We start from the raw sequence: 57,671 nt of genomic DNA on the forward strand, positions 1-57,671 counted from the left end.
AAATTAGTGGAGAAAGCTGAAACTCTCGCATGGATTTGCTTCAGGATCTATGCCTAATAAATACAAATTGCAGGAGGATATTAATGAAAATTTTAGGGATCAGTTGCGGTAGAAGGATGAGTAATTCAGAAATCCTTGTGAAGGAAGCTCTGATGGGTGCTGAAGAGATAGGTGCCGAGGTAGAGCTTATACGTCTTAATGACCTGCAAATTAAACCTTGCACCGGTTGTAATGCTTGTGTAGTCAGCCTGCTTGAAAAGTGTGGCTCAGGAGATTGTGTGATAAAGAACGATGATTATGGATTTATTGAAGAAAAAATAATGGAATGCGACGGGTTAATTGTGAGCTCAGCCATTTATGAGAAGAGTCCGAGTGGACTGTTGAAGACTCTGAATGACCGGATGGGCCCTTCCCATGATATTGCCTTCCGAATGATTGCCAAGAAGCAACGCGAAGAAAGAGGAATAACTACTGGTAAAGGCCCAGATGAAAGAAGCTTTAAACAAAGAGTGGCTTCTCTTATAGCTGTAGGTGGGAGTGAGTGGGACACACTTGCTCTGCCGATGCTCCATCTTTTCACGCTGCCGATGCAAATCAATGTTGTAGACAAAATGCTGGTTAATTGGGTTGGCTTGCCTGGATCAGTAGTCTTTAAAGAAAATGAATTGAACAGAGCTAGGCAATCTGGTCGTCATGTGGCTGAAACACTAATGAATCCGAATACGGAAGCGAAATATATTGGCGAATCTGGTTTATGTCCAATCTGTCATTCCAAACTCGTTGAAATCAGAAATCATGATGATAATTATCCTGCAATATGCGGAATTTGCGGTGTAAAGGGCACTTTGGAGGTTGAACAAGGCAAAGTTAAATTCAATGTCGCGGAGGAAGATAGAGCGCATTCTCATGTTCTAATCTCTGGGAAATTCGAGCATGCGGATGAATTATATAAAGTTTCATTAAAACCTAATTCCAAGGCTGGAGAATTGCCTGAAAGATTAAAAAAATACAAAAACTATTTATCTTATTCCAGACCTGCTCGTAATTGATATTCCGAATAAAGTGCTTATTCTTTTTTTGAAAGGCTGGGAGCGAATTTGGCTGGTAAGATGCTTGCTGAAGCAGGCATGGTTGGAGCTGGTCTAAACGGCGTCAGTTTTTCATCTTACACACTCTTTTGGTTTATAGGACCTAAGATCATTAATGATAATTTAGTTGTTGGGAAAACTTCAAAAAGTATCACTCTGGAATATTACTTACTTATGTAAAGACCAGTCAGATGCAATAAGGTTCTGAACATAAATCCTTTGTTGCTGTAACTAACCGCATCACCTGGATCAATCCCTAAAAATTGACCTGACACTAATCGTTAAACTCCTTCGAAAAGATTCATCAGACTAGCTCCAATACGTGAACTAATCACCTACACAGTTCTTCAGGGACTTTCATGAGGCAGCCTTTTGAGGTGCTCGTTCTTGAGAATCCCCCGTTCGGGCGTGTACTTTCGTACAATTGACTTTGATTTAGAATTTGATCCATACTTCAGATGAACGGTTGTTCAAAAAAACATTGGAGGGATTTTTCATGCGTTTGGGAGGAAAAGTTGCGGTCATTACAGGCTCAGCATCAGGAATGGGGAAAGCAATTGCAGAATTATTTGCAAAAGAAGGCGCAAGTGTTATTGTTTCAGACCTGAACATTGAAGGAGCTGAATCGGTTGCAGCAGGAATTAAATCAGCTGGCGGAACCGCCGTCGCAGTAAAAACCAATGTTGCTGATTTAAATGATATTCATGCTATGATCGATACTGCTGTTAATGAATTCGGAACTCTCGATATTTTAGTTAACAATGCGGGCGTTATGGATAACATGGCGCCTGTAGGAGATGTGGACGACGAGACATGGGATTTTATATTCGATGTTAACACAAAAAGCGTTATGCGTTCGATTCGAAAAGTTATCCCGATCTTCCTGGATAAAGGGAATGGAGTGATTATAAATACGGCATCTACGGGCGGCTTCAGCGGCGCGCATGCGGGCGCTGCTTACACTGCCTCAAAGCATGCGGTAATCGGTATTACGAAAAACACGGGGTTCATGTATGCTCAAAAAGGTATCCGATGCAATGCCATTGCGCCAGGAGCGACAGCCACAAACATTACTTCAACGATTCATAACTTAAATGAGTTTGGCGCGTCCCGAACGAAGGTTACACAAGGCGTAATTCCTCGCGTAGGGCAGGCGGAAGAAATCGCAAAAGTAGCCCTTTTCCTGGCATCAGACGAATCGAGCTTTGTGAACGGGGCTGTTATAGCTGCAGACGCGGGTTGGACGGCAGGCTTCTAATCCACTGTTTAACGAGCACACATGCTTCAAAATATATAATCATCGAAGTAAGATCCTTGCAAGGTTAAAGTAATATTCAATTGAAAGAGATGTAATGTCAAAAATAATGTTATAAAATGACAGGAGCGTTGACACACGATCCCGTCATTTTTTAGTTATATTTAGATATCATTATCATGAATGTGAGCTGCATATCGTTTTTCTCGTTTTTTGCGATCGAATAAGGAAACACTAGTCACCGCAGATCCCCGAGATTTGCGCGAATATTATCTGAATACATACTACAAGGATGTCGAGGGACAAGAACAAGGTCCCATTGAAAGTCGCTATTTTATCGGCTTTTTTATTTTATCGGTACAGTTCTTGTCCCAAGCCAAGATAATCAATAAAAAACTTACAGTGAACAAACATCAGACGAGGAACATTGACATATGAAAAAAACCATTGGATTTATTGGAGTCGGTAATATTGGAAGTATGATTGCTTGTTTTGCAGTGGCTGCAGGATATGACGCTGTAGGGGATAGGGATGTAACCAATCGTAGTAAGAGGCGATTGATTACATCCCTATTTTTGGCGTGGAGAAATCAATGTGGTCATTAGTGACTTTTCTTCAGAATCATCTGAGGAAGCTCTAGCAACAATCTGTCCATCGTGAGCGGATCATCGAAATTGTACTTGTTCTCGGTAAGAATAATACGGTCGATGCTTTTCGAGTTCCAGTATGGTAACTGCATCAGTCTTCTGTATAACCGGATCGTACGGGGATCGTTATCCATGAGAATAAAATGGGTATCGGCTTCATAGCTACAGGCATGTTCCGGTCGCGTCAGTTGAAAAGGAATGCCTGCCCGGATTAGTTCCTTCACCTTCGGAGGAGGCTGCATGCCGTCAGGGTGGTATACAGTAACTGCAAAGCCTTTCATGCTCATGATGTAGAGATTGCCCTCAACGATGGAAAACACAGCTGCTGTTTGCTTAACATCCATATGCTTCGCCAGGCCTATCCACATTTGTTTACTTGCAGCGCGATGCCGATAAATCCATTGTTGTGCAAGCTTCTGCCGATTCATTAGCTCTGCTGTTTGCATGATTCTTGAATAGACGTGTTCATAGCGATCGATGAGCACGGTTGGGGCAATGGATGCCAATTCTTCGATCCAATCTTGACGGAAACCAGAATGAATGATCAGGTCAGGAAGAAGCTTACGTATTTTGCCCGGTTCACCCAGTAATCCAATATCCTCAATACCATTGATGGAATCCCAGTACAGACCTCTTTTACCTATGATCTCCACATCTGCGCCTATCGGCGTGATACCCAAGGACAATAGATCGCCCAGCGAATAACCAACGGCAACGATCCGTTTGTAAGGAACCTCGGGCATGAGCACGGGAGATGAGCTGACTGAAGCAGCCTCCTCGTACTGGCGGGGAGTGATCCCTTCCGTTTGTCTAAACTTGCGCGAAAAGTAACTCTCATCCTTGAATCCCACGGCTTGGGCAATCTGTGCAATCGTGTCCTCGGTCTGTAACAACAGCCGCTTGGCGTGTTTCATACGAATATCCAACACGTAGTCCAACGGTTTTTTTCCTGTAATGGACTTGAATAAGGTACTGTATTGCCATTTAGCCACACCTGCGATGCTGTACAACTGGCGGGCCGTAATGTTTTGCTGATAGTGAGATTCGATATAAGTGACTGTATGCTTCACCGCTTGAATGTTATCGGATATTTCCGTATTCCGTCGAATGTTTTCCATCAGGAACAGGAGTAGTTCCTGCAACGCAATCTGCTGTTTCAATCTCGACTCTTCGGGGACGGGAGTGGGGCGCTTCAATGAGAGGTCGAGCGTTCCTGCCAAATCAAGTAACCTTGATTCGTCAGTAATGTTCATGCGCGTCTCGTACGGAATCATGGACAGTAATTCATTGGCTGGTTTCGACTCTCCAAGCCGGTATACACTGAACACGATGACGATGGCCGCCGCGGTATTCAGCTGCGTGGCGGACGATGAAGCCCCCAATGTTTCTTCGTGCGGATCGACGAATTGAATGCTGGCCTGCGCATCAGGTGCAAGCAGTAAGACATCGTTTTTTTCGGTCTGCACGAAATGCTTCCTCAAGTGTAACACACCGGATGTCGACTTAAACACGACGAGGCGATGCGCCCCAGGCGAGCTCGGGATAAGCTGTTTGCAGGACAGCCTGCGGAAAAGGCTCACGCTTTGAGGGATGTATATGTCGTATCCTTCATTCGGCAAAAAGGAAATTTCTTTTCCGTCAATTGTTGAACGTTCCATGTTGTGCTCCTTAACCAAATGTATTTTGAACCGCGGTTCCAAGCAAGACATGCATAGACAAGTCAATTGTCGCAAGCCCGGTTCTGTTTTTTGTGCTATAAAAAATCAGAAATATATCCATTGTTCAATCATACCAAACTCCTTAACATAAATTGAAGATGATTTTCATTCTCATTAATGTTTTAGGGGGCTTTACCATGCGAAAGAGAAAAATGTTCCAAGGCATACTTGTCATGCTATTTATGCTTCTGCTTGCTGTGACAGCGGCATGTTCCAAAAAAGAGGAGGCAGCACCATCTGCGTCAGCTAACGGGGAACAGGAAAGAGCTAAAGAAATAACGGTTTCATGGATGAGGGATTTGGGTCCATCTAATCCGCACGCGTACTATCCATCACAGCTGTTCTCACAATCCATGATTTACGAACCGCTGGTTGAGTACGGCGAAGGGGGAAAAATCAAGCCTCATTTGGCCACCAGTTGGGAGATTAGCGAGGACGGCAAAGAATATACTTTCCATCTTCGGGAGGACGTCCAATACTCGGACGGAACACCGTTCAACGCCGCTAGCGTCAAGCGTAACATAGACGCGATCCTGCAAAACAAGACGACGCATAGCTGGCTGGGAACGGCCAAATTGCTGGATCACCTCGAGCTTGTTGACGAGTACACCGTCAAGCTTGTCATGTCAGAGCCGTACTATCCGGTTTTGCAGGACTTAACGACCGTGCGTCCATTCCGCTTCTTGGCCGATGCAGGCTTCCCGGAAGGGGACAATACGCTGGAAAGCATTCAGTCTCCCATCGGCACGGGGCCATGGATGCTTGAAGAATACAAGCAGGATGAATACAGCGTATTCGTGAAAAACCCGAACTATTGGGGCGAACAGCCTGAACTGGACAAGATCACGGTCCGCATCATACCGGATGCCGAAACTCGGGTACTAGCCTTCGAGAAAGGCGATCTTGATCTCATTTTCGGAGAGGGTTCCATTAGCCTTGACGAATTCACGCGCCTGCAAAAGAACGATGCATTCGAAACGGAAGTATCGGGCCCGTTGGGCACGCGAAACTTAATCCTGAATACGCAGAATGAAAAGCTGACGGATATGCGAGTAAGGCTTGCATTGCATCACGGATTTGACAAGGCTGCGATGGTCAAAGGCATCACGTCTGACGTGGAACAGCCTGCGACGCAGGTGCTAACGACCGATTATCCTTACGTTAGTCAGACGTTCCCTGGATTTGCATACGATGCCTCCAAAGCAGCAGCTTATCTGGACGAGGCAGGATGGAAGGTTCCGGCATCGGGCGGTACCAGGGAAAAGGATGGCGAGAAGCTGTCGTTTGAGCTGATGTACGATACAACTGACCGCATCCAGAAAGCGATGGGCGAGACACTTCAGGCCGAATGGGCTGGACTTGGCGTTAAACTTCAGTTGACGGGACTTGAGCTGACCGAACAGACCAAACGTTTCCGTGAGGGAGACTATGACATGAACTTCTGGTTCAACTCCGGAGTGCCTTACGATCCACATACATTGGTCAATGCGGTAGCGGAGCCTACCTTTGGCGTTGCAGAGGCACATCTCAATATTGAAGGCAAGGCAGAGCTTGACGAACAGATCAGGCAAGTACTGGCTTCCGTTGACGAGAAACAGAGACAAGAGCTTTATGATCAGATTTTACAAAAAGTTCAGGAAGAATCGGTTATTATACCCCTGTCCTATATTCGTCAATATAACGTATACCAGAAAACACTGGATAACGTTTCATTTCCGGAGAGCAGATGGGATCATCCATTTAATAGCATTCACCTAAAATAAAGAAAAGGAAGGGCCACTCATGGCAGGTTATATTTTTAGAAGAGCACTGACGCTGGTTCCACTCGTGCTGTTCGCCACCTTCGTAGCTTTTGTGCTAATGAGGCTCTCTCCGGTTGATCCGGCCGAGGCGTACTTCTCGGTAGCTCATATCAAGCCTAACGAGCAAATGCTACAGGAGAAGAGGGGAGAACTGGGGCTGGACGATCCCTTTATGTCTCAGTACGTTCAATCTGCTGTTCGCATGCTACAGCTAGACCTCGGGACGTCGTACCTGTCCTCCAAGTCTGTCTGGGGAGAGATTTGGCAACGGTTGCCCGCAACGTTGCAGTTGACGGGGAGCAGTATGTTGATCGCTTTCGTAACTGTTGTCACACTAGGGTATCTCTCGGCCGTACACGCCGGGCGGTGGGTAGATTATGCGGTGCGCATTCTTTCCTACATCGGCGCATCCTTACCGCAATTCATGCTGGGTTACTTACTGATCTATCTGTTTGCCCTCCACGGGGACTTGCTTCCCGTGGAAGGAAAGGGCACATGGCAGCATTTGATTTTACCATCATTGACTCTCTCTTTGGCACTTGTGGCAACCTATGCCCGACTGTTTCGCGAGAGTATTCTGGAGCAGATGAAGCAGGCTTACGTGGACTATGCGCATACACGAGGATTAAAGCCGCGCAGCATCATGCTCAGACATGTGGTTCGACTGGCCATCCTCCCCATCATTACCGGATTCGGTATGAATCTAGGTAGGCTTATCACGGGAACGATTGTGGTAGAACGAGTATTCTCCTGGCCCGGTTTGGGGCGGTTTTTCGTGGAATCCATTTTCAACCGCGATTTACCAGTCATTCAGGGCTATGTTTTTTTTGCTGCCTGTCTTTATTTATGTACAAGTCTCCTAACCGATCTTCTGCACATGGCTGCTGATCCGAGGCTTTCCTTGCAAGAAAGGAGCAGGTAGGAATATGAAATTGAAAAGTTTGTTTTTTGGCAAGCGGCTGGTCGTAGGCTTGTGCCTGTTCTTTTTGTGTGTTTGCGCAGTAACAGCTATCTTTGCTCCATGGATAGCTCCCCATGATCCGAATCAGATACGAATGGCTGACAAGCTCGTTCCATCCTCGGCTGAGCATTTACTGGGTACCGACCATTTGGGCAGGGATGTGTTGTCCAGACTCATCTATGGTGTCCGGATTACGTTTGGACTGGTGTTGGGTGTCTTTTCCATATCTGTGCTGGTTGGTGTATCGATTGGCATGTTATCCGGTTACGTAGGCGGTTGGCTGGATCAGCTATTAATGCGGATTTGCGACGGCATGCTTGCATTTCCGAACCTCGTCCTTGTGCTTGGCATCGTTGGTATGCTTGGACCAGGGATATATCAGGTCATTATTGCACTGCTGCTGGTACAGTGGGTGTACTATGCACGTATGACTCGGGGTCTGGTGTTGCATCTGCGTTCCGAGCCGTATTTGCTGGCTGCCCTCATTTGCGGTTCCAGCCGATTAGCGATCCTGAGAAGACACGTTTTTCCGCATATTTTCCCGCAAATTGTGGTGATCGGTACGCTAGAGATGGGGTGGGCCATCATGGATATTTCAGCTCTTTCCTTCCTGGGACTCGGCATTCAGCCGCCTACCGCGGAATGGGGAGCGATGATTAATGAAGGACGCGGCTATTTGCGCGAACACCCTTCCCTAATGCTATATCCGGGATTGTGTATTTTACTTGTAGTCACCGCGTTCAATGTACTGGGGGAGTCGCTCTCCCAACTGCTCGGCGTAAAGAAAGTGAAGGAGAGGAGCACCCGCAATGTTCGAAGAACATCACGTCAGATCGGCAACCCCTGAACCATTGCTTGCACTTCATAATGTCTGTGCCGATGTGATCGAAGACGGCGCTTCTCAACGATTGCTGGATGATGTTTCGTTTTCGTTGCAGCCTGGACGCGTCGTAGGTCTTGCAGGACAGAGTGGCAGCGGCAAAACGCTAACCTGTCGATCGATTCTTCAGCTACTCGATCCTGCCATCCGCATAAACGGCAGCATCAGACTGAGAGGTGATGAACTGAACGGCATGACTGAAGAGCAGTTACGCACCATTCGCGGAAATGATATTGGATATATTGTTCAAAATCCAATGAATGCACTGGTTTCTGTTCATACCATCGGAAGCCAGTTTGTCGAAACGATCCGCACACATGCCCGGTGTAGTAAAACGGATGCGTTGACACTGGCTGTACAGGCACTTGAAAGTGTAAGGCTGCCTGATCCGCTGGAACTTCTCAAACGATATCCGTTCGAGCTTAGCGGAGGCATGCTGCAACGCGTGTTGATTGCGCTAACGATGTGTCTGTCACCCTCCATCGTCATTGCGGACGAGCCCACCACAGCCCTCGATACCATTAATCAATACCATGTATTGGAGGAACTAGAGAGACTGCGGATGAACCAGGACGTTGCCATCCTGCTTATTACGCATGATCTTGACGTCATCGCAGAGATGGCAGACGAGGTCATCGTGATGCATGAAGGACGGATCGTGGAACATAACGACGTATTATCCATATTCAATCGACCACAACATTCCTATACACAAGAATTGCTACGCAGTCGGTTGAATGAATGAACGGAGGGAAGAATAATGGCACTGCTAGAACTTTCTGGCGTCACTCACACGTATGATTCTGCGAACAACTCTTGGTGGAAATCGAAACAGAAGTTGCAGGGAGCTGTCGTGAAGGATATCTCCATGACGCTGGAGGCAGGACAATGCATCGGTTTGTTGGGGGGGAGCGGTGCAGGCAAGAGTACACTCGGCAAAATCATGCTTGGCTTGCAGCGCCCTCAACGGGGCTCAGTACTTGTTGATGGTAAGGATATGTATGCTTGCGACAATCGAACGAAGAAACAGTTACGGAAGCATGTACAGGCCGTATTTCAGGATTGTTATTCTTCGGTAAATCCCAAGATGACGGCAGCACAAATCATCGGGGAGCCCCTGGACAATTTCGAGCGACTAACGAATGGGGAAAAGGATTACCGCATCGGCGAAGCTTTGGACATCGTCGGACTACCTGCAAGTGCCATGAACAAGCTGCCAAGACAATTAAGCGGTGGACAACTACAGCGCATTAACATTGCACGCGCCATGATCTCCAGACCCAGCTTTATCGTGCTCGATGAAGCTGTCAGCAGCTTGGATATTGCCAACCAGGTACATATTATCGATGTTTTACGCGATTTAAAGAAACAACGGGATATGTCCTACGTATTCATCACGCACAACCTGAAGGCTGCTTTTGCACTATGTGACCGATGGACTGTATTAGATCAGGGTAGCTTATGCGGTAGCTTCTCGACGATAGCCGAGATGAAGGTATCCAGGGAACCAGCAGTTAAGCAGTTGTTAGACGCCTCATTATCCGGACATCCGGAGTTGGGTACAATTCGGAAGGATAGGCCTTTCTATGTTGACGCAGGGCAGCGTAAAGGCGCCTGGGCATGAATCGAAGCAAAGATTTGCCATACGCTCGCAACGGTGCATTTTCCCCCGTGTTGCTACGCCTATATACCCTCACTTTTTTGTTTTATAGTGCTAACGCCTTCGTTCAGATGATATTGCCTCTCTATACGCAAAGCATTGGCTATGGAAACGACAAGATCGGTATGATCGTGGGGATGTATTTGCTAGTTAGCATGCTGCTGCGACCATGGGCGGGAATCGTCGTTGAACGATTCGGGATTGCCCGCATTCTACGTTTTATTCTGGCGGGGCATCTGTTAGTTTTGCTATTGTTTGTATGGCAAGGCAACGTTTCTTACATTATTGTCCGGGGTTTGCAAGGCGCTGTCGCCGCATTCTTTTCGTTGACCGTGCAGATGGCTGTTATGGACCTGTTGCCCGAGCGTGACCGTGCTCAGGGATTATCTCTATACTTGTTGTTTGGTTTGCTACCCTCGGTTATGATGCCTGCACTGGGATGGATCGCCTGGGAAAAAGCTGGACTGAACGGATTTTACGCAGGCCTTTTGGTTTTGGGCGCATTGACGCTCATCTCGGGCTATGGAACAGGAAGAGCCACGCAGCACATCAAAGCGGCAAAGCGTCCCGCGAAGCAAACGACAACCAAGCATGAAATAGATAGAAGCGCACGATCCACGCTCTGGAACCGTCACTTCATGCTGAGCAGCCTCGTGATGATGAGCGCAACGATTGGGTTTGGCGCGGTAACGGCGTTTCTTGCCTTGTATGTGATACAGACCGGAATCGGCAATGCGGGGGTGTTTTTTGCTATTCAATCGGGCGTGATCGTGACAGCAAGATTTGCTTTCCGTAAGAATCTGCCTTCGGACGGGAACTGGCATTCCGTATATGTCGGCATGCTGTTGGTTTCGCTCACGATAGGTCTGGCACTTGTAGCTTTTGCCCCAGTAACAGGTAATGCATGGATGCTGTACGGGGGCGGTGCGATGATCGGCTATGGCATAGCTAATGTGTATCCTGTGCTTGCCGCTTACCTGAGCATCACACTCGGAAAAGAACGTCGAAAAGTATGGATGGGGTTATTTATCTCCATGTCCGATTTTGGAACCGTGATTGGTAGTCTCGTTCTAGGCCTGGTGGCAGACTCCGCCGGTTACAGAGCCATCTTCTGGATTTCTGCCAGCGTTTCTCTCTGCGTTGCCTTGTTTGTTGCCTTGAGTAGCCGCTGGATGAAGGCCCAGCCGTAAGATTAAGAGAACATACACTTACCTGATCAAGAATCGAGTTTAGCATTGGCATCGTTGAGAGATGGCAAGCTGCCAGTCATCGGTGTAAGTTAGATATGGGGTAGGGCTTAAATCGTTCTTGGACGATTTAAGCCCTGTTTTGTTCGTCGGCAAATAAGTCTTGAACGTTCTTGAAGTGAATATCGCTAAGAACGCTCGATATTTTTTCTATGGATAAACGGTCCTGTTTTTGAACCCAGTAATGAATAATGCCTGTTATACCAGAGAGCAAATATTCAAGCGAAATCTCGAATCGTTCCAGGGTAGAATTTAGCTACTTTAGAGAAACTAACCATTCGTGAAGTGGAGAATTTTTTATCTTTTTTGGAGTATCAACTCGACAATACTAAGCTAACCATTAACCGTAAATTGTCCTCACTAAAATCCTTATTTGATTACTTACAGAATAAAGCTGAAATAAGTGACCTAGAGCCATATATCCAGCGCAATGTTATGGCCAAAATGGATTTAAATGTAGTTAAAGAAAGCCAAGAGACGATTGCCAATCGTATTGATGGGAAAATTCTCAGAGAAGACGATTTTGAGTCGTTTAGGTTATTTGTAGCCCATGATTACGGAAAGATTAATAAAGAGAATAAACATATTTTCAATTTCCATCAATTTAATCGTGAACGAGATACAGCCATTGTTTCCCTCATTTTAGGATCCGGTCTTAGGCTCTCTGAGGTTGCAGGCATTAACCTTGAAGATCTGGATATGAATAAAGCTTTAGTAAGTGTTATCCGTAAAGGTAATAAAGAACAATATGTGTATTTCAGCAAGCAAGCTTTACTGGATTTAGAAAATTATCTGCAGATCAGAGAATCAAAATATAAACCAGAGAAAACTGAAAGCTTTTTGTTTATTGCTGCTCTATAGGTCGTAAAGGAAAAAGCCGACGCTTAACTCAGCGATCTATAGAGAAACTGATCGAAAAATACGCTACAGCTTTTGGAAAGCCAGCTTTAACCGTGCACTCTCTGAGGCATTCATTTGCAACCCGTTATCACTTGGAGAACAATGATGTGCCTAGATTGAAAAACCAATTAGGACATTCCTCAATACAAACGACTATGATTTATACTCATTTAACTGATGAAGAAATGAGGAAAGCAGTTAATAATATGGATAAGTAATAAAGCTTCGTCATGTAATCACACAAACTTTGTCCCTTTCGAGGAGAATGACACAAAGTTTACCCTGTTCAAGGGGGAATGACACAAAGCTTCTCTATAGCGACTTAGTACCAGCTGTCATTGAGTGAAATAGGGGATAAACTTGTTGTCAATGTACAATTCTTTAGCACGTAAGAATCAAAATGAATATCGCTTTTTATTTGTGCAATCCAATGGAAGTCAATTACAAGATACCACTAAACTTGTTGAAAAAGAAAATATCAAGCCCTCTATAGATTCAACTTATACGTTTGGGGACATTAACAAAGCGTTGATTAAAGTGTCGACGGGTCACTCCCAAGGCAAAGTTGTTGTGACCTTCTAAATAATAATCGAGTCCCGCTTCATCCGGCATTTTGGCCATTGCAAAATAGCTGTAACCCGCTCAGCCGCTTCGATCCTTCGCTTGTGCTGTTCCGCAATCAATTCGCCCAGCGAATAAATGTTTTCCATCCATATTTGACATTTTGGGCAGCCTTTCTTTTAGTTAATTAATAGAGCAGGAACAGCGGTACGAAAGGCAGGATACCGAGAATAATAATCGTCGTCGTTTCTAAGGCCGCCTTTTACCCGAATATGAGTCATGATACTGTAATACCCAAAAGGAGTGCGCCGACTGCGGCAAAGCCGCTTTTCCAGAATCCCGCGTCTGTTAACTCTACAGAAACATGGCTGCCAATAATCCTTGTATAATCCATATTGTAATTGTCATTTTTTCTCCTTATTTATTAAAAACAATCGGCATTTTTTGTATATAGGCAGATTTACAAACAAAATCGTACAAGCATTTCGCAACGTTTTCCCGAGATACATTCATGCCTGACTTCGTATCACCGAACGAAATTCCATAGCTCTTGCCGTCTTGTTTGATATTCGGATTGATAATGCGTACGACAGTCCATTCTATGTTTGATTTGTGAACGGTCTTCTTTTGCTTTCACGGTAGGCGTCCCCAGTGTGACAAAACGTTTTTTATTTAAAGCCTGCATGGTTTGAATGATGGTTTCATGAGCCCGGGGATCGACAAATCCTTCACTTTTCTGGATTTATCCTGCGCCGGTCCAAGCGCGCTGATCACGGCGTCTGAATTTGTAAACGTATCTTTCATTTTGCGGTGGTCATCCAGGCTACCGACAACCACTTGTAAATTCGGGTGATTTTCAGGCAGAGCATCCGCTCTTCTTACATAAGCCACTACCTGGTCGCCGTGTGTTAAAGCTTCTTTTACGACCAACTTTCCTATAGCGCCGCTGGCGCCAAAAATTGTAATTATCATAACGTAGCCTCGTCTTTCATACATCTATTATTTCTACAACACTTGTTGTATAGTTATATTGTAAGTACTGGTAGCTACTGTTCAACCGATAAAATTACGTTTTTATCGGATATACGACATATGCAGTGAAATGTCTAAAAAGTGGAGGTGAGATGAGATGACGGAAAACAGGCTCGATCCACGTTTTGTACGTACACGCAGATTAATTATGGATGCATTTCTTCTCCTCTCAACGAAAAAGGATTTTAAGAATATCAGTATTAAAGACATTACATCAGAAGCAACGATCAACCGTGCCACCTTTTACTATCATTTTATGGATAAATACGATCTGCTCGAAAAAACACTGGAAGAACATCTAATGACGAACGTAATGAGAGAAATTTCAATACATGACCAGCTCAATGAAACGACGCTTGCCAGTGTATTTATGTCGGTTACTCAATTTCAATCTTCGCTGGCTTCCCAATGTCGAAAAAGCTTCGAATCATTTACTTCTGTAATAGAAGCGATAATTAAGAAAGAACTTGAGCAAGTATTTTTCGAGATGATGATGAATCAGAATGCAGGAGTCCGTGAGGAATCCGTTCGAATTGCATCTGTAATGTTAAGCTGGAGCATTTACGGGGCGGCCGTTAACTGGCAATATAACGATACAAGGCCAGCTGAAGAATATATCCAATTGGTGATACCTTATCTTTCTCAAGGGCTGAAATTTTTTATTGAGGAAGGTGTACGTTAGTTGTTCAATCAGACAAAGTAACGCTCTCTCTAAGAGAGATCTTCTTATGCCGAACAGTCTTTATTAAAGGGGAACTTAATCTAGGGACATATAGTCAACAAACAGGTCATTATGCTAACTGGGTACGTTAGTTAATAAAGCAGCGGCAGTCTAGTAGTCTTGTTCTACAACAGTGCAACAGGGGTTCCGTTCATCACGACCTACACGCGGCTAGAGGTGATCCACTGGCAGATTTGTATGAGTAAATAGCCGCCGAAGAAAAGGCCCAAGCTACATACCAGCGGCTGATTGACAAGACGGATGATGTGGATCTGTAAGACAGCCTCAAGTTTCTGCGGGAGCGGGAGATTGTGCATGCGCTGCGGTTTAAGGAGTCGGTGCAGATTATTATTGAATATACGGGAAAGAAAAAGGTATATATTCTTTAGCAGAACGAATTGAGAATATTTAAAGCTTATTATCAGTTCCAATTCAGTTTAAATAACCAATAATAACTAAACAGAGAAAAGGTGTGTTCATATGAGTACAGCAAATCGCGGAATCCACATTGGTCCTCCCCGTTTTAAAATAGCCGTTCATTCTGTCGTATGGCTAGCAAAAAGTAACAGCGTTTTATCTAGTGCAATGATTGCGAGTCAAGTTAAATCGCATGCTACATTCATGAGAAGAGTCATGCAGTCTTTAACCATTGCAGGTATCGTGGAGTCAAAAGGTGGACGTGAGGGGGGCTACATTTTACGAAAAGCTCCCAGTCTAATTACTTTAGGTGATATTTATTATGCAGTAAATACGGATATATCAGAATCTGATTTTGATATCGATTGTGGAGATGCCGCTAAACAGCTTGATCTTGAATTGGAAAAAATTCTGTATGAAACTGAACAGCACACTATAAAATATTTGAGTCAGTTTACAATCGATGATGTCGCTAACCGTATAGATTTACTTTAATTAGTAAAAAAATAAAAAAACAGGCATAAATTTGTAATGTGCTGCTTCAAAGATGCATCTCAAAAGCTTTAACCAATGATGCTGCCTTAGTGGTTAAGAGTTAAAGATGTCGCCATATTGGCGACTTTTTATTTTCTTGCTGGATTTTGTTATAACAGTACACTGATCGCTCATCCCCACAATTGCGCATACTTGCAACTATTGTATATAGAGAACAGCACTGGTATGGTAATACCTGTTAAAGTATTAAAGGATACTACCAGAATAGACCCGTTCCCAATATCTTTTAGATAGTCATATAAATTTTGATGGTAAGTTCAATCAATAGACGAAAGTAAGTTATTTAAAACCCTAGTTGTAAGAAAAATGTTTAAAAGTATACCTTCTCATCGATCACGGTTAGTCATCTATAGATGTATTCAGATGATAGATATATATGGTTACGAATACTGTGAAAGGGCTCCCCCTCAAAACGCCATTGCTCCTACTGACCAAACAATCAGGTGTCACTCCTGTACTACAACGTTATAAAGCATATTTTGTAACCTAACATTCGTACAGAAATAGAACTTGAGATTAAGGAATAAATGAATTATAATGTGCTCATCGCAGTTGCATTTAAAAGTCTTAAATGTGCTTAAAAAAGGCACAATATGAAATGGACTGAGATAAATATCTTACTATAAGGGAGAAATTACTATGTCCAATGTACTTTTTATTAAAGCGAATGATCGTCCAGCAGATCAAGCAGTAAGTGTTCAGATGTATGAGACTTTTCTCAAGACTTATAAAGATACCCATTCGTCTGATGTAATTACTGAACTTGATTTGTTCGTAGAGAACCTTCCTACTTATGGGAATACTGTGATCACAGGCATCTATAAATTAAGTCAAGGTTATGAACTTACGGCAGAAGAGTTGGAAGCCACAACAACGTCCAATCGTTATCTGGATCAATTCCTTGCCGCAGATAAAGTAGTCATTGCCTTTCCACTCTGGAACACCATGGCACCTGCACCGTTGGTCAACTACATCGCTCATATCTCCCAGGTTGGCAAAACATTTAAATTTACTGCTGAAGGTCCTGTTGGTCTTGCCGGTGATAAAAAAATCGCATTGCTAAGCGCACGTGGAGGAATGTACTCGATAGAGCCGATGGCATCCTTCGAATCAGCGGTTAAACCAGTGAAGATGAATCTTGGCCTTTTCGGAATTCAAACTACCGATGTTATTATTGAAGGACATAATCAGTACAAGGATCGTGCAGAAGTGATTGTAAAAGAAGGACTTCAAGAAGTGGCCAAAGTAGCATCAACGTTCTAAGACACTTTCCAGGAAGGCTTTACCTGTTTGGCACCAGCGGCTCTATTGGGCAAATGTTGATACGGCAAGCACTTGAGAAATGTGCTCTTGTAAGGCCTATATACGCAAATCTGCAAGCCTATTCTAGAAGATAAGAAATATAATTTTGCAAACACTATTTAAACGTAAAGGCAGCCGATTATCGGCTGCCTTTACAAATTTAACGTGATCTCTTCGATAAATTGGCAAATGGGACTAAAGAAACGGTGGGCACGTAACTTTTAATAACGCTATTCGTGTCTTTCGGGGGAAATTTAGGATTAACCACTAAAACAAGAAGGATAGAGATGAATATGAACAGATGTAGAGGACAAGGACGTATATCTAATGGAATCCACACTGGCGCTTCAGCCCGGCAGGGAAGATAAAAAGCTTTTATAAAGGCCGTGGGCATTTGTAGTCATGAAAAGGGCAAGCTCGAGGAGCAAATCATTTTTCTGACGGATGTACTGGAGAGAACGCTTGAGCAAGCATAGGCATATTTCCGGAACAAAAATTGATACAGATTTTAACCGTTCTCTCTAATGATAATTTTCATCACAAGCCTTGTTTTTTAGATCCGCATACAACTGACAATAGAGCTTCATTAAAGCGAAGACATTCTTTAGGAAGCATGAAAACAGTCAGCAAAAAAAGCGTTTCAAACATAATTGAAACGTTTCCATCTTAGTGTTATTATAATTTTCATAAAGAGAGATAGGGGGAGGGAGATGCCAAGTATTAAAGATGTAGCTAACATAGCTGGCGTAGCTGTGGGAACGGTGTCCCGCGTTATTAACAACTCGGGCTCTGTAAAACCAGAAACACGCAGGAAAGTGGAGAAAGCTATACAAGAACTGAATTATTTTCCTAATGAAGTCGCTCGAAATTTCAAGATGAGGAAATCCAAGATGGTAGCCTTGCTGCTTCCAAGTATCTGGCATCCTTTTTTTTCTGAACTGGCTTATTACATTGAGGATGAGTTGGATAGGGAAGGCTTTAAGCTCATGTTATGTAATAGCGGCGGCAAGCCCGAAAAGGAACTATATTATCTGGATATGCTACGGCAAAACAAAGTGGCTGGTATTGTCGGCATTACTTACAATGATATAGAGAGTAGCGTAAGCAATGACATTCCGATTGTAAGTATTGATAGGCACTTCAACAAAAAAATTACCTGTGTGACCTCCGATAATTATGAGGGAGGGCGTCTGGCTTTGAGGGAGCTTGTTAAAGCGGGAGCCCAGAAACCGGCTTTTATGGGAAGCGTCACTTCCGTTTTCAGTGAAACCATGAATCGGAGAAAAGGTTTCATTCATGAAGCGCAAACATTGGGAGTCGATTATGTAATCTACGAGAAGCCCGACCCTATAGTGGACGACGATGCCTATTTTAACGAGTTCCTAAATGAGCACCGCGATGTGGACGGCATTTTTGCTATTACCGATATGTTAGCCGCCAGCTATATAGAAAGAGCACGCAGGGAGGGCATTCGCGTTCCAGAGGATGTAAAGGTTATCGGCTACGACGGGATTCAGGATCATCCTTATTTTCATCCGATATTGTCTACAATCAGGCAGCCAGTGGAGGAGATGGCACGTATGACAATCAGATTACTTTATAAGAAAATCGAAGGTGAAACTTTAGATCAGCAAGTGTATCGTCTCCCCGTTGTCTTCAAGCAAGGCGAAACTACATGATTTTATTGAAAAATATTAGCCTCATTCTTTCGATTCATAGTGTGGATCTACTAACTGACGTTTTTCTTACAGCAAATTGGAAACGTTTCAAAAGTGAAAACATCCTAGTTCAAGAAAGGGGGGGTAATGGTGAATTCAAGAACTAGCGAGTCGGATCAAGCTTTCCTGAGACGTTGCCTGTCTTGCTGCATCGCCACTATCTTTAACCATTCAAACTTCAAACTTTTTTCTTTTGGCAGAAGAAAGATATCTTAGTTCTTCTCGATATTTCGCCACGGTTCTGCGTGATAAATGCAAACCTTCCTTTCCCAGCAGGGTAGTAATAGCCTGATCCGATAACGGTTTTTGCTTGTCCTCATCATCTATCAAATTTTTGATACGCTTTTTTGCACTCTCCGATGAAGCAGCATCTCCGTCCGCTGACGTCAAGGAGGAAGTAAAGAAGAATTTGAGTTCGAACAATCCGCGAGGCGTCTGTATAAATTTATTACTGACCGCCCTGCTGACCGTGGATTCGTGTAAGCCCGTCTTTTCGGCAATCTCCTTTTGGGTGATTGGTTTGAGGAAAGACACGCCATGCTCAAAAAAATCCTGCTGCTTTTCCACAATGGCCTTGGCAACCCGTAGAAGGGTCAGCCGACGTTGCTTCATGCTATTGATCAGCCATTTTGCCGTATTCATCTTCTCATGGATAAAAAGTTTGGTTTCACTATTCGGTAGATCCCGCATCATTTGCTGGTAAAAAGGGTTGATCTCAACCCGCGGCGCACTAATGTCATTAATCAGGACAAGATATTCGCCGTTGGCTTTTTCGACCGTGATATCTGCTATGATGTATTGCTGCTCTTTATGAGCAAATGCTGCGCCCGGGCATGGATTTAGCTTGCGAATTCGATCGGCCATCTGTATAACCTCTCGCCTACCGATTTCAAGAGCATCCGCAATTTTTTGTATCCGATTGTTTGCCAGATCAGCCAGATGGTTGCTTACCATTCTGACTATGCATTCATCATCCATGCCAGCAAGCTGGAGCTGGAGAAGAAGACACTCTTCCAAGCTGTAAGAGGCGATCCCCGGTGGATCAAAACTCTGTATCACCAAGAGCATATCCTCAATTTCGGCTATGGAAACGTCCACTAGTGAGGCGACTGTTGGAACATCAAGTTCTAAATATCCCATTTCGTTCAAATTGCCAATGAGGTACCGTGCCACCATACGCTGTGAATTTGTAAGCCCACATACCAGTCCAAGCTGCCTGTTCAGGTGTTCAAACAGGGTATCATTCGGATTGGGGACAAAGTCCAGAAATGTAACGGGGGTTGCTCGCTGGACCGATGGATATTTTTCTCCGCCACGATAATGTTCAATCAGCTCTCCTTGATCTTTCTGTGAAAACTGCTCTGCTTCTTCTTTGATACCGCCAATGGACATATTAAACTCCGGCAAATCAATGACTGGATTATTGTTCGCCTGTTCATGCAGAAAGGATATTAAATCAGCCGAAGAATATTGCAAGATCGTGATTGCTTGTCGCAATTCGGGCGTCATAACCAGCTTGAATCCTTGTTCCTGTTGTAATCCATATCGTATCATTGACTTATTCAAACTCCTTTTCCATACATTTCCGGCACAAATTCACAGTCAGTCATTTATGAAAGATCTACTTCTCTAAGCCTATGCAATTCTCCTGCCTAGATGTTAACGTTACCGAGTAATTTTATCTGATAGAAACGATTCAAAACAAGCCAAAGCTTGTCGTAATAAGTAACAGTTATTATGTGTGTTGTATTTTTGGTTATATACACTATCTTTCTTGTATACTCATTCATTGAATAACAAAATACACTGGAGCTGGAGGAATCATTTATGGAAACTTATAAAATTGTCTGCATTGATATTGACGGGACGCTGCTTAACTCGGCGCATCAAATCACGGAAGCAACCAAAGAAACCATTCTCCAGGTTATAAATGATAAGCAGATTCCAGTGGTTCTTGTCTCTGCGCGAATGCCAAAAGCAATTATTCCATTGCAGAAGCATCTTGGTATTTCGGAGCCTCTCATATGCTACAGTGGGGCACTTGTTATAGATAAACACGGGAACAAGCTGAACACCCGTTATATAGATAAGCAAATGACACAGCGTTTGCTTGACAGCCTGGCTGCCTATGATCTTCACGTAAGCCTGTATAAGGATGATGAGTGGTATATTGAGCAATTGGATGCATGGGCGCTTCAAGAACGTGACATCACCAATATCGAGCCTCGCATTTATAGTTTTTCTAAGCTTACCAATGGTTGGAGGGAAGAGACTGATGGAACCAGTAAAATTTTGTGCATGGGTGATCCCGAAGAGATCAGACGCGTCCTTCAAGTATTGCGACCCGTATACGGCGAAGAAGTAAATCTCTACTTATCCAAGCCTACTTATCTGGAAATCATGTCAAAAAAGGCTTCCAAAACCGCAGCCATTCAAATTCTGCTAAAAGAGTACCAACTGAAACAAAGCGATTGTCTGGCTATTGGTGACAACTACAATGATATCGACATGCTGGCCTTTGCGGGACTTGGCATTGCCATGGAAAATGCTCCCCTTGAGGTCAAAGCTGCTGCCAACACCGTTACTCTTTCGAATGACGAGGATGGAGTAGCTCATGCGCTGAAAAACCATATTCTGTTCCCTAAATAAGCAGGTTGAAATCAATTTCCAATGACTGATTCAGGCTGGAGGAATACAGGTGAAAAGAATAGATAAGATTTTAGAGTATATTGCCGAAAGCACCAAGAAAATTTCCAAAGAGGCTTTATTTGCGGGGGAAGGGATTACGGCTGCGGAAATTGCTGATGATCAAAAGATGTTGAGAAACAATGTGAGCAAAGAGTTGAATAATCTGCTGCGTGACGATCTAATCCTTAAAATCAAAGGAAGACCGGTCAGATTTCTGCACAAGCAGATTATCGAGGACACCTTTCGGGTTCGGCTGAAAGAGAAACAAATTGAGGTCAAAAGCATCAAAGAGGTATTGCTGCCTGACGAACAGGTCGATCCGTTCCATGCCTTGATCGGTTTCAGGGGCAGCATGCGTAACCAGGTTGAGCAGGGGAAGGCAGCGATTCTGTATCCTCCTAGAGGTCTGCATACCCTGATAGTCGGGCAGACGGGTGTTGGAAAAACTATGTTTGCCAGGTTGATGTACCATTATGGCAAGTATATGAAGCGGTTTTCAGAGCATGCGCCATTTATCGTTTTTAACTGCGCTGATTATTTCAATAACCCCCACTTGCTACTTTCCCACATCTTTGGTCACGTTAAAGGGGCGTTTACAGGCGCTGATCATGAAAAGGCAGGGCTGGTGGAGAAAGCTGACGGAGGCATCCTGTTTTTGGATGAGATTCACCGTTTACCCCCGGAAGGCCAGGAAATGATTTTCTATTTCATGGATACTCACACCTATAACAAATTGGGCGAAACGGATCGAAAAAGAGACGCGAGTGTATTATTGATTGGAGCTACGACGGAGGATCCCGGATCATCCATGCTGAAAACCTTCATTAGGCGCATACCCATCACAATCAATATCCCTTCCCTTCAGGAACGTGCTATTGAGGAGCAAATGCTGATTTTGAAGCATTTGTTTGCTAACGAGGCCAATAGGGTAAACAAGCCGATTAGGATTGAACCAGAGGTAGTAAGAGCACTGATCGGCAGCGTCACCTACGGCAATATCGGCCAGTTAAAGTCGAACATCCAGCTGGTATGCGCTAAAGGTTTTTTAAACAGCATACATGAAAACAAAGAAGAAATAGGACTTGATTTTAAAAACCTGCCGGGAAATATCCGAGATGGTTTGTTTAATATTGATAAAACGCAATATAAGATGAAGGAAATCGGATGTATTTCCTCGTGCCTATACATTACTCCTGAAGGAAGAAAAGCTTTGGATGAAGAGGTTGTTTCCGAGCTGCCGTTTAACCTTTACAAACTAATTGAAGACAAGATTGGCATGCTGAAGGAAGAAGGGCTAGACGACGCCTACATCCACAGATTTATTGCTACGGATGTCAATATCCATATTAAAAGCTTTTATAACCGTTTTTATAACACCAAGGGGAGCAGGGAACGAATTCTGAAAATTGTGGACAAAGACATCCTTGAATTCTCCGAGCAGATTAAGGAAATGGCCAAAAAGGAACTAAACCGAATTTATAGCGAGAGATTCGTGTATGCTTTCAGTCTTCATTTAAGCGCCTTTTTCAAGCGCACCAGAGACAAAAAATACGGTGATGCACGAATCTATGAACCGATGAATGAACATGATGAAGAGTACAGACTGGCCCAGACTATCAAAAGTTTGATCGAGTCTAAGTTTGGTGTACATGTACCGGAGGCCGAAATAACTTATATGGCGATTCTTCTGAAATCTGTTGAGGAAGAACGACAGGGTAGTGTGGGAATTATTGTGGCAGCACACGGTACCAGTACAGCGAGCAGCATCGTCGGCGTCGTAGACAGCTTGCTGGGCAGTTCTAATCTTTGTGCTGTTGATATGCCTCTCGATGTCAGTCCTAGGGAAATTTTGGAGCTTATTATCGATAAAGTAAAGAGCATTGACCGTGGTAGAGGCGTGTTGCTGCTGGTTGATATGGGCTCTTTGCTCAATCTTGAAGAAACTATTATGGAACGTGTTGGAATCAATGTAAAGACTATTGATATGGTTTCAACTCCGCTCACGCTGGAGGCTGTCCGAAAGGCCAGTGTTTTTGACATGGGGATAGAGGAAATATACCAATCGCTAAAGGATTTCAGGGGATATAACAATAGCAGCGCCGCAGTGAAAGTAGTTCATAAGGCAATTGTGACGGTTTGCTCCTCCGGCAAAGGTGCAGCGGTCAAATTGAAAGAGTTTGTAGAGAAAATTGTCTGCGATTTGACGGATGAGGAAATACTTGTTGTCCCGGCAAACGTAAGGGAGTTGGATAAAGTGGTCCAGGATATGCGGTCTAAGCGAACAATTCTTGCCGTGATTGGAGTAAAACGGCCAAGCGAGCCGGAAATCCCGTTTATTCCTTTGGAAAAGCTGATTGAAGCAAGCGGTGAGCAGACATTGAGAGAGCTACTGCTGAATAACAAACAGATCCCTGCTGTGGATCAAAGTGTAGTCGTCAGGGAGTTATGCGAGGAAAGCCTGAAAGAATTTATGACTTATTTGAATCCCCACAAAATTCTGGGAATGGTGATGAGATTTGTGCAAGAGCTGGAACTTGGATTAGAAGTCAAATTTGATTATGCAACAAAAGTCCAAATTTCTACTCACACAGCTTATGCGCTGGAACGTATGGTTATTCGCGATGGACTTGTTTATCAGGGGGAAGTGAAACAGCTCGACCAGCACATATTCGAGGTGGTAAACCGTTCATGCAGCATATTTGTTTCTGGTATGAATCTTACTCTTTCTGATGACGAAAAATATTATATTTGCGAAATGTTGAGCGAAGTATATAACTTTATTCCACAGTAATGGCCAAAGAGTATAAAACGCTTTCATATGTGTATGAAAGCAGTGGAGATTGATAAATAATGATCTGTTCAGACTGGAAAAAACCTCCGACGCAACGGGGGTTTTTTTGTTGTTTACAAAATTCCCTCTGATCTATACAGAAGTTTGGCACAGAACTTGCATCATAGATATATGTGGAGAGAAACAAAGGGGGTGAGACAGATGATCGGTGTAATTGTTGGGACACACGGGAAATTTTCTGAAGAAATACTGAGGTCAACAGAAATGGTTTTCGGCCAATTGGATAATGTGGCAGGTGTTACGTTTGAACCAGGTGAAAGTGTCAGCGGACTTGTAGAGAAATATAAGGCTGCGTTGGCATCGCTGGATTGGACGGACGGTGTTATCTTCCTTGTTGATCTATTCGGCGGCAGTCCTTATAATGCTGCCAGCCGAATTGCAGTTAACCATGAAAAAATGGATATTGTGACAGGAGTAAACCTGCCAATGATCGTTGACCTTCTTGCAAACAGAGGGATTGAACAAGTAGAGAATTTGGTAAATCTAGCGATACATGCGGGGCACGATTCCATGATGTCTTTTCGTGCCATTCGAAACAGTCAATTAGAGGAGGAATTATAGAATGGAAATTGCATTAGTTCGTATTGATGACCGTCTGATTCACGGTCAGGTGGCGACCGTTTGGGTGAAAGAAGCGAAGTGCAACAAGATCATCGCGGTTAGCGATGAAGTCGCAGCGGATACATTACGCAAAACCTTATTGCTTCAGGTGTCGCCGCCTGGAATTAAGGCGTATGTCGTAACGATTAACAAAGCGATAGAGGCTTATAATAACCCCAAATACAGTGATTTTAAAACATTGTTCCTCTTTACCAACCCTACGGATGTACTGCGGGTTGTAGAAGGGGGAGTACCCATCCGCTCGGTGAATGTTGGAGGAATGTGTTTTAAGGAAGGAAAGACACAGATTACCGGGGCGGTATCCGTAAACCAACAGGATGTAGATGCATTTCGTAAGCTGCATGAAAGAGGCATTGAGCTGGAAATCAGAAAAGTAGCCAGTGATCCGAAAATCAACTTGATTACCAAACTGCAGGATTTGTGATCGTAAATACCAGGCGGCAACTAGAGAGGAGTTATAGAAATGACTGTTTTTCAAATTGTGATGGTAACACTGGTAGCGGCCATATGTGGCATGGGTAGCGTTCTAGATGAAGGGCAAACCCATCGTCCTCTGATTGCGTGTACGTTGATTGGCCTTGTCCTTGGCGATCTCAAAACTGGCATTATACTTGGCGGTACTCTGGAATTAATGGCTTTGGGATGGATGAATGTAGGAGCATCCATGGCACCAGACGCTGCTCTAGCCAGTGTGGTTTCAACCATTTTGGTCATCGTCGGCCATCAATCGATCGGCGCCGGAATTGCCGTTGCGATTCCAATTGCAGCCGCCGGACAAGTGCTTACCATTTTTGTCAGGACGATTACTGTCTTCTTCCAGCATTTAGCTGATAAGTATGCGGAATCTGCAAATTTCAAAGGAATTGAGCTATGTCACTTTATTGCCTTACTTTTGCAAGGTCTGCGCGTTGCTTTGCCCGCTGTTTTGGTGGCAGTTGCCGCAGAAACGGGCCTGGTGACTGCTATGCTTAACGCAATTCCGGAGGTTATCACAAGAGGACTACAAATTGCGGGCGGCTTTATCGTAGTCGTAGGGTATGCGATGGTCATTAATATGATGGCAGCCAAATACCTGATGCCATTCTTCTTTCTGGGCTTTGTCATTGCAGCTTTTACCAGCATTAATCTGGTTGGTTTTGGGGTCATTGGTGCGGTTCTGGCTCTGCTTTACATCCAGCTGAGCCCAAAATACAACCAGCGTAATGAGAAGATGGAAGAAATTGAAGAGTTATAGTAACTACCTGAAGGGAGAGGAGAGCACTATGAAAGAAAAGAAGCTGACTAAAAGTGATTTAAATAAGATGTTTGTCCGTTCATGCTTCCTGTTAGGCTCGTTCAATTTTGAGCGAATGCAGTCGATCGGTTTCTGTGTCACCTTGATCCCTGCGATTAAGCGGCTGTACAGCAAGAAAGAAGATCAAAAAGAGGCATTGAAAAGACATCTGGAATTTTTCAACACTCAACCGTTTATCTCAGCGCCTATTATGGGTGTAACGGCTGCGATGGAAGAGCAGAAAGCAAGCGGCCAGCCGATTGACAATGCCACCATAAGTGGAGTCAAAGTCGGTTTAATGGGACCCCTTGCGGGAGTGGGTGACCCCATTTACTGGGGGACTTTACGCCCGGTTCTGGCTGCACTCGGAGCCTCAATCGCCTTATCCGGTAGCCTTGTCGGACCGGTTCTTTTCTTCCTTCTCTTTAACACCGCACGCTTGGCAACGAAATGGTACGGTCTGAAATACGGTTATCACAAAGGTACGGAGATTGTCTCCGATATGTCTGGAAACCGGTTGCAAAAACTCACGGAGTCAGCCTCCATACTGGGGCTTTTCGTTATGGGCGCACTTGTTTCCAAATGGACCACCCTGAATGTGCCGCTGGTGGTATCAAGATATGTGGGAACGGATGGAAAAGAGGTTATTACGACCGTTCAGATGATTTTGGATCAATTGATGCCCGGACTTTTACCACTATTATTGACCTTTTTATGTATGAGGCTACTGAAAAAGAAAGTGAACGCAATCGCTCTGATTTTTGCTTTATTCGCAGTAGGCATTATTGGGTACGCATTTGGGGTTTTGGCTTAAAACGTGCCGGTCAGGGAGTCATCCTTGGCCGGACTTTGTCGGATTTTTGTGACCAAAACAGCGTAAACATAAGAAATTGAGTTATAGAGATAAATGTAAACGCTTTATTTGTGATGTTAAGAATAACACTAGGTGTTCAAAATATTAAAAGAGGATGTGAAAGATGGTGAAGAGGAAGTTAAGTATGTTGCTTATTTGCTTTATGGTATTTAGTTTACCATTAACTCCCGCCTTTGCAGCGGATCTTGGTTATTACGATGAACCTTACCGTAATCAGATTCATTTTTCGCCTGAGGCTAACTGGATGAACGACCCGAATGGAATGGTTTATTATAAGGGTGAATATCATCTTTTTTACCAGTATCATCCTTATGGGACGAAATGGGGACCGATGCATTGGGGGCATGCGGTGAGCAAAGACCTTATTCATTGGAAACATTTACCGATTGCGTTGTATCCAGATGAAAACGGTCAGATTTTCTCGGGAAGTGCTGTGATCGATTGGAACAATACAGCAGGGTTCGGAAAAGAAGCGATGGTTGCGATCTTCACTCATTCCGGGGATAACGGCCAGGTTCAAAGTATTGCGTACAGCTTAGATAGAGGCAGAACCTGGACCAAGTATGAAGGAAATCCGGTAATGCCGGATCCCCCGATATCGGATTGGCGAGACCCTAAAGTATTCTGGCATGAAGACTCCAGACAATGGGTGATGTCTTTGGCCGCAGCGAATAAAGTAATGTTGTATACTTCCCCCAATTTAAAACAGTGGACCTATGCAAGCGAATTTGGTGAAGATAACGGAATACAGGCCAACAGTGTGGATACCACTTCGTACGCTATGTCTTCACAGGAAGGCGGTTCATTCACCTATGAGGGAGATATTACCCTTAATAAAAAGAATGGCAGGGAAGGCTCAGGAGGTCTGGTTTTTCGTGCTGACAAGAATGCGAAAAACGGTTATGTCGTCAGCCTGGATGCCAAAAATGATGTCGTTACTTTAAATAAGAATGTCGATGGATCGAATACAGAAATTGCTAGCAAGTCTTTAACCCTGGGAACCTCATCAACTTACAACGTGCAGGTAGACGTATATGGTCATGACATTCAGGTGTTTATAGATAATCAGTCTGTAATTAAAGAAACGGATACTGAATTTGATTATGGTTATTACGGTCTGACCGCCTGGAATTCAACAGCTTCCTTCCGAAATGTGAATTTCAAGAACACCTCTAACTTTGCAACCAATCTATCTAATTGGACAGCTGTAACCGGCCGGTGGGAAGATACCATGGAGGGGAAAAGCGGTACATCTGCAGATGATGCTTTTATCATAAGTGGTAAGACTGGGGACAACTTTATATATAATGCGATTATAGATTTGTCAGAGGGAGGAGATGAAACAGGATCACTTGTTTTCCGGACGGATGCTGATGCGAAAAATGGATATATGGCGAGTATCGATGCTTTAAACGATAAAGTGAAAATTGTGAAAATGGAAGACGGGAATAAAACGGTTCTGGCTGAAACCACAGTAACGCTGGATACTTATCAAAGCCATGATTTAAAAGTGAGCACATTTGGAACAAATATAAAGATGTATCTGGACGGAAATCTCATTCATGATATCGATGATGCAACCTTCCTGTCCGGCCATTTTGGATTACATCTTTTGCACTCTTCTGCGATATTTCAGGATGTTCAACTGGGTAGAAATATCATGACCGATGAGAAAGAAATCATCAATCATGATTTTGAAACAGGCGATTTAACCGGATGGACGGTGACCCAGGGTGATACTTTTTCGAATGATCATGTATCCAGTGAAGCGACTTATTGGGGTGGATCCTTCGGACATGAGGGGAATTATCACTTGTGGGGATATTCCAAGCTTCACGAGGGAGATGAAGCAACGGGTGAACTGCATTCCTCATATTTTAAATTAAACGGATCCGGTGAAATCAATCTGTTACTAGGAGCAGGCGATGATGGCGACAATACCTATGTATCATTGGTCAGAGCAGCCGACGATAAAGAATTGATCCGCCAGGCCAATATAAAATTTAATGAAGAAAAATATTCAAAATACGTATGGGACGCGTCCAAATATATTGGTGAAGTATTATATATCAAGGTAGTAGACCATGCCAAAGATGGTTACGGTCATATAAATGTTGATGATGTTAATGTTTATAATGAAGGGACCATATCGGATAAAGTTGACCAGGTTGCAAAAGAGCCGGAGAAAACAGATATGAAACAAAGCGGTCTCCTCACAGATTGGTCCGCTGTTTCTGGACAGTGGATTCCTTCCACAAACGGCAGCATCGGAGGAGTATGGGAATGTCCTACGTTAGTCGAATTGCCGGTTGATGGTGATCCTTCAAAAAGAAAGTGGGTCCTACAGGTAAGTATAAATGATGGTGCTCCGGCAGGCGGATCGGGCATGCAGTATTTTGTAGGCAGCTTTGACGGTAAAACGTTTAAAAATGAAAATACTTCCGATAAAGTGTTATGGACTGACTATGGCGCTGATTTTTATGCTGCTGTGGATTGGAGTGGAGTAGAAGGGAAGAAGGGTGAGAAATATTGGCTCGGCTGGATGAGTAATTGGAAGTATGCCAACGATACACCCACCTCAACGTGGAGAAGTTCAACAACACTGCCGCGGAAGATGGAGCTCACTCAAACCACAAAGGGTCTACGTTTAAAACAAACCCCTATTTCGCTAAAAAGCATTCGTGACAGAGGGGATCGTATATCGTATACCAATAAAATGATATCGGGTAACAGCCATCTTCTTTCTAATTTATCAGAAGATACATTTGAACTGATCGCTTTGTTTGATGTATCGGATACTAAGGCAACAGAATTTGGCTTCAAGATCCGTGAAGGAGGTGAGCAATATACTACTGTCGGTTACGATGTCTACAACGAACAATTATTTGTAGACCGGACTCATTCAGGAGATTTCGATTACGGAAGTAGTGTAGTTGGCAAGCATGAGGGACCATTACAGGCAAAAAACGGCACGGTTAAATTGCAGGTAATTGTTGATAGATCAGCTGTAGAGGTGTTCGGTAATGATGGTACGACCGTGATTACCGATCAGATATTCGCGGATTCTGCAAGCAAAGGATTAAAAATTTATAGTAAGGGCGGAAATGTGAAGCTGAAATCTTTGGACCTATATCCTCTAAAGAGTGTATGGAAAGAAAAGAACTCTTCTTTTAAATCAAACTTATCAGGTTGGACCATCGTTAACGGGAACTGGGCGGACACCATTCATGGAAAACAGGGACAGAGTAAGGGAGATGCTTTCATAGTATCAAAAGTGACCGGCAGGAATTTTGTATATGAAGCCAATATAAACGTGCCAGATACAGATTCCCACCCCGGTAATTCTGAAAAAGATTTGATAGATAACTCCATTGGAGCAGGTTCATTGGTTTTTCGTTCTGACTTAACTGCAAAGAATTCGTATGCAGCAAATGTTGATATAAAAAATAATATTGTAAAATTAATTAAATTTGTTGATGGAACCGGATATGAAATTGCGACATATAACAATGATGGAAAACTGGATTTACAGCCAAATACAGATTATCATCTCAAAGTAGAAGCGCAAGGCGACATCACTAAGGTTTATTTGAACAATAAATTAGTTATAGACACAAAAGATCAAACTTATAAAGAAGGAAACTTTGGTCTCAATGTATGGGATACAACGGCTTTTTTTAATGAAGTTAAAGTGAAACTAAAACATAAAGATGAATGATTAAAGTTGGTTAAATAATGACATTTGTATCTCTATGAGTTTAGTTTGTGTCGCCGCGCAGCAGCGACACAAACTTTTTTTACATCGACACAAAGTTTCCAATCAAAACTACCCTTATAAAATCCAAGCTTAAGCAGGGAATTTACAGAAGCGGTTATGATTGAAGACGATACCTTCTATATATGGGTTGAAGAATACATAAGATGACATTCGATATTTTTGATGAAATCCAAGTATGTAATGTTGGTATCGGAACTGGAGATTGAAGTGTTCCCTGAATATCCGTTTTTCATCAGCAAAATCAGAAAATAATCAGGCTAAGTGTAAATTGACTTAATGCAACCACTCTATTTGTATAGGCTTGGTTGCACAATTTTTGGTACTTCGCGAATAATTTTTTCTTTCATTTGCGATATAAAAGTTTTCATTTTCATCGACCAAGCTTTTCGTCATTCATTGGAAGGTGCCCTGATCAGCAGCATCTTTCCAATGAACGACGGATCACTACATAAAAAAGTGTCCAGCAACCTTAGAGATCGTCGGACACCTTTTGCAGTTCTTACGCTTCATTCCTTGATTCAACCTTGCGCTACGAAACGATTAACTTCTTCCAACGACGGCAAGGCTGCAATCGCTCCAACTTTAGTGCACACGATGGCGCCAACTTGATTGGCAAGTGTCACAAATTCCTGCTGCTGCTTCGCGTTAGAGGTAAATGCCTTAGGCTGACTCAACTGGCTGATTTGATACAGCATTGCTCCGACGAAGGCGTCTCCGGCACCAGTAGAGTCGATCGATTTAACAGCGATACTGCCGATTAACGAACGGGAGGCACCACTTGAGATGAGGGTTCCTTCTTTTCCTAAGGTAACTGCCACCGTCTTGGCTCCCAACCCATGCAAAAGATCCAATGAAGCATCGCGGTCAGCCAGCCCTGTAATGATGTTTAATTCCTCTTCGCTTACCTTTACCAAATCCGCATTGTGTATTCCTCTTCTGGACAGTGTGATAAATTCCTCCTGCCTGTCTTTCCAGAGGTCCCCCCGGTAATTGGGATCAAAGGAGGTGAATTGCCCATTGGCCTTCGCTCCATCTAATAAAGACAAATACGCTTCTCGGAAAGGATCGGCGAGCAAGGCCGTTGCCGAGCCAAAATGCAGAATGGCAGCCTGCCGGGTCCATTCTCTATCAATGTCCTGCAGAGACAGTTGACGGTCAGCTCCGCGGTTGAACACGAAATCCCGTTCGCCGTTAGCGGCAAGGGAAACAAAGGCCAGTGTAGTCGGCGTTGCCGGATCAAAAAGGAGCATGGACGTATCCACATGCTGCTCATCCAGAGTTTGCTTCAGGTACATGCCAAAGGGATCAGCCCCGACTTTTCCCAAGAATGACGCTTTTCCTCCGAGTTTGGCTACGGCTGCGCTTACATTTGCCGGAGCACCGCCGGCCTGCTTGGAGAAATGCTGACCCTTGGCAAGATTGACATCAATATCCGTGCAGAAAAAATCAATAAGCAGCTCGCCCACACAAAGAACCGTTCCGTCATTTTTCACATTAATTCACCTCTTGGTAGATTTAGTTTAGAACAGGCGTCGAGTCCCGGTATACGATATCCGTTGCAACATGAGTCACTCGGTATGGCATGGTATTGTCTTTGATTCTGGACAATAACATTTCGGCTGAAATAATACCCATCTGACTACTATAAATATGCACGGTTGTAAGATGAGGCTCGACAACCCGGGATTCCGAAGCATCATCGAACCCGCAGACAGCAACATCTTCCGGAACTTTAATCCCTTTGTTTTTCAAAGATTTGATCACGCTGATGGCAATGAAATCATTGGCACAAATAAAGACGGAGGGACACTCCTTCAGGGCATCCAACTGCTGTTCCATCCAGTTCTCCTCTATAAAGAAGTTGCGGTCAGGCGCTACAATGCTATGAGCAGCATCTACGGCGATTCCTGCTTCAGCTAAGGCCTTATTAAATCCGGTCCAGCGTTCATTGAAGCTTTTGCAGTGATTGTAATCGCCTACAAAACCGAAGCTTTCATAGCCATGATTAATTAATTTCCGGGTAACACAGTATGTGCTGTGTTCATTTTCCATTAATACCAGATCCGCCTTCAATTCTGGATACATCATATCCGCAGCGCAATCAATAAAAATGGTTGGGATGCAAAGATCTGTGATCATCTTGCTGTATTCCTTGCTGAACATTTCGATGCAGAAGATGCCAGCCACATTCGAAGGTTCGAAATTGCCGGGCAGGGTCATCGAATTGATATCGTTCTCACGGACAAAGTAAATGGATAATGTATAGCCCTGGTTGCTGATTTCCTTCTCCAGCCCGCTGATCAGTAGCGATCCAAAGTGTGAACTATTGGGAAGATTACAGGTCAAAAGTGCGATATTGCCCTGTTTTTCAGAGGCTGTTTCCATATAAGAAAATTGTTTGTATTTAAGCTCCACTGCCTTTTTGATCACCTTGTCCCTCGTTACGGCAGGAATATTCTCTACTCCATTAAGCGCCTTGGATGCAGTGTTTCTAGAAATCCCCAAGGCATCAGCGATATCTTGTATCGTAACCTTTGACTTTCTCGTCATTTTGTTCACCTTATTCTCCGAATTAAGATTCTCCATATTTCTAAATATATAGTATTTTCATGTTTTTAACAATGAATTTATTCAAATGAACAATAAAAATTTACATTTGTTTATTTATATCGTGTGTTTTTGATGTATTTTTGCTAAAAACATTATAATTATCTTGAAATATGCTTTTTGAATGAATTTATTCACCCGAAATATATTGACTAATTAAATATACATCTGCTAAATTGTAAGAGTAAAAAGTGTTCAAATGTAAATTGTAAACCCATTCATTTTGGGGATGTGTAAAATTCTAGTTCTGTTGGAGGTGTGGATATTACAAGCAAGTATTTGAAAACATCTTGGTGAATTATGTCAGAGAGGTGACATAACATGGCTTATATTTTGTGTCGTATAACAAGCCGTGAACAGTAGGAGGGAAAACATTGGGGAATTCGATCGTTCAAAAAAGGGGACTAAAGGCTTCAGAAACAAAAAAAAGAAACCATTGGTTAAGCTACATGGTTCGAAATTATATATTGTATTTGTTTCTGCTTCCGTCCATAATTCTTACCGTCATTTTCAAGTATGTTCCCATGTACGGCTCGATCATTGCGTTTAAAAATTTCAGCCCAAGAAAAGGAATCATGGGCAGCGAATGGGTTGGATTTGAACATTTTCAGCGGTTTCTTTCATCACCAAATTTTTATGACATTTTAATGAATACGCTTAAATTAAGCGCTTACGGTCTTATTCTCGGTTTCCCAGTCCCGATTATTCTGGCCTTAATGCTAAATCTGATCAGAGGAGCGAAGCTCAAGAAGAATATTCAGCTTATTGTATACGCACCTAACTTCATCTCGGTTGTTGTTGTTGCCGGTATGCTGTTTGTTTTTCTATCGCCAGCTGGAATAGTGAACGCTTTGGTAACAACCTTCACCGGCAAGCCGATTTCTTTTATGACTGATCCCGCCTATTTCCGAACGGTATATATTTTGTCCGGTATATGGCAAACAGCGGGCTGGTCCTCTATCATTTATGTGGCCACCTTAGCCAATGTGGACCCGCAGTTGCATGACGCTGCAACAATTGATGGGGCTTCATTGATGAAGAGAATCTTCCACATTGATCTGCCAGCTCTTAAACCCGTCATGGCCGTCCTGTTCATTCTCGCTGCAGGAGGTATTATGTCGATCGGCTATGAAAAGGCTTACCTGATGCAGACGGCTCTGAACACACCAACCTCGGAAATCATCGCGACTTACGTATACAAGGTGGGGTTGCAATCCGGCGATTATGCTTATTCTACGGCAATCGGGTTGTTCAATTCCGTAATTAATGTAGTCCTGTTGATTTTCGTAAATACCGTCGTCAAGAAGCTGAACGAAGGAGAAGGGCTGTATTAAAGAAGGAGGTATTTATGGATATTCATTACACCGGGAAGGACCGGATTCTGCTCATTATCAATTATATTCTACTTGGTTTTTTTGTTCTCGCTATTCTGTTACCGCTGGTCTATGTGGTGCTTTCGTCCTTTTTAACTCCAAATACCCTGATTACCAAAGGGTTTGCCATTACATCATCAGACTGGACACTCACGGGATATGCCAAAATCCTAAGCAACAGTGCCATGATCCGCGGTTTTTTTAATGCTATTTTTTATTCAGCAGCCTTTGCGTTCGCAACCGTATTATTTTCCGTCTTCGCGGCTTATCCGCTTGCGATTGAAGAGTTGGTAGGGAAACGGTCCATTATGATCTTTTTCCTGATAACGATGTTTTTCGGTGGGGGTCTGATTCCTACCTATCTGGTGATTAAGGATTTAGGCATGTTGAATACGGTCTGGGCCATTATTCTGCCCGGCTCGATCAGCGTATTCAATATTATTCTGGCAAAGACTTATTTCCAGGGACTTCCGAAAGAGCTGTTCCAGGCGGCGAGTATAGACGGAGCTTCCGAGCTCAGTATTTTCTTTAAAATCGTTCTGCCGCTTTCCAAGCCTATTATTTTTGTTCTAGCTTTATACGCTTTTGTCGGACAGTGGAATTCTTATTTCGACGCCATGATTTATTTGGATGATCCGAAGCTGTTTCCGCTTCAACTGGTACTGCGCTCCATTTTGATACAGAATCAGGTTCAGCCCGGCATGATTGCCGATGCGATGGCACAAGCGGAGCTTAAGAAATTGTCTGAAATGATTAAGTACTCTGCCATTGTCATATCAAGTTTGCCTTTGATTGTCATGTATCCATTCTTCCAGAAGTATTTCGAAAAGGGTGTCATGGTAGGTTCGATCAAATAAAAAACCGGGGGTATAGAGATGAAAAAAACATTACTAACATTGTCTGTGTTGGTACTTTCTACTTCACTGCTTGCCGGATGTGGCGGTTCAGGCAATAATTCCGCGGCATCCGAAGATTACAAGCTGGAAAATGTTACTCTGCCGCTTAAAGAGAAAGTTACTTTGCATTTTATGACTCAAAGCTCGCCGCTGGCACCTTCCGATCCAAATGAAAAGTTGATTTATAAAAGACTGGAAGAAAAAACAGGGGTGCATATCGATTTTACCAACTTCACCTCCGATTCCTTCATTGAAAAAAGAAACCTGGCTGTTGCCAGTGGAGATCTTCCAGATGCCATACTGGATGCCGGCTATTCCGACTATGATTTGTTGAACCTCGGACAGGATGGAACCATTATCCCTCTGGAGGATTTGATTAATAAATACATGCCGAATCTACAGAAGGTATTGAAGGAAGCACCTGAGTACAAATCCATGATAACTGCACAGGACGGGCATATTTATGCTTTTCCTTGGATTGAAGAGCTGGGGGCCGGGAAGGAGAGCATTCATTCTGTAAACGACATGCCATGGATCAATGTGGAGTGGCTGAAAAAGCTGGGACTTAAAATGCCAAAAACCACCGAGGATTTAAAAAAAGTTCTGCTCGCATTTAAAAATGACGACCCTAACGGAAATGGCCAGGCGGATGAAATCCCGCTGTCCTTTATACTCAATAACGGCAATGAGGACCTGAATTTTCTGTTTGGATCATTCGGTCTTGGGGACAACGGCGATCATACTGTAGTGACCAATGAGGGGAAAGTGGTCTTCACTGCCGATCAGGACGGTTATAAAGAGGGAATCAAATACCTTAATGAGCTGTATAAGCTGAACCTGATTGACGAAGAGTCATTCGAGCAGGATTACAATACGTATCTGGCCAAAGGACAGAATGAAAAATATGGTCTCTATTTTCAATGGGATAAGGCGAACATTTCAGGAGACAACGATAAATATGAATTGATGAATCCGCTCGCGGGGCCAAGCGGTGAAGTCAATGTGACCCGCACGAACAATCTCGGCTTTGACCGGGGGAGAATGGTGATTACCAGTGACAACAAAAATCTTGAGCTTACAGCAAAATGGATTGACCAACTGTATGAACCCATCCAGTCCGTACAGGACAACTGGGGCACCTACGGCGACAAAACTCAGCAGAACATTTTTGAATACGATGAAGCGAGTCATATGCTGAAGCATCTTCCGCTTAAGGGAACTGCGCCAGTCGAGCTGCGTCAAAAAACGAATATCGGTGGTCCATTGGCAATTCTTGACGAATATTACGGAAAAGTAACGACCAAGCCCGACGATGCAGTGGGGCGGCTCGAGCTCATAAAGAAAAGACTCGTTCCTTATATGAAGGCTGACCATAATTTCCCGAAAGTCTTCTTCTCGCTGGAGGATCAGAAGCAGATCTCCACACTGGAAACCGATTTGTTTGCTTACGTTAACCGCAAACGGGCAGAATGGATCAAAACAGGCAAAGTGGAAGAAGAATGGGCGGAATATAAGGCCGAGCTGTCCAGACTGGGACTAGACAAATGGCTGGAAATCAAGCAGAAAGGCTACGACCGATATCTTAAAGATCAAGGCTGAAATATATAAAAGGTGGTTGGGCTGTTAAACACCTTATCAACAATCAATAGGAGAGTGGATACCATTAAAGACATGTTCCTAACGGGCGACAGTAGCAGCAGAAAAGGATCACGAAACAGTTATTATAGGGAGACATACAGGCCTCAATTCCACTATTCACCTGAGAAAAATTGGATGAACGATCCCAACGGCTTGGTTTACTATGAAGGAGAGTACCACCTGTTCTACCAGCATACGCCCCATGATACGCAGCCTGACTTTGGCCGCATGCATTGGGGGCATGCGGTAAGCAAGGATCTAATACATTGGGACGAACTCTCACCGGCAATTCCGCCTGGAGAGGACGGAGCGATCTTCTCGGGAAGTGCGGTGGTGGATAAGAACAATACAAGCGGATTTTTCAACGAAGAAGGATCAGGATTGGTTGCAATTTATACGAATGAGGGCAACAGGGCTCAGCCCGGCAAGCCGCAGGTGCAAAGCATTGCTTACAGCAGGGATAAAGGTCGAACCTGGACAAAATATGAAGGTAACCCGGTTTTATTCCCAATGGAAACGCTAGACTTTCGTGATCCGAAGGTGTTTTGGCATGATGAATCGTCGATGTGGATAATGGTCCTTGCCGTAAGAGAACGTGTAGAATTTTACACATCTCCAAACCTGAAAGAATGGTCTTTTGCAAGCGAATTCGGTTCTGACATTCCGCATATCCACCGAGGGATATTTGAATGTCCTGATATATTTCAAATCCAAGTGGATGAGGATCCTAATACCACGAAGTGGATTCTGATGCTAAGTGTCGGGGATAGAAATGGTGTGAATCCAGATGATCCGGAACCACCGGCAGGTGGTTCTGGCATGATGTATTTCATAGGCAACTTTGACGGTAAGGCATTTGCTCTGGATGGAACGTTGGAATCTTTCGATACTATTAAATGGGTAGACTACGGATCAGACTTTTACGCGGCCGTGACCTGGAATGGGATTCCAAACGAGGACGGTCGAAAGATTTGGGTCGGCTGGATGAACAATTGGCGTTATGGTACCACGCTACCTTCAGAGGAATGGCGTGGCAAGATGTCAATTCCCCGTGAGCTACAGCTTAGGACTTATCCGGAGGGACTTCACTTAATCCAAGCACCCATAAGTGAATTAAGTCAGCTAAGAAAACCGATTTTGTCTCTGCAAGACTTGACGATTAAGCCAGGTATGAACGTGTTGTCTGATTTCTCTGCTGCAAAGGCAGAAATTATTGCAGAATTTGAAATCAGCACTGCCGTGGAATTCGGGTTCAAAGTGCGGAAGTCTTCTAATCAGGAGACGATCATTGGATATAATATCTCGAATGGGGAGTTGTTTGTCGATCGGACGAAGTCGAGCGCCATTAATTTTCATTCCGATTTCACAGCAATACACAAGGCCCCTATGAAGCCAGAGCATGGACGGGTACAACTGAGTATTTACGTGGATTGGTCAAGTGTCGAGGTCTTCGGAAATCATGGAGAAACAATCATTTCAGACATGATTTTCCCGGACTTGGAAAGCAGGGGGCTGGAACTCTATGCCATTGGCGGAGAACTAAGGGTCGTATCGCTTCAAATCAATGATCTAGTAAGCATTTGGGGAAATGAGAATGTTTAGACGTTAACTATTGATATCATTCAAATTTTAATTATCTCACGACGGAACTCGTTAAGCATTGGCTTGATTCGACGAAGTGGTTACAGCCCGGTTGCGTGCATCCGTATCTGAAACTTGGTCCTCAAAACCAATTAAAGTAACATTTTTCTGCCTGGACACGTAACACCCGGTCGGCTCACAACCGTATCGGGTGTTTTCATATCCTTGGAAAGTTAGCAGAACTCGAAAGACGACCACGGAGCAATCTCATTAAAAGTGAATAAGGGCTATTGCTCTGCAGTGGTGAAAGGCGTAAGAATCTGTCCGTGCATGCCCTGGTCAATTATCCGCAATTATAATTTCCATAAGAGAGAGAAGAATATAATTGATGGTCTTGAGTTCTTTGAACTTAATAAGAGATACGATATGTTAGAAATCAAGTTTTCATTTCTTGAATATACTCTAGCTGATGGAACGGGAAAGAAAAAGAACGATATTTAGAAGTGATTTCGAGTGTATCAAATGAAGATCAAACATGGAAATTAATAAAACATGATTTTATAAGGTTATATGTTTATAGAATATGGGGTGGCAATACAGTCTCCCAAGTTAGAATAATTCGCCACGTTTAAAATCCCCATTACTGCAAGTTGAAAATGCATCTCATCCATAAGGCTGCTTAGGAAATGGCTTAGCAGTTAATACAGATAATTAACCCTTCCGTATGACCTAGCTCAGGCAAATTGTGCTCCAATATGTGTTATTCCATATCTATTACCTCTATTAGGTAGTATCACCTAAATAAGAGATATTAATTTCTAAGTAGTGTTAGTAGAGCATGTTTTTATGTTTAGATTTTCTAAGAGCAGTATTGGTGATTTGAAGGAGATAAATTAATAGGTTTTCTAATTTAAAAGTGACTTTTCAAGGGGGATAACAGCTTGGGAAGAGATGCTGTACGCAATTAAATAATGGTCAAGAATCATCCAGACAGAATTAGACTTATTTTAAATTTGTATACTATATACAGTATACAAAATATATATAAACACATTATATAGGGTATTCAGGAACGTATTTTTTATTTTGCAATTGGATTTTACCATAAATCGGACTAAGCTTGAAATAAAAAAAGGCTTATAGCTATGTTTTTTATAGTCTATCTATAAAGAAGAGTTAAACTTGGGGAAACTAACAGAAAGTAACAGACAATTGCATAGTGTTGGAAAAATTTAAACACCTTCAAGATAATACCCTATTTATGAGAGAGATCGGGAATAATCTTGGAGGTGTTGTAGATTAATCACACTGATTCGCTATATATAAAATTTCTCTGAGTGGAAGTACCGCCAAGTAAGGGCTGTGGGAAAGCATCCCTGGCCATACTCGTGATGCCTCGCTCGAACTAACTATGACTTTCAGAGGATGATATTAAGAGTGGTAAAGGTTAGTAGAAAAATCTGGCGTTGGCGTAATCCTCGCCAGGTGGCATGGAAAGTTGCAACATATGGTTCATATGGTTTGTAGGACGCCTATTAATTGTCTCTTACTTGTCTGAGAAGTCTTATTTTAGCTAAAAAAATCATGTCCGTAGTAAGTGCAGCACAACAAAAATGTTGATGGCTACACAGCCTTACATTGAATTTGATAATTGACGTTCATTTGAGCAAAATGTTAGAATCACATACAATTCAGACAAGCGTAGTGATCAATGGAGACTTGTCTTTTTTTGATGCTTTTTGAACATTGGGGGGATATTCATGTTGATTTCAAGAGTGATCAACAATAATGTGATCACGGCGATGAATGAAGACAACAAGGAATTGGTGATTATGGGTTTAGGGATTGCTTTTCAAAAGAAAAAAGGCGACACCGTTGATAAGTCCAAAATTGAAAAAGTATTTAGCCTTGAGAATAAGGAACTTACCGATAGACTAAAGACGTTATTAAACAAAATATCGTTGGAGGTTATGTCGCTTACAGAAGATATTATTAACTATGCTATGCAGAAAACGAATCGAAAACTGAATGAAAGCATATATATTTCGCTTCCCGATCATATTAATTTTACAATCGAACGTCATCAACAAGGGATAGATATTCATAATGCACTCCTTTGGGAAATAAAACGATTCTATAGATTGGAATTTGGAATCGGCATGGAAGCTCTGTCCATAATTAAAGAGCGTCTTGGTGTGGAACTCCCTGAAGATGAGGCTGGCTTTATTGCCCTCCATATCGTTAATGCTCAAATGAACGAAAATGTACCTGAAGCGGCAAATATCACAAGATTAATTAAGGAAATCCTAAACATTGTTCAGTATACATTCAGAATTGATTTGGATGAAGAATCGCTTAACTATTTCAGATTCGTAACTCATCTCAAATTTTTTTCCCAGCGGATGTTTAATAAAATTATGACGGAAAGTAAAGATGAGGAATTGCTAAATATTGTGAAAGAAAAGTATAAGCCATCTTATGAATGTGCCTGGAAAATCAAAGAATACATCAAGCTAAGCTATGATTATCTCTTAAACAAGGACGAATTACTCTATTTGACGATCCATATTGAAAGAGTGGTCAACAGGAGTTGAGATCTTTACACCTGATGTAAGCGTTGACAGATTCCAAAGTACGTGCTAAATTATGTTCATATTCACAAACCGAATAATTCTTTAGGATAAGTAGGATTGTAACTGCTTCGAGCAGGCAAGACCTAAATTCTAACGAACTTACGACTACCGCGGGGCGTAAGTTGGTTGAATTTGGGTCTTTTTTTGTTTCCGTTTTTCATTAAAATCCCGGGGGGATCAGCATGAGCAATCAGAAAATTGCACGAGAAATACTGCCTTTATTAGGTGGAGAAGAAAACGTAAAGGATGTAACTCACTGTGTAACTCGATTGCGTCTTACCCTTAAAGACAATGAGAAAGCAGACAAAGCTGGTATTCAGGCTATACAGGGTGTTATGGGAGCGACAGTCAATGGGGGGCAATTTCAAATTATTGTTGGGGATAAGGTATCCGATGTTCACAGCGAATTTATAAAATTACTGGGTAACCGTCAAGTTGCGGATGATAGTAGTTCTGCATCAGGTTCGAAAGGCTTCAAAGGGATTCTCAATTCCTTCTTTAATGTCATCTCAAGTATTTTTGCTCCAATCATTCCAGCAATCATCGGGGCGGGATTACTTAAAGGGATTATCACATTACTCTCATCTTTTGAACTCGTATCTTTGGAAAGTAGCACATATAAGTTGCTATCTGTATTCGCTGATGCGGCTTTTTATTTCTTGCCTATCCTTCTTGCTTTTAGTACGGCGAAAAAGTTTAATGCTAACCAATATGTCGCTGGGGCGATTGCGGGTGTTTTGATTCATCCTAACTTAGGTGCTCTTTTGAACGGTGAATCACCTGTCACCCTACTTGGCATCCCGATTACTTCAGTCATATACGCATCGTCTGTATTACCCATTATTCTGGGCGTGTGGTTTATGTCTTATGTGGAAAAGGTTTTAAAACGTATCATTCCTAAGGTTCTTCAGTCTATCTTTTTGCCACTGCTTACATTGTTGATTGTTTCTTCTATCATTCTTATTGCGCTTGGACCTGCTGGTACACTCATAGGAAATGGAATCGCCGTCGGATTTATTTCACTATACATGAACTATGGATGGCTAGCGGGGCTTCTTCTCGGAGGATTTTATCCGCTGATTGTCATCACAGGTATGCATTACGGGTTCTTGCCAGTCATGTTCCAATCCCTTTCTAAGTATGGTGTTGACTATATAATGGGGATTGCAGTTGCAGCCAATTCGGGTCAGGCAGGGGCGACTCTTGCGGTATATTTGAAAACCAAAAACAAAGAATTCAAGGCTGTAGCTGGAACAGCAGCACTGAATGCCATTATCGGGATTACCGAACCTGCTCTTTACGGTGTAACCGTTAAGTTAAAAAAACCGTTGATCGCAGCTGCTATTGCTGGAGGCCTGGGCAGTGCAGTAATGGGATGGTTTAAAGTTGGTGCCACGGGAATTGGTACCGGGCCGATTGCAGGGTTACCATTTTTCTTCGGTTCCACATTCCTGTATTTCTTGATCGGCTGTGCAGTTAGTTTTGTTGTTGGTTTTGTTCTGACACTCATTATTGGATTCGAAGATATTCCAGAGAGAAAAGAAGCTGTAGCCGTCTCTTCGAATAATACAATTACAGGGACGATAGAGAGTGATCCTAGAGCACCCGTAACGGTACAATTTAATAATCCAGATCGTGTTCAACCTATTCTTAGTCCTATTCATGGAGAAGTGGTAGAACTCTCGCAAGTCAGTGATCCTGCCTTTGCAGCTGGTATGATGGGCAAAGGAATTGCAATTAGACCCACTACAGGAAGAGCGGTGTCACCTGTGAAAGGTACGGTCGCGACTGTTTTCAAGAAGAAACACGCCATTGTTGTTGTGGCTGACAGTGGAGCAGAAATATTGATTCATATTGGCATAGATACCGTTAAACTGAATGGTCAACATTTTGAGACTCACGTTGAAGTAGGTCAACATGTTGAGGCTGGCGATCTGTTGGTTGAGTTCGACATAGAACAGATTAAAAAAGCTGGCTATGACACGGTAACTCCTATTATTGTAGCTAATTATAATGACTATGTCGATGTTAATGCAGAATCAATCGGAAGTATTGATGAAAAAGATCCTTTAATGAAGGTAATCGGATAAAGAAAATTTGGAGGGTGAAAAACAATGGATTTTACAAAAAAATCGGTGAATGAAATTAAAACGTCGGGGGATTTATTCCCCCCTGACTTTCTCTGGGGCGGAGCCGTGGCTGCGAATCAGATCGAAGGTGCATATCTGGAGGATGGTAAGGGATTATCTGTCTCAGATGTGTTGTCGGACGGAATATTCGGTCAGATCCTGGATAAGCCTGATGGTGAATATCTCAAACACCAGGCCATTGATTTTTACCATCGTTACCCCGAGGATATCGCATTGTTCGCAGAAATGGGGTTCCGAACACTAAGAACTTCTATAGCGTGGACCCGGATTTTTCCGAATGGAGATGAAGCCATTCCTAACGAAGCAGGTCTGGAATTTTATGATCGGTTATTTGATGAACTGCTCAAATACGGAATTCAACCATTAGTTACACTTTCTCATTATGAAATGCCTCTTGGACTCGTCCATAAGTACGGTGGCTGGTCTAATCGAGAAGTGATTACTCTTTTTGAACGTTTTTCGAGAGTTGTTTTCGATCGGTATGGGGACAAAGTAAAGTATTGGCTGACATTCAACGAAATTAATATGATGCTTCATGGTCCTTTTATTGCAGGAGGAATTTATCCTGATCAGGCAACGGAGCAAGTAACTTATCAGGCTATCCATCACCAATTCGTTGCAAGTGCTTTAGCAGTGAAGGCTTGTCATGAAATTATTCCCGATGCTCAGATCGGGTGCATGATAGCGGGTGGCCCAATGTATCCTCTTACACCTAAACCAGAGGATGTGTTGGAAGCCATGCGTAAAGACAGGGAGAATTTCTTCTTTGCAGATGTGCAAGTCAAAGGTAAATATCCTGGGTATATACTGCGTTATTTCAGAGAATCCAATATTGATCTCGATATCACAGAAGAGGATCTGAAGACACTTAAACACACGGTCGATTTCATTTCTTTTAGCTATTACATGAGTTACTGTGCAACAACAGATCCTGAACTTAATGAGCAATCCAGAGGCAATATTATGAGCGCGGTTAAAAATCCGTACCTTTCAGCTTCAGAGTGGGGTTGGTCAATCGATCCAAAGGGATTGCGCTACACGTTAAATCAGTTCTATGACAGATATGAAAAACCTTTGTTTATTGTCGAGAATGGCCTAGGCGCAATAGATGTCCCGAATGAGAAGGGGATTGTTGAGGATTCCTATCGGATTGATTATATCCGCGAGCATCTTGTGCAAGTCGCAGAAGCGATTCAAGATGGAGTCGAGGTCATGGGATACACTAGTTGGGGATGCATAGACATCGTAAGCAACTCCACCGGAGAGATGCGTAAACGTTATGGCTTCATTTATGTCGATCGTCACGATGATTTATCGGGAACTTTTGAGAGAACACGAAAGAAGAGTTTCAATTGGTACAAAGAAGTCATCGCTACCAATGGAAAAATCATTACAGAGTAGAGGTAAAACAGCCGAAACATGTTCCATAACGAATGGAGGTGTTTCGGCTGTTTCAAATTTAATGTTATGAACATGAATTTAGAGGACTTGCCGAGGGATAACAGGCAAACTAATCATGGTCTCAGTATCTATAAATTTTAGTGTATCTTCATCCACTAACAAACCTTGCGGCGAAACCCAAGCTGCCTCTGCTACGGCTGCATTTTCGAAGATGTATAACGAAACAGCATCATAGGGTGCTTCGTCGGGGACGTAGGCTCCATCTCCCTTCCCCGGTTTTCGAGTAGGATGCTGCCGATAAGAAATAAGCCCCGGAAGCTTGGTAGCAAGAGGTCCATGAGTGAATTCATAATGATAGCGAAACTCTTCAAGTGACATCCCTGGTTTTCTTCGGAACACAAACATGATGCTATGTCCTTTTTCAGGATATACATTTAACTCTTTTATACTTTCCATTATGGTTTAGCCTCCTCGAGTTAGTTTATTTAACATATGGTTATTATAGCAATGGAAATGAACATCCTAATAGTGTCTTAATCTAGATTTTCATGGTGTAAATCAAGTATTGTTTGGAATGTGTACTGTTTCACGGTATGTTTTATTCCATAAAATCTATTCGTATACTTCGAGCATAAAAGGGGGAAGGAGCTCATGAGTGTTCTTCTTATACAAATAGACGAGAATGATTTCATGGAAGTGAAGGAGCTGATCACAAAGAATTACGCAGGAGCTAAAGTCATTACTGTGAATCAGTTGCATGGGGATACGGATTGGCTTCTAAGTATGACAGAAATACCTGATCTTTTGGATAGACTTATCAATACAGCTGGGGAACCTGCGGTGCAACGCGTTTTACATTATATAAACTGTCACTTTAGAAGATCATTAACGTTGGAGGAGGTATCTTCTGAAGTCCATTTGAATCCAGTCTATTTCAGTCAGTGGTTTAAGCAGAAGACCGATTGTGGGTTTAAAGAATACATTACACATATTAGACTTCAGGAGGTACGACACTGGCTGCTAAATAGCGATCACACCATCAACTGGATCGCTGAGTATGTGGGGTATCAGGATACAGCACATCTATCTAAACTATTCCGCAAACATTTTGGTTTGGCTCCAGGGATGTATAGACAAAAGATAAGAAATGAACGCCAAGCATCAAGATAGTTCGTTTTCAAAAAAGTATTTGAGGAAAAGGGTCGCCAAGCTTAGGATTCGGCATGGGTCCTCTAACATATTTCATTAAGCATATAGGTGTTCAAGGAAAATAAAGTATTCTTTGGGGGTCTAATTAAGAAGAAGGACGATTAGTAACTATGCAGAATTGTGATACCTCATTTTTCATACTCGTTGAGAACATCGTGTAATACATGATGTTCTCAAATAACTTGTTTTCGCTAATCTTTAAGTTAAAGAACGGGTTATCTCGCTTATGAAGGGTACACCTGATTCCTTTTAAACAATCCCCATACCTGTTCGGCCATGTATTTCGGTGAATGTGGCATGTTATTTATAATCCACCATTCGATTACCCCAATGAATGCAAAGGCCATAAAGTGTGTGATCAATAGCTTGTCATACCCCTTATTAAGGTCCTCCATATTGACTTGGTCTTTTATGTTCCCCGTCACGATCTCTAACATATGCTCCCGAAATGCAGGGATTCCTTTATTCGAAAGCATGGAAGCGAAAAACGTATGGTTCTGCTCAAAGTATTGAAAAACAGGTAACAAAGAATGAATAAAATCAACCTTTTCCTGATTTGGATCGGTTGAGATGCAAACGGAGATCATTCTGCTCAAATGCTCATCGATGCATTTGTTAAGAAGATCGTATTTATCGGTGTAGTGAAAATAAATGGTTCCCCTGTTAACATTCGCTCGATCCGCAATCTCATTAATAGTTATTTCTTCAAAATCCTTCTCCGAGATCAAACCTATAAATGCATTAAATATGGCTGCCTTTGTTTTTAGGATTCTACGATCGATTTTAACTCCCATAATGTATAGCCTCCAGAAGATATTTAACAAATTATTCGAATCCGTTGAATATAAAACAAAAATCACTTTTTTAGCGATTGAAGAAATCAACATAATCCATATAATAATAACCAACGGACGTTATATATTCAACAAAAGTTCGATAAAGTTTTGCTGTAGCCTAAATGTTCATTGGGTCAAAAGAGCAATCTAACAATAAAATATCGAGGTGATCGACTAATGAACATAACGCTTTTTGGTGGTAGTGGTGCAATTGGGAAAATTTTGACTGAGGTAGCAATTCAAAACGGGGATAACGTTACCCTTTATGCTAGAAATGCGGGGAAAATTGGACAGAAACATGAGAAGCTAAATGTTGTCGAGGGTCAATTATCTAATCAAGACTTGGTGGAACAAGCACTGTCGAATGCCGATGTCGTCATTAGCACATTGGGACCCGCACTTGATACGTCCAGAAAATTAAAAGGTACCCCTGTTGCGGATGGTCATGAGGTTATGGTAAATGCGATGAGAAAGTTGAATAAGAAACGACTCATTACACTTGCTACTCCAACCTTGAAATCTGATAAAGATCGGAATTCGATTGCCACAATTGTACCGGGAATTATGGCCAAGGTGATGTTTCCGAATGGTTATTACGAAATGAAAAAGCTTGAGGAAATCATCAAGCGATCTTCTTTAGACTGGACAGTAGTTCGGATTATTAATCCAAATGTAAGGCATAAGGAAAACGTTCATTATGCTTACTCGCTAGGCGATCAGCCAGCCAAAATGGGGGTATCCCGAGAAAATATCGCTAAATTTATGTATCATGCAGCTTCCGAGCCATCCTTAATTCATCAAATGCCGATTGTATACAACAGTTGAGAAAGGATTCGATCTGTTTATCAAGTGAAGGGAGAGGAACGAAATGAAAGTAGAGATTTGGTCGGATATTGGCTGCCCATTTTGTTATATCGGAAAACAGCGTTTCGAGGACGGGCTGGGGCTGTTTGCATCCAAAGATAAAGTGAATGTGGAGTACCGGAGCTTCCAGCTAGATCCTTATGCCGAGAAATACCCAGCTTACGATGTACACGACTTGTATGTTTCAAAGCATGGTGGCAGCAGAGAAGAAGCCAAGGCCATGCATAAACAATTTGCCCAACAAGCGAAGGGTGATGGAGTGGATTTTCAATTTGACCGAATAATCCCTACTCATTCGCTCGATGCGCATCGATTGATCAAGTTTGCGGGTACCTATGGCAAGAGTGCGGAAGTGTTGGAGCTTCTGTATAAAGCATATTTCACAGATTCCAAGCATATCGGTGACGCGGACACACTGGCTGACATAGCGGCGGAAGCTGGTATGGATCGCGAGAAAACGCTCAACGTGCTGGAAAGCACGCAATATGTGGATGAAGTTCGTGCAGATGGGCGTGAAGCAAGCAGCCTTGGAGCTACAGGTGTACCTTTCTTTGTCATCAACCGCAAATATGCGATTTCAGGCGCACAATCAAGTGAAGTGTTTCTGGAGACGCTGCAAAAAGTATGGGACGAGGAACATCCGCTGATGACGTTAGATACGACTCTAAACCAAGAATCAGGCAATGTTTGCGAGGATGGTTATTGTACGCCAAAAAACAGCTGACGGAGGCGCCATTAAAGTAATCGTAAAACAGCGGCAGTCTAGGACTTTATTTTCTCGTCCATAGCTACCGCTGTTTCTTTTATTGGAGCTCTTTGGGTTTTAAAGCTTGGCGAATCAGTTGATTGAATTGACTCATATGGTGATCAAAACTGAAATGTTCGTCAGTGGCTGTACGTGCAATAAGGCCGTCAATCAGCGCATACAACCAGAGAGAAAGGGTCTCCACATCATAATCTGGATCTACTTGTTTTTCATGAATAGCACTTGTAAGCAGATTTTTGAATGATTCACGCATGATGATATCACTTTGATTGAAGACATGTCGCACGCCCTTATTGCGTGAAGCTTCAGCCAAAATTTCGATCCATAATCTCTGGTCCATAGGATATACGGGATTACTGACACAACTAGTTATAATCGTCAGAATCTGTCCGAGAGGATCTTTTTCGGTTTCTTTAAATTCCATTTTGGCCAAGGCATGGCGCTGTTCTTCTTCCACCAGTGCAATAATAAATGCATCTTTACTTGGAAAGTGGCGGTACAGATTCCCTGCACTCATTCCTGCTTCTTTTGCAATTTCGACAATGCCTGTTTTGTGAAATCCATTGCGTGAAAAACATCGAACAGCAGCCTCGATGAGCAAGCGTCTGCTATCGTCTTTTTGTTTCATTCGTTTCGATTTAGGCGGTTCAGAGTTATTCATTGTACTTCAAATGTACAGGGATACCTTCTTGGCTCTTATCCCTGCAACCTCCTTGTTTCGCGAAATAATGTACATCCATCATACCATGTACATTACCATAGTCTGCATTTGGATTAAAGTGTATTAAAGACTGGACGCTCTTTATTATCAATATCTCCAAGCAGAGGTAAACGAGACAACATGTTCGCCAAGAAATAAGAGTCCCAAGGGAAATGTTCAGTGATCCCTAGACCGACTACATCATAGGATTTGGCTACATCTTGCAAAACTCGGATAATGGTTTCCATACTTGATCCTTGTGGGAAGCTCTTGGTGTATTCTTCGTATGTTCCCGGATAAGCAACCAGAAGAGAACGGAATTCTTTCATATCCAGAACATCCAGATCAAAATGAATAATAATCTTGGACGGTTTTTTCTCAGCTAGCCATTGGAGCACTTTAGAACTATCCTGCTTAATTTCATCGGGACCTACAATATCTAATTTCATGTTTTTCATGGGCTCTGAGTGAAGAGCATCGATCATGTCGTTCAATCCTACATATAGGATTTGTTCAGGTTTAAAAAGATGGGGCACCTCTGCAACAAATTCCTGATCACCTACCCCAAGCAAATTGGCAAGAACATGAGCATGATGATTTTCAAAGTCTTCAGGGATCGAGACATCAGGGTGAGCATCTACCCATAACAGAGCAACATCTCCATCATATTTCTCATTCAAATAAGAAAAAGGAGCAAGTTCTACACTGCAATCCCCTCCAAGGACAACGATACGTTCAGGGTTATGTTTATGAATTAGACTTTTGGCTGATCTAGCTTGTTGCAATACGGTACTTTTGGCAATTATACCTTGTTCTTTTTCTACATTAGGGTTCAGATCGACGGGTACTTCTTCAAAAGGACCATTAGACTTGGGAGCAAGCCAGTTTAACAAGTGAGCTCCCAGAACGTAAGGAGGGTTGTTCCCTCCTTGCCATTGAGGGAATAACAAACGCAGTGTACGGCTTGTATCCATTTCATTCATAAGATATTTCTCCTTTTATTTAAGTTAGTGATCGTTCATTCACTGAAAATGATACAAGATTACTTTTTATATTGCAAACCCTAAATAACAGGGAATGCCTATTTGAAATTATGCTGATTATACAATGACAATCATTGAGCTTATAAAAGGCAGGCGTTGATGACGGCCATTGCACAGAATGTGAAGAAAATGGCCCGACACCTACATGTCTTTTGTGGCTTAGAAATAGGCTTTCTCAACTTAAAAATTATTCCACATTGGTTGATGATTTTTTGTGACGTTTAATGGGTGAACCAGAGTTATCTTTAATAAATTTTCCACTAAACAGCTTTGTGAAAAATATCTTTCATGATACAGTGGAAAAACGGTGTAGTTTTACCGCCGCCATTTATTTGAAAAGTGGAATTAAATGGAATTATGTACGATAATAAGTAAGCATTTTAAAAACTTTCTTGAATTAAACTGAGGTGCTCAATGAATCGAATTTTACTGGTTGAAGATGATGATAATTTGGTGTTCGGTATTGAATATACTTTAACAAGTGAAGGATATGGCGTTGTTCTTGCGGGTAGCTTGGAAGAAGCCAGAAAGGCATTAAAGACAGACGACGTCGATTTAATTTTGTTGGATATAAATTTACCTGATGGTTCAGGGTATGACCTGTGTAGGGAAATCCGTGCATTATCCCAGGTTCCCATCATTTTTTTGACAGCTTTGGATGAGGAGACAAATGTTGTTGCTGGTCTTGATTTGGGAGCAGATGATTATATGACCAAACCGCTCCGTACCAAAGAACTTCTCTCTAGAATGAAAGCCGTATTAAGGCGCAATCATAAGCCCAAGGATGAACCGAATAGATGGATATCCGACGATATTGAAGTTCGAGTTCTAGAAGGAATTGTTCTTAAAAACAATCAGGAACTTTTATTGACGGGGCTGGAATATCGATTGCTATTGATGTTAATGACTCACCCCAAGCAAATTTGCAGCAGAAGTATCATCCTTAACAGTCTGTGGGATATGTCAGGAGAATTCATTGATAACAACACCCTTTCAGTTCATATCAGAAGGTTAAGAGAGAAGATCGAGGATGTTCCTGCAGTACCGAGATACATCATTACCGTTCGAGGAGTCGGATATAAATGGAATGCAGATATTGTAGGGAGATAAACCATGAATGAATTCGTCCGTAATCCAGAGTGGAAGTCTATTACTGTTAAAGCGATCGTATTACAAGTTATGTTAGCGGTAATCATATTCTTTTATATGAGTTATCAAGTCAGTCAGATCAATAAGGCCGTGGTTAATCAAAATGCTGCATTGATTGGTTATGTTTTGAAGCAAGCTCCTCAACTAGAAAATGAAATTATCCACTTTATCACTCAGGGTGCACAAGAAAATGAAATCGTAGAGGGAAAACGCAGCCTGGCTCAATATGCATATAAGGAAGATATGCCCGTAAACGATCAACCTGTACTCTCGGATAACGCCTTACCCATGAAAACGGCGGCTCAGGTTTTGCTTTATAGTATTCCATTACTGCTGTTATTGGGATGGGAATACCGCAAAATATTTAACAAGATTCGAACCATAACCTTTGCAGCGGAGCAAGTTGTTGAACATCAGTTTGATCAACCGCTTCCGGAGAATGATGAAGGGGACTTTGGCGCATTAGGACGAAACTTTAACGCGATGGCCGAAAGGTTACACAACAGTCTTCGGCAACTCCAGCAAGAGAAAATGTTTCTACGCAACTTGCTTTCCGATATTTCGCATCAGCTCAAAACGCCACTAGCAATCCTCATCGTTTTTAATGAAAATTTGCTAAATGATCCTCATATGAAAGAAGAAATGAGAACGAAATTTCTGGATCGAGGCCGTCAACAACTAGAGCGAATGGAATGGCTGATTATCAGTTTGCTGAAGCTGGCACGGGTCGAAGCCGGAGCAATAACGTTCCTGATAGAACGCGTTCGAGTAAGAGAAATGATCGATCATGCTGTACATTCGTTGCGAATGTTATCCGAGCAAAGGAAGCAGAAGATTCACATTCATGGTGGAGAAGATATGTATGTTTGGGCGGATGAAGAATGGCTAACAGAAGCCTTGATTAACTTGATTAAAAATGCACTGGAACATACGCCACTAGAGGGAGGAATTGATGTTATTTTAGAAAAAAATTCATTATTCCAGACAGTAATCATTCGAGATCAAGGAGAAGGCATTTCCCCAGAAGATTTGCCTCACATTTTTGAACGATTCTATAGAGGGAGAAGAACGACAAAGCCGCAAAGTCTTGGCATTGGCTTGTCTTTATCCAAGTCCATTATTGAAGAGCAAGGCGGTATGATCACCGTTGTAAGTCAGTTAGGGCTAGGAACAGAATTTAGAGTTTCGTTTAATAAATGGGATAGTGGAGGAAGCTTACAATAACGTAAGCTTCCTCTTCACTTTATTGTAAGCTTCGATCTTTATAATAACAAACATACAAAGTGAAACATTAGCTCAGGAGGTAAACAGGTGGAAATACTAAAAACTATTAATTTGTGTAAAACCTATGGAAGTGCAGAGGCAAAGGTTGAAGCTTTAAAAAATGTCAATTTCTCTGTTCAACATGGAGAATTTGTTGCCATCGTAGGAGCCAGTGGATCAGGAAAAAGTACCTTAATGCATCTTCTAGGTGGAGTGGACCGCCCGGCTAGTGGACAGGTCATCATCGATGGTACGGATCTTTACTCCAGAAGTGAAGAGGAGCTCGCTGTATTCCGAAGACGGAAAATTGGATTTATTTTTCAATCATACAATCTGATCCCGGTCCTATCTACAGAGGAAAATATCAAGTTACCGATGCTATTAGAGAACAAAAGGGTAGATGAAAATTATGTTCAGGAATTAATGGGTATATTAGGTCTGACCGAGCGGAGACATCATCTTCCATCCGAATTGTCAGGCGGACAACAGCAAAGAACGGCGATTGGCCGTGCGTTAATTAATAAACCGTCGATTATCTTGGCGGATGAACCTACCGGAAATCTGGATAGTAAAAACAGCAGGGATATTATGGACTTACTTATGTTTTCAGTTAAAAAATATAATCAGACGTTAATCATGATCACGCACGATTTGAATATTGCTAAAATCGCAGATCGAGTCGTAAGAATCGAAGACGGAGTCCTTCTACAGGCAAATGAGGTGAGTGAAAGTTGAAAAGCTACACAGATCTTACTGGAAAATATTTAAAGGGACAGAAAAAAAGATCGATGCTTACAATCTTAGGTATAATCTTGTCGGTTACACTGTTTACTTCCATTGGAACAATCGGGATGAGCTATTGGGATAAGTCAGTCAGACAAACCATGCAGGACTTCGGAGATTACCACGTCTCTTTCAATGGTATTTCAGGAGAAGCAATCCCGAAAGTCAAAAACAATGCAGCCGTAAAAAGTGCCGGCGTCATCAGTAGAGAAGGATATGCTGTCCTTAGGGAAACAAAAGAGAAGGAAAAGAAGGAAGATCCGTTTGCCGCACCCTACCGGTACTTGAATGTCAAGGGATATAATGCGAATGCAATGAACATGCTTCAGTCACAGCTAGACTCGGGCAGGTACCCGGAAAATTCGAATGAAATTATCCTTTCATCTTCGAGTCTGAGTTATTTTTTAAAAAAACCAAAGCTTGGCGAAATAATTACGCTAAACCTTGGAATCCGGAAGGTGGCGTCAACTGGTGAAGACAAAAAGATTAACGGACTTGGCGATTATGGTTGGGATCTTGACGAAGCCTTCCAAGCTCAATCCCAAAGAGAATATACTGTTGTAGGCTTTATGAAGCCGTCAAGCAAAGAGAATTGGTCTTCCGGATACATCTTTCCTGCAATTACTTTCAATGATAACAAGAGTATCGATAACTACAAAAATTACTTTATTTACGTCAAAATGAAATCTTTGAAGAACATCAAAGAAAAGACGGAAGCCTTGATGTCCTCTTTACAGCTGAGTAATGTCGAACAAGGTTCCGCTATGCAACTGGATAGGGATAACTTTATTGAAAATGTAAGAATTGAGTACAATAATGAACTGCTTAAATTGTATGGCAAAAGCATTTATGAAGGTGTGAATAACAGCTTAATCCTAACTTTCGCTGCTGTCATTGCGATTATAATGATTTGTACGATTGCAATGATTTATAATATTTTTCATATTTCTGTACTGGAGCGGATTTCACAATTCGGTATGTTAAGATGCATTGGAGCTACACCAGCCCAAATTCGCAAAATTGTGATGCAAGAAGCAACCCTGATAAGCTTGATCGGCATACCCATCGGGATTCTCACAGGAACCCTTTTTATGAAGGTATTGTTTTACAATATCAGCTTGTTAACGTTAGGTTTCTTAAATGATATGAGAATGGTCATTTCCCTACCGATTCTAATCTCTGCCGGTTTATTGGGCTTGCTGAGCGTATACCTTTCCGCTATTGGACCAGCAAAACAAGCAGCTCGCGTATATCCTCTTGAAGCGCTGAAAAATGCGGGAAGCTCGAAGGTTGAAAATATCACAAAGGTCAAAAAGTCTCTGTTTGTTAAAAGGCTGTTTGGCGTCGTAGGGCAGTTCGCAAGCAGAAACTTGCAACGGAACAAGAAACGTTTCCGGATTACAGCCTTTTCCATGATTATTAGTATTATTTTATTTATTGTCTTTAGTGGTTTGGTTGATTTCATGCAGCAAATAACACAGCTCTCGGGTGCGCAGTATTCTTATTCGCTTTCCTATGATGGTCCTTCAAGTCGAATAGACGATACTGTGTATCGGAATGTTTCTAAGCTTGATGCTGTTCAACAAGCCTACAAATTTTACAGGAATCAAGTAGATGCAATCATCCCTAAGGATAAGATCAATCCCAAATATTATGGATTTCATAAGGATCGATACATCGTTTCCGAAGGGGAAGGGTATCGAACAGATAATAATTTCCTTGTGTCCTACGGAGACAATGGCTTGGATGCTCTGCAATCCAAACTCACGGCCGGGAAGATTGACAAAGAGAAAATGAACCAAGAGAATGGCGTTATCGTCCTACAAAAAATAATGATGATGACAGAAGAAGGCAAACGACTAATTCTCGATCAAACCCAATTTAAGGTTGGAGATCACATCAAAATCCGAACAATTGACGGAAATCATAATGAATATCAAACCGTGACTGTGGTCGGAATTGTCGATCAAGATTTGTTATCGAAGAAATATAGTACAGGTCAAGATCTTTCATTTATTACGACGCCGAAAGTATACTCCAAGATTATGGGTAGCGACACTTATTCCAGAATATTTATCCTCGCTAATCCCGATATATCAAATCATCCTATAACGGACTATCTTAAATCATTAACTGATAAAAACGCTGGTTTTAACTACCATGATCGAGTGGCAGAGGTCGCTCAAGCTAAAAACGATGCAAAGACTTTTAGTATCTTGCTTTACGGTTTTATCGGTGTCATTGTTCTAATTGCTTTCTTGAACATTGTAAATACAGTAAGTACGAATCTAATTCTTCGTACGAAAGAATTTGCAACCCTCAAGGCCATCGGCATGACCCAGAAGGAAGTGAGAAAAATGATTATTTTAGAAGGCGTATTTTATGGACTATTTGCCGCCGTGATCGGAATTATCCTAGGGACGACGCTGAATTATGGAATACAAGTTCTCTTTGCGAGTGCTTTGGATGCAGATTGGGTGTTCCCGTGGTACAGTATCGGCATCGCTTTCGCAGGTTCGATGATTACGACGATCGTCGCAACGATTGGGCCGATGTACAGGTTGAATAAAGTTAGTATCGTAGATGCTCTCCGGAGTGAGAACTAGGATCGGTTGGTTAAAAAGTGTAACACAAAGCCAGCTAAAAATAATGAATTTAAAACAGGCACCCTTTAATCATATGGGGTGCCTGTTAAATCGTTCTTTAAATATTTCAGTAGTGATTCAGCGGGGGACGGTACGGCTATGAGCTGCTAACATCTGATATAACTAATGATATAAAATCCTTACTAGTAGATTGATCCAAAAATAATGTAACTATATTCTCATATGTAATTACGTAAAATAGTGTGCCCAAAGTGATGTAGACATTTGTCGCGGGACAAGAACATTTTGTCATTGCGGATTAGATAATTATCTAAGCAAAGTTTCTATCTTGTAGCTTATACTTTGGAAACACGGGTAAACGGAGAGGTGACAAAGAAAATCAATTGTAGGAACGTTTCCCCATTAATAACGTGTATTAGAATAAAATTATAGAAGGGGTACAGTTAAACAGATAAAGTGGAGCAACTTGCTCAAGCCAAGAACGACGCGACAACCGCCAGGATCTTTTTATATGGATTTATTGGTGTCATTGTCCTGATTGCATTCCTGAATATACTGAACACCGTCAGCACAATGTCATTCTGCGTACCAAAGAATTTGCAGTTCTTAAAGCCCTCGGCATGACACAACGTAATGTAAAGAAAATGATTCTGTTGGAAGGCGTATTTTACGGCCTATACGCTGCGGTATACGGTAGTATACTCGGAACAGTATTGAGCTATGGTATACATCGTCTCTTCAAAGGTGCTGTCGATGTAGGTTGGACGATTCTAGGGGCAGCATTGTTCTTGCTTGTGCAGGTGCCATAGCAACAACGCTCGTTGCTACAGCTTGGCCGATGTATCGATTAAATCAAACGAGTATCGTTGAGGCTTTGAGAAAGGAAACGTAGATAACTATAAAATAGATTATCACTTAGAAAGTCGCATAGATCGCGGCTTTTTTTGTTTTAGAGATTCAAAAAAAAGGGGGTTGACTTTTCCTTTGGTTTAGGGGGGGACTTGACATGCGTGTGTTATTATCAAAAAGTTGAAAGTTCTCCTCTACAGATTTGGAGAGAGAATGAGATAAGTATGCAAGAGGAGGTTTACATATACACATAACACAATGCGCTACCTGTCATCGCGGTTCGGGTAAACATTATTTCTAAGTAAAGGTATTCTGTAATGCTTTGTTTATGCTATGCAGTGAAAATTAGAAAGACACAGAGGAGTGAAGGTTTTGCAATCAGGAACTATTTCAGAAGAGCAAAAGGTCCCAAATGTTAAAGTTTTACCCATAATGTTCGCATTAATGCTTGCAGGTATCATAGGTACGTTTAATGAAACAGCAATTAATATCGCTATCAGCGATTTAATTAATCAGTTTGCAATTACGGAGTCCACGGTCCAGTGGTTATCAAGTGGTTATTTACTCACACTGGGAATTTTAGTTCCCCTTTCAGGATTATTGATACAGTGGTTTACAACGAGGCAACTTTTCCTGACATCAGTCATTATTTCAATCGTAGGGTCAGCAATAGGTGCTATGGCGGGAAGTTTCGATATATTGCTATTAGGAAGGATACTTCAAGCTGCTGGAGCAGCCCTGCTCTTTCCTTTGATGTTTAATACTGCTCTCATTA

Annotated in this window: 47 protein-coding genes and 2 pseudogenes (1 of these 49 cut by a window edge); 39 read left to right on the plus strand and 10 right to left on the minus strand. The window is 42.4% G+C overall.

The features are described 5' to 3' along the window. Window positions 1-83: 83 nt before the first annotated feature. The 3 genes from NSS66_RS20610 (at window position 84) to NSS66_RS20620 (ending at window position 2,346) form a co-directional block, all read left to right on the plus strand. Window positions 84-1,049 carry a flavodoxin family protein gene (locus NSS66_RS20610; protein ID WP_053325461.1) on the plus strand — a complete coding sequence of 322 codons (966 nt, stop codon included), beginning with the start codon at window positions 84-86 and terminating at the stop codon, window positions 1,047-1,049. 48 nt (window positions 1,050-1,097) lie between these two features. After that, window positions 1,098-1,268, plus strand: a complete 171-nt coding sequence (locus NSS66_RS20615; RefSeq protein WP_023988644.1) for a hypothetical protein — start codon at window positions 1,098-1,100, stop codon at window positions 1,266-1,268. A 316-nt stretch (window positions 1,269-1,584) separates the two neighbouring features. Then, window positions 1,585-2,346 carry an SDR family oxidoreductase gene (locus tag NSS66_RS20620; protein ID WP_028541265.1) on the plus strand — a complete coding sequence of 254 codons (762 nt, stop codon included), beginning with the start codon at window positions 1,585-1,587 and terminating at the stop codon, window positions 2,344-2,346. A gap of 598 nt (window positions 2,347-2,944) precedes the next feature. Here the strand turns inward: NSS66_RS20620 and NSS66_RS20625 are convergent. Beyond that, window positions 2,945-4,648, minus strand: a complete 1,704-nt coding sequence (locus NSS66_RS20625) for a helix-turn-helix domain-containing protein (protein ID WP_053325463.1) — start codon at window positions 4,646-4,648, stop codon at window positions 2,945-2,947. A 197-nt stretch (window positions 4,649-4,845) separates the two neighbouring features. Here NSS66_RS20625 and nikA point away from each other — a divergent pair, with 197 nt between their 5' ends. From nikA to NSS66_RS20665, 8 genes and pseudogenes are all read left to right on the plus strand, one after another. Beyond that, the gene (nikA, locus tag NSS66_RS20630; RefSeq protein ID WP_023988649.1) at window positions 4,846-6,471 is read left to right on the plus strand and encodes a nickel ABC transporter substrate-binding protein; all 1,626 of its coding nucleotides are present in this window, start codon (window positions 4,846-4,848) and stop codon (window positions 6,469-6,471) included. Window positions 6,472-6,490: 19 nt separating this feature from the next. Further along, on the plus strand, window positions 6,491-7,432 hold the full coding sequence (locus tag NSS66_RS20635; protein ID WP_053325464.1) for an ABC transporter permease subunit: 942 nt from the start codon (window positions 6,491-6,493) through the stop codon (window positions 7,430-7,432). A gap of 4 nt (window positions 7,433-7,436) precedes the next feature. Further along, window positions 7,437-8,318 carry a nickel transporter permease gene (gene nikC, locus NSS66_RS20640; protein WP_023988651.1) on the plus strand — a complete coding sequence of 294 codons (882 nt, stop codon included), beginning with the start codon at window positions 7,437-7,439 and terminating at the stop codon, window positions 8,316-8,318. Continuing rightward, entirely contained in the window at window positions 8,281-9,096 is an 816-nt protein-coding gene (locus tag NSS66_RS20645) for an ABC transporter ATP-binding protein (protein ID WP_340959672.1), read from the plus strand. Before nikC ends, NSS66_RS20645 begins: the two co-directional genes overlap by 38 nt. Window positions 9,097-9,111: 15 nt before the next feature. After that, a complete protein-coding gene (locus NSS66_RS20650) occupies window positions 9,112-9,975 on the plus strand; it encodes an ATP-binding cassette domain-containing protein (RefSeq protein ID WP_068938409.1) in 864 nt (287 codons plus the stop codon). Next, on the plus strand, window positions 9,972-11,201 hold the full coding sequence (cntE, locus tag NSS66_RS20655; RefSeq protein ID WP_049828392.1) for a staphylopine family metallophore export MFS transporter CntE: 1,230 nt from the start codon (window positions 9,972-9,974) through the stop codon (window positions 11,199-11,201). The genes NSS66_RS20650 and cntE overlap by 4 nt, the downstream gene beginning before the upstream one ends. Before the next feature lie 309 nt (window positions 11,202-11,510). Continuing rightward, window positions 11,511-12,376 (plus strand): annotated as a pseudogene (gene xerS, locus NSS66_RS20660) (tyrosine recombinase XerS); the annotation flags it as partial. Window positions 12,377-12,527: 151 nt separating this feature from the next. Further along, window positions 12,528-12,740, plus strand: coding sequence for a zinc-binding dehydrogenase (locus NSS66_RS20665; protein ID WP_023988655.1), 213 nt, complete (start codon window positions 12,528-12,530; stop codon window positions 12,738-12,740). Here the strand turns inward: NSS66_RS20665 and NSS66_RS20670 are convergent. Beyond that, window positions 12,737-12,868, minus strand: a complete 132-nt coding sequence (locus NSS66_RS20670) for a hypothetical protein (RefSeq protein ID WP_256026521.1) — start codon at window positions 12,866-12,868, stop codon at window positions 12,737-12,739. The two genes, NSS66_RS20665 and NSS66_RS20670, sit on opposite strands and share 4 nt — an antisense overlap. Window positions 12,869-13,391: 523 nt before the next feature. Beyond that, window positions 13,392-13,691 (minus strand): NAD(P)-dependent oxidoreductase, encoded by a 300-nt coding sequence (locus tag NSS66_RS20675; protein WP_023988657.1) that lies wholly within the window; start codon window positions 13,689-13,691, stop codon window positions 13,392-13,394. Between the two features lie 157 nt (window positions 13,692-13,848). Here NSS66_RS20675 and NSS66_RS20680 point away from each other — a divergent pair, with 157 nt between their 5' ends. From NSS66_RS20680 to NSS66_RS20700, 5 genes and pseudogenes are all read left to right on the plus strand, one after another. Then, the gene (locus NSS66_RS20680) at window positions 13,849-14,433 is read left to right on the plus strand and encodes a TetR/AcrR family transcriptional regulator (RefSeq protein WP_028541261.1); all 585 of its coding nucleotides are present in this window, start codon (window positions 13,849-13,851) and stop codon (window positions 14,431-14,433) included. Between the two features lie 159 nt (window positions 14,434-14,592). Beyond that, window positions 14,593-14,861: pseudogene (locus NSS66_RS20685) on the plus strand (manganese catalase family protein); the annotation flags it as partial. 91 nt (window positions 14,862-14,952) lie between these two features. Further along, window positions 14,953-15,384, plus strand: a complete 432-nt coding sequence (locus tag NSS66_RS20690; RefSeq protein ID WP_023988659.1) for an RrF2 family transcriptional regulator — start codon at window positions 14,953-14,955, stop codon at window positions 15,382-15,384. A gap of 672 nt (window positions 15,385-16,056) precedes the next feature. Continuing rightward, window positions 16,057-16,707 carry an FMN-dependent NADH-azoreductase gene (locus tag NSS66_RS20695; RefSeq protein ID WP_305953850.1) on the plus strand — a complete coding sequence of 217 codons (651 nt, stop codon included), beginning with the start codon at window positions 16,057-16,059 and terminating at the stop codon, window positions 16,705-16,707. 749 nt (window positions 16,708-17,456) lie between these two features. After that, window positions 17,457-18,425, plus strand: coding sequence for a LacI family DNA-binding transcriptional regulator (locus NSS66_RS20700; protein ID WP_053325469.1), 969 nt, complete (start codon window positions 17,457-17,459; stop codon window positions 18,423-18,425). 210 nt (window positions 18,426-18,635) lie between these two features. Here the strand turns inward: NSS66_RS20700 and rpoN are convergent, their stop codons facing one another. Continuing rightward, window positions 18,636-20,018 (minus strand): RNA polymerase factor sigma-54, encoded by a 1,383-nt coding sequence (gene rpoN, locus NSS66_RS20705; protein ID WP_340959675.1) that lies wholly within the window; start codon window positions 20,016-20,018, stop codon window positions 18,636-18,638. 273 nt (window positions 20,019-20,291) lie between these two features. On the opposite strand from rpoN, the gene NSS66_RS20710 reads away from it, so the two are divergent. The 7 genes from NSS66_RS20710 (at window position 20,292) to NSS66_RS20740 (ending at window position 30,489) form a co-directional block, all read left to right on the plus strand. Then, window positions 20,292-21,113, plus strand: coding sequence for a Cof-type HAD-IIB family hydrolase (locus tag NSS66_RS20710; protein WP_340959676.1), 822 nt, complete (start codon window positions 20,292-20,294; stop codon window positions 21,111-21,113). 49 nt (window positions 21,114-21,162) lie between these two features. Beyond that, window positions 21,163-23,943, plus strand: a complete 2,781-nt coding sequence (locus tag NSS66_RS20715; RefSeq protein ID WP_338533603.1) for a sigma-54-dependent transcriptional regulator — start codon at window positions 21,163-21,165, stop codon at window positions 23,941-23,943. Between the two features lie 201 nt (window positions 23,944-24,144). After that, on the plus strand, window positions 24,145-24,564 hold the full coding sequence (locus tag NSS66_RS20720; protein ID WP_013309476.1) for a PTS sugar transporter subunit IIA: 420 nt from the start codon (window positions 24,145-24,147) through the stop codon (window positions 24,562-24,564). Between the two features lies 1 nt (window position 24,565). Further along, complete coding sequence (locus tag NSS66_RS20725) at window positions 24,566-25,048, plus strand: mannose/fructose/sorbose PTS transporter subunit IIB (RefSeq protein WP_023988665.1); 483 nt, start codon at window positions 24,566-24,568, stop codon at window positions 25,046-25,048. Window positions 25,049-25,087: 39 nt separating this feature from the next. Continuing rightward, window positions 25,088-25,858, plus strand: coding sequence for a PTS mannose/fructose/sorbose transporter subunit IIC (locus NSS66_RS20730; RefSeq protein ID WP_023988666.1), 771 nt, complete (start codon window positions 25,088-25,090; stop codon window positions 25,856-25,858). Between the two features lie 28 nt (window positions 25,859-25,886). Continuing rightward, complete coding sequence (manZ, locus tag NSS66_RS20735; protein ID WP_013309479.1) at window positions 25,887-26,711, plus strand: PTS mannose transporter subunit IID; 825 nt, start codon at window positions 25,887-25,889, stop codon at window positions 26,709-26,711. Window positions 26,712-26,874: 163 nt separating this feature from the next. Next, window positions 26,875-30,489, plus strand: a complete 3,615-nt coding sequence (locus tag NSS66_RS20740) for a GH32 C-terminal domain-containing protein (RefSeq protein WP_445671360.1) — start codon at window positions 26,875-26,877, stop codon at window positions 30,487-30,489. A 578-nt stretch (window positions 30,490-31,067) separates the two neighbouring features. On the opposite strand, the gene NSS66_RS20745 is transcribed toward NSS66_RS20740, so the two are convergent. Next, complete coding sequence (locus NSS66_RS20745; RefSeq protein WP_340959678.1) at window positions 31,068-32,042, minus strand: carbohydrate kinase family protein; 975 nt, start codon at window positions 32,040-32,042, stop codon at window positions 31,068-31,070. Window positions 32,043-32,064: 22 nt separating this feature from the next. Next, entirely contained in the window at window positions 32,065-33,099 is a 1,035-nt protein-coding gene (locus tag NSS66_RS20750) for a LacI family DNA-binding transcriptional regulator (protein WP_340959680.1), read from the minus strand. Between the two features lie 506 nt (window positions 33,100-33,605). Between NSS66_RS20750 and NSS66_RS20755 the strand changes: the two genes are divergently transcribed. From NSS66_RS20755 to NSS66_RS20785, 7 genes are all read left to right on the plus strand, one after another. Next, a complete protein-coding gene (locus NSS66_RS20755; RefSeq protein ID WP_226887819.1) occupies window positions 33,606-34,490 on the plus strand; it encodes an ABC transporter permease in 885 nt (294 codons plus the stop codon). Window positions 34,491-34,504: 14 nt separating this feature from the next. After that, on the plus strand, window positions 34,505-35,386 hold the full coding sequence (locus tag NSS66_RS20760) for a carbohydrate ABC transporter permease (RefSeq protein ID WP_028541253.1): 882 nt from the start codon (window positions 34,505-34,507) through the stop codon (window positions 35,384-35,386). 18 nt (window positions 35,387-35,404) lie between these two features. After that, window positions 35,405-37,024: an ABC transporter substrate-binding protein gene (locus tag NSS66_RS20765; protein WP_023988674.1), complete on the plus strand. Its 1,620-nt coding sequence runs from the start codon at window positions 35,405-35,407 to the stop codon at window positions 37,022-37,024. Between the two features lie 72 nt (window positions 37,025-37,096). Beyond that, the gene (locus NSS66_RS20770) at window positions 37,097-38,665 is read left to right on the plus strand and encodes a glycoside hydrolase family 32 protein (protein WP_256703666.1); all 1,569 of its coding nucleotides are present in this window, start codon (window positions 37,097-37,099) and stop codon (window positions 38,663-38,665) included. A 1,739-nt stretch (window positions 38,666-40,404) separates the two neighbouring features. Then, window positions 40,405-41,238: a BglG family transcription antiterminator LicT gene (gene licT / locus NSS66_RS20775; protein WP_023988677.1), complete on the plus strand. Its 834-nt coding sequence runs from the start codon at window positions 40,405-40,407 to the stop codon at window positions 41,236-41,238. Window positions 41,239-41,459: 221 nt separating this feature from the next. After that, window positions 41,460-43,367: a beta-glucoside-specific PTS transporter subunit IIABC gene (locus tag NSS66_RS20780; RefSeq protein WP_340959681.1), complete on the plus strand. Its 1,908-nt coding sequence runs from the start codon at window positions 41,460-41,462 to the stop codon at window positions 43,365-43,367. Window positions 43,368-43,391: 24 nt separating this feature from the next. Further along, window positions 43,392-44,828, plus strand: coding sequence for a glycoside hydrolase family 1 protein (locus NSS66_RS20785; protein ID WP_048481502.1), 1,437 nt, complete (start codon window positions 43,392-43,394; stop codon window positions 44,826-44,828). Window positions 44,829-44,906: 78 nt separating this feature from the next. Here NSS66_RS20785 and NSS66_RS20790 read toward each other — a convergent pair whose 3' ends face one another. Further along, window positions 44,907-45,284, minus strand: coding sequence for an EthD domain-containing protein (locus NSS66_RS20790; protein WP_025684497.1), 378 nt, complete (start codon window positions 45,282-45,284; stop codon window positions 44,907-44,909). Between the two features lie 195 nt (window positions 45,285-45,479). On the opposite strand from NSS66_RS20790, the gene NSS66_RS20795 reads away from it, so the two are divergent. Next, window positions 45,480-45,998 carry a helix-turn-helix domain-containing protein gene (locus NSS66_RS20795; RefSeq protein WP_053325477.1) on the plus strand — a complete coding sequence of 173 codons (519 nt, stop codon included), beginning with the start codon at window positions 45,480-45,482 and terminating at the stop codon, window positions 45,996-45,998. A 263-nt stretch (window positions 45,999-46,261) separates the two neighbouring features. Here the strand turns inward: NSS66_RS20795 and NSS66_RS20800 are convergent, their stop codons facing one another. Continuing rightward, on the minus strand, window positions 46,262-46,831 hold the full coding sequence (locus tag NSS66_RS20800; RefSeq protein ID WP_176716834.1) for a TetR/AcrR family transcriptional regulator: 570 nt from the start codon (window positions 46,829-46,831) through the stop codon (window positions 46,262-46,264). Window positions 46,832-47,050: 219 nt separating this feature from the next. On the opposite strand from NSS66_RS20800, the gene NSS66_RS20805 reads away from it, so the two are divergent. Further along, a complete protein-coding gene (locus NSS66_RS20805; protein ID WP_340959683.1) occupies window positions 47,051-47,698 on the plus strand; it encodes an NAD(P)-dependent oxidoreductase in 648 nt (215 codons plus the stop codon). A gap of 43 nt (window positions 47,699-47,741) precedes the next feature. Next, window positions 47,742-48,461 (plus strand): DsbA family oxidoreductase, encoded by a 720-nt coding sequence (locus NSS66_RS20810; RefSeq protein WP_028541250.1) that lies wholly within the window; start codon window positions 47,742-47,744, stop codon window positions 48,459-48,461. A 79-nt stretch (window positions 48,462-48,540) separates the two neighbouring features. On the opposite strand, the gene NSS66_RS20815 is transcribed toward NSS66_RS20810, so the two are convergent. Both NSS66_RS20815 and NSS66_RS20820 read right to left on the minus strand, forming a co-directional pair. Next, the gene (locus NSS66_RS20815; RefSeq protein ID WP_028541249.1) at window positions 48,541-49,164 is read right to left on the minus strand and encodes a TetR family transcriptional regulator; all 624 of its coding nucleotides are present in this window, start codon (window positions 49,162-49,164) and stop codon (window positions 48,541-48,543) included. A 113-nt stretch (window positions 49,165-49,277) separates the two neighbouring features. Continuing rightward, a complete protein-coding gene (locus tag NSS66_RS20820) occupies window positions 49,278-50,186 on the minus strand; it encodes an arginase family protein (protein ID WP_034095032.1) in 909 nt (302 codons plus the stop codon). A gap of 474 nt (window positions 50,187-50,660) precedes the next feature. On the opposite strand from NSS66_RS20820, the gene NSS66_RS20825 reads away from it, so the two are divergent. The 6 genes from NSS66_RS20825 to NSS66_RS20850 form a co-directional block, all read left to right on the plus strand. Continuing rightward, window positions 50,661-51,356 carry a response regulator transcription factor gene (locus NSS66_RS20825; protein WP_023988687.1) on the plus strand — a complete coding sequence of 232 codons (696 nt, stop codon included), beginning with the start codon at window positions 50,661-50,663 and terminating at the stop codon, window positions 51,354-51,356. 3 nt (window positions 51,357-51,359) lie between these two features. Then, complete coding sequence (locus tag NSS66_RS20830; protein ID WP_023988688.1) at window positions 51,360-52,619, plus strand: HAMP domain-containing sensor histidine kinase; 1,260 nt, start codon at window positions 51,360-51,362, stop codon at window positions 52,617-52,619. Window positions 52,620-52,706: 87 nt separating this feature from the next. Beyond that, a complete protein-coding gene (locus tag NSS66_RS20835; RefSeq protein WP_028541247.1) occupies window positions 52,707-53,393 on the plus strand; it encodes an ABC transporter ATP-binding protein in 687 nt (228 codons plus the stop codon). Continuing rightward, window positions 53,390-56,047, plus strand: coding sequence for an ABC transporter permease (locus NSS66_RS20840; protein ID WP_340959685.1), 2,658 nt, complete (start codon window positions 53,390-53,392; stop codon window positions 56,045-56,047). Before NSS66_RS20835 ends, NSS66_RS20840 begins: the two co-directional genes overlap by 4 nt. A gap of 581 nt (window positions 56,048-56,628) precedes the next feature. After that, window positions 56,629-56,856, plus strand: coding sequence for an FtsX-like permease family protein (locus NSS66_RS20845; protein ID WP_226887817.1), 228 nt, complete (start codon window positions 56,629-56,631; stop codon window positions 56,854-56,856). Between the two features lie 472 nt (window positions 56,857-57,328). Beyond that, window positions 57,329-57,671 carry the 5' end (the start) of a DHA2 family efflux MFS transporter permease subunit gene (locus NSS66_RS20850; protein WP_081326325.1) on the plus strand. The gene runs 1,067 nt beyond the window's last position, so the window shows 343 of its 1,410 coding nt (coding positions 1-343); the start codon lies at window positions 57,329-57,331; the stop codon falls past the right edge of the window.

It is taken from the genome of Paenibacillus sp. FSL R10-2748, assembly GCF_038005565.1.
GTDB classification, from domain to species: domain Bacteria; phylum Bacillota; class Bacilli; order Paenibacillales; family Paenibacillaceae; genus Paenibacillus; species Paenibacillus polymyxa_B.

Excerpts from the sequence above, each read along its gene's own strand:
- NSS66_RS20720 (WP_013309476.1), top strand. The coding sequence starts at position 24,145 with ATGATCGGTGTAATTGTTGGGACACACGGGAAATTTTCTGAAGAAATA.
- NSS66_RS20610 (WP_053325461.1), top strand. The coding sequence starts at position 84 with ATGAAAATTTTAGGGATCAGTTGCGGTAGAAGGATGAGTAATTCAGAA.
- rpoN (WP_340959675.1), bottom strand. The coding sequence starts at position 20,018 with ATGATACGATATGGATTACAACAGGAACAAGGATTCAAGCTGGTTATG.
- NSS66_RS20725 (WP_023988665.1), top strand. The coding sequence starts at position 24,566 with ATGGAAATTGCATTAGTTCGTATTGATGACCGTCTGATTCACGGTCAG.
- NSS66_RS20760 (WP_028541253.1), top strand. The coding sequence starts at position 34,505 with ATGGATATTCATTACACCGGGAAGGACCGGATTCTGCTCATTATCAAT.
- NSS66_RS20710 (WP_340959676.1), top strand. The coding sequence starts at position 20,292 with ATGGAAACTTATAAAATTGTCTGCATTGATATTGACGGGACGCTGCTT.
- NSS66_RS20830 (WP_023988688.1), top strand. The coding sequence starts at position 51,360 with ATGAATGAATTCGTCCGTAATCCAGAGTGGAAGTCTATTACTGTTAAA.
- NSS66_RS20675 (WP_023988657.1), bottom strand. The coding sequence starts at position 13,691 with ATGATAATTACAATTTTTGGCGCCAGCGGCGCTATAGGAAAGTTGGTC.
- NSS66_RS20680 (WP_028541261.1), top strand. The coding sequence starts at position 13,849 with ATGACGGAAAACAGGCTCGATCCACGTTTTGTACGTACACGCAGATTA.
- NSS66_RS20785 (WP_048481502.1), top strand. The coding sequence starts at position 43,392 with ATGGATTTTACAAAAAAATCGGTGAATGAAATTAAAACGTCGGGGGAT.
- NSS66_RS20750 (WP_340959680.1), bottom strand. The coding sequence starts at position 33,099 with ATGACGAGAAAGTCAAAGGTTACGATACAAGATATCGCTGATGCCTTG.
- NSS66_RS20825 (WP_023988687.1), top strand. The coding sequence starts at position 50,661 with ATGAATCGAATTTTACTGGTTGAAGATGATGATAATTTGGTGTTCGGT.
- NSS66_RS20800 (WP_176716834.1), bottom strand. The coding sequence starts at position 46,831 with ATGGGAGTTAAAATCGATCGTAGAATCCTAAAAACAAAGGCAGCCATA.
- NSS66_RS20770 (WP_256703666.1), top strand. The coding sequence starts at position 37,097 with ATGTTCCTAACGGGCGACAGTAGCAGCAGAAAAGGATCACGAAACAGT.
- NSS66_RS20755 (WP_226887819.1), top strand. The coding sequence starts at position 33,606 with ATGGTTCGAAATTATATATTGTATTTGTTTCTGCTTCCGTCCATAATT.
- NSS66_RS20740 (WP_445671360.1), top strand. The coding sequence starts at position 26,875 with ATGGTGAAGAGGAAGTTAAGTATGTTGCTTATTTGCTTTATGGTATTT.
- NSS66_RS20645 (WP_340959672.1), top strand. The coding sequence starts at position 8,281 with ATGTTCGAAGAACATCACGTCAGATCGGCAACCCCTGAACCATTGCTT.
- NSS66_RS20815 (WP_028541249.1), bottom strand. The coding sequence starts at position 49,164 with ATGAATAACTCTGAACCGCCTAAATCGAAACGAATGAAACAAAAAGAC.
- NSS66_RS20665 (WP_023988655.1), top strand. The coding sequence starts at position 12,528 with ATGTACAATTCTTTAGCACGTAAGAATCAAAATGAATATCGCTTTTTA.
- NSS66_RS20765 (WP_023988674.1), top strand. The coding sequence starts at position 35,405 with ATGAAAAAAACATTACTAACATTGTCTGTGTTGGTACTTTCTACTTCA.
- NSS66_RS20790 (WP_025684497.1), bottom strand. The coding sequence starts at position 45,284 with ATGGAAAGTATAAAAGAGTTAAATGTATATCCTGAAAAAGGACATAGC.
- NSS66_RS20810 (WP_028541250.1), top strand. The coding sequence starts at position 47,742 with ATGAAAGTAGAGATTTGGTCGGATATTGGCTGCCCATTTTGTTATATC.
- nikA (WP_023988649.1), top strand. The coding sequence starts at position 4,846 with ATGCGAAAGAGAAAAATGTTCCAAGGCATACTTGTCATGCTATTTATG.
- NSS66_RS20820 (WP_034095032.1), bottom strand. The coding sequence starts at position 50,186 with ATGAATGAAATGGATACAAGCCGTACACTGCGTTTGTTATTCCCTCAA.
- NSS66_RS20805 (WP_340959683.1), top strand. The coding sequence starts at position 47,051 with ATGAACATAACGCTTTTTGGTGGTAGTGGTGCAATTGGGAAAATTTTG.
- cntE (WP_049828392.1), top strand. The coding sequence starts at position 9,972 with ATGAATCGAAGCAAAGATTTGCCATACGCTCGCAACGGTGCATTTTCC.
- NSS66_RS20780 (WP_340959681.1), top strand. The coding sequence starts at position 41,460 with ATGAGCAATCAGAAAATTGCACGAGAAATACTGCCTTTATTAGGTGGA.
- NSS66_RS20650 (WP_068938409.1), top strand. The coding sequence starts at position 9,112 with ATGGCACTGCTAGAACTTTCTGGCGTCACTCACACGTATGATTCTGCG.
- manZ (WP_013309479.1), top strand. The coding sequence starts at position 25,887 with ATGAAAGAAAAGAAGCTGACTAAAAGTGATTTAAATAAGATGTTTGTC.
- NSS66_RS20670 (WP_256026521.1), bottom strand. The coding sequence starts at position 12,868 with ATGGAAAACATTTATTCGCTGGGCGAATTGATTGCGGAACAGCACAAG.
- nikC (WP_023988651.1), top strand. The coding sequence starts at position 7,437 with ATGAAATTGAAAAGTTTGTTTTTTGGCAAGCGGCTGGTCGTAGGCTTG.
- NSS66_RS20700 (WP_053325469.1), top strand. The coding sequence starts at position 17,457 with ATGCCAAGTATTAAAGATGTAGCTAACATAGCTGGCGTAGCTGTGGGA.
- NSS66_RS20730 (WP_023988666.1), top strand. The coding sequence starts at position 25,088 with ATGACTGTTTTTCAAATTGTGATGGTAACACTGGTAGCGGCCATATGT.
- NSS66_RS20795 (WP_053325477.1), top strand. The coding sequence starts at position 45,480 with ATGAGTGTTCTTCTTATACAAATAGACGAGAATGATTTCATGGAAGTG.
- NSS66_RS20690 (WP_023988659.1), top strand. The coding sequence starts at position 14,953 with ATGAGTACAGCAAATCGCGGAATCCACATTGGTCCTCCCCGTTTTAAA.
- NSS66_RS20635 (WP_053325464.1), top strand. The coding sequence starts at position 6,491 with ATGGCAGGTTATATTTTTAGAAGAGCACTGACGCTGGTTCCACTCGTG.
- licT (WP_023988677.1), top strand. The coding sequence starts at position 40,405 with ATGTTGATTTCAAGAGTGATCAACAATAATGTGATCACGGCGATGAAT.
- NSS66_RS20625 (WP_053325463.1), bottom strand. The coding sequence starts at position 4,648 with ATGGAACGTTCAACAATTGACGGAAAAGAAATTTCCTTTTTGCCGAAT.
- NSS66_RS20620 (WP_028541265.1), top strand. The coding sequence starts at position 1,585 with ATGCGTTTGGGAGGAAAAGTTGCGGTCATTACAGGCTCAGCATCAGGA.